The following is a 57,671-nucleotide window of genomic DNA, read 5'->3' as shown; positions in this document are numbered from 1 at the left end:
TTAAATTATTCATTTGATTTTTAGAGTATTCGTTACAATTGTTTATGGATTTTTATTAAGCTTTTATTTTTCCATTAGATGCGTACCATGTACTACTGCGGCACCTGCGCGTAATGCGGCAGATATAAACGTTACTTCAGCAAGTTCTTCTTCTGTAGCGCCAGCTTTTATTGCTTTGTCTTTATGGATTTCTAAGCAATATGGGCATTGCGTTGTAAGCGCAACTGCAACCGCCATTAGTTCTTTATATTTAACCGGGATGGCTCCATCTTCAAGAGCTATACTATCAAAAGCTTGAAAAGCTTTCATTGCCTTATCAGCATTTTTACCTAATGCACCTAATTTCTTTAGGTTATTCATATCATACATAATGTCTTGTTTTTTTAGATTATTGAATCCTATTAATTTCTTCCTGCAATTACTCCACCATCAGTATCCCATATGGCTCCTGTTACCCAAGAAGCTTTGTCAGATAAAAGGAAAGTAATACTGTTTGCAACATCTTCTGCCGTACCGTTTCGTCCTATAGGATGAAAATTATTGAATCCCACTAATGCTTTTTTAGCCTCTTCTGCACTACCAAATACACCATCATACACAGGTGTTTCAACTACTGCCGGTGATACGGCATTAACTCTGATTCCGTAGTCAGCTAATTCCATAGCGAGGTGTTGTGTTAATGAATGGAGTCCTGCTTTTTGCATAGAATATGCAGACGATGGTGTTGCTTTTACTGCTTGTTTTGCCCACATTGAACCAACATTTACTATTGCGCCCTCATTATTTTCTTTCATTTTTTTTGCAGCAGCCTGAGTAATAAAAAAGAAACCTCTGTTAAGATCTTGATAAGAATCATAATCTTCTACTGTATGATCTAAAAATGGTTTTGGTCCGAATATACCAGAAGCATTTACTAAATAATCCAAACGATCAAGACCATTAATAGTTTCTACCAATTGATTAACACTGTTAATATCAGTTATATCTGATTGATGTTTGATAATACCTTCTGCATCTGTAATTTTTGAAGTGTTTCTGCCCACAACGTGCACCGTAGCTCCTCCTTCTATAAGCGTATTTACAGTTGCTCTACCGATTCCACTTGTTCCTCCTATAATTAGGGCTGTTTTGTTTTTAAATGTTGACATTTTATAAAGATTTAAATATTAATATTGAACAGACAAGTCTGTCTTTTTTAGTTTAAATTTTTTTAGTTTATTATATTTTTACATAATGATAGTCCAGATTCGATAGGCCATACATTTTGATGTAATTTACTTTCGGCAATAGAACTTTCATACAATAGATATATTTTCTTTGCTAAACTATTATTTTCCTTTGTAGAATTTTGATTGTAATTCTTTTCAATAATTTCTTGTATGTAAGCTATAAATTCTTCTTTCTGTTTTTGAATTTCATTTCTTATTCTTTTATTTTCTACCGGGATTTCGGCTACAGTATTTATACACCAACAACCATTGAAATCTTTTTGCTCAAAAAACTTCATAAGGAAATAGAAGAAAGCATAGATTTGTTCTTTACCTGCTTCTGTACTTTTTATAAAAGCTTTTATTTCTTTCTTGAAAGTAGTATTCTTATAGTTTAAATACGCGAGACAAATATCTTCTTTTGAAGCAAAATGACTATATAAGGTTGCTTTTGCAATCCCTGCTTCTTTGATAATCTCATTTATCCCTGTAAGATTGTACCCTTTTTGATAAAAGAGATCTGAAGCTGTTTTAATAATATGTTCTTTAATTAAAGAATGTTTCATGTGACAAATATATAAATAAATATTTAAAAACAGACAAGTCTGTCTGTTTTTTGTTCAATTATTAAAAATTATTCATCAAAATTAAAATTAGAGAGTAGAATATCTCAAGTTTATAGATGTGTACTGACTGTGAAATTAAAGGAATTTCTTTCTGATTTTATTCCAGCGAAGTTTTCTTATGAATTTACCTTCTTCTTCGGTAACTAGAAACGAACTTTTATTTCTTTTTGCTTTGTAAAACCCTTTTAGGTAATCCACAATAAGTTTAGGTCGTTTTTTTAATAGCGCAAGTTTGACAGAGGCAAGCAGGGTGATCCAAAAACCATATCGCATTCGATAAAATGCTTCTCCTTGTTTATATTTTGCTTTTGGGTTATAGGTGTTTCCTGTAGGTTTGAGGTGTTTAACTTTTAAAGAAATATCAGTTTTTATTTCCCAACCATGGTATTGAGCGAGTAATTCGTCTATAGTATCCCAACCCATTGCAGGGACAAGTCCTTTAATTTGCTTGAAACATGACTTTCGATATGCTTTTAGAGCTCCTCTTATGTGATCTTTGTTTGTTAGGTTCTCTAAAACCCATTGATTGTTTTTTTCTATATAGCAAAAACCTCCTATCATTCCTGCCTTTGGGTTACTGGCAAAATGAGAAGATATTTTTTCTAGATAATTATCAGGAAAGATAAGGTCTGCATCAAATTTGCAAATAATATCGTATGTATCATCATTTTCTATAGAGTGGAGTCCCTGATAAAAAGCGTTTATTACTTTACTGCCAGGTAAATGCTCAATAGATGATGAGGTGTTGATAAGTGATACAAACTTATAATTTGAAACAAACTCTTTTACGATATTTTCGGTCTGATCAGTAGAATTATCATTTACAACAATTATTTTTTCAGGAAGTATTGTTTGCGAAACAAGTGATTGTAGCGTTTTAGAGATGAAACGCTCTTCATTATGTGCTGGTATAATAATATATATCTTCAACTATTGTGCATTCTAATATTTAATTTTCTAGCAGAGAATAGGTATTATGCCGTTTTTCGTACTGCATATACAATATAATATCTTGGAGTAAAATATCTAAGTAACGGTCTAATTCCTATTTTGTTTACAGGATGTGTCCATTGTTCTCGTGCTTTAATTTGCCATCCTGATTTTTCTAATAACCAATCGAATTGCCAATCTTCGAATTCATGGTAATGCCTGTCCCAAGGGTCAGTTTTGCTTTGGTATGCAGGAGAGAACCATAGTTTTAAGGGTACAGATGCAACAAGTTTGTCTGCTTTGATATCTCTTAAAACATTAAATGGAGCAATGAGGTGTTCAAAAATTTCGAAAGCGGTTACAATCTCTGCATCATCTGTTTTTACAGCATTGGTGTCAAAATCCAAATCTTCACCTTTTGTATTAGAAACCGTGTATCCTTCTTTTTCCATAAATTCTACAAAAGGATTTTTAACTCCCAAATCTAAAACCTTTGCAGGAGCAGGGATATGATCTCTAAGAAATTCTAATGTTTTTTGATATCGTTTGTGAGGAAAAGACCCTTCGTACATAGTTTTTGGTAATTATGGATGTAAAAATAAATAATTACATAGATTACCCGTATTACATTGCAAGGTTTTTTAGCTTATTGTTGATATAGAAATGCATTAATATTCATCCCGGCACCTACACTAGCAAATAATAAAAGATCTCCTTTACGAACAGTATGATTTTTAATCTTTCCTTTCAGAATCAGATCATATAGAGTAGGAACAGTTGCTACACTGCTATTACCTAACTTTTGGATAGACATTGGCATTATATCTTTTGGCATGCTTTGATTATATAAGCCATAAAATCTGTTTACAATGGCTTCATCCATCTTCTCATTTGCTTGGTGAATAATAATTTTACTAATATCATTAATAGTATAATCAGTTTTATCCAGACATGCTTTCATTGCTTGTGGAACATGCTTCAAAACAAATTCATATATTTTACGTCCATACATTTTGATATATTTTTGATCATCAACGGCAGTATTGTTATATGTTTTACCAAAAAATAAGAAATTACTTTCTTCTAAAGTATACGAAGCACTAATTGAAGAGACAATACCACCCGGAGCTGTTGTGGTTTCTAATATTGTTGCTCCAGACCCATCAGAATAGATCATAGAGTCGCGATCATGTTTATCGATAACTCGAGATAAAGTCTCGGCTCCTATAACAAGGCATTTTTTTGCACTATTACTTTTTAGAAAAAGATGTGCCTGTATAATACCTTCTATCCAACCCGGGCAGCCAAAAAGAACATCATATGCTACGCAGTATGGATTTTTAATTTTTAATTTGTGTTTTACTCTTGCAGCTAGACTTGGTACGGTATCAGCCTGTGCGCCATTTTTATGAACATCGCCAAAATTATGAGCGACAATAATATAATCAAGCTCTTCTGGATCAATTTTAGCATCTTTAATAGCTTCTTTTGCAGAAAGAAATGCCAAGTCAGAAGTATTTTGTTGGTTAGAAGCATATCTACGTTCTTCAATGCCCGTAATTTGTTCAAATTTGTTGATGATCGTAGTGTTATTTTGTGGTATTAAGACCCCATTTTCATTAAAAAACTGATGATTTATAAAATCTTCATTTTTTTCTATCTCTTTAGGAATATAGCTTCCCGTGCCTATTATCTTACTATTCATGAGTGTCAAATTGAATTTTATATTGTAAAGTACATATTGTACATTAGTTTGCTATGCATGCATAATATGTTTTACAATGTTCAGTTTGATGTTTTGAATATAAAATTGACTATTTATTTCACTTTTAATTGGAGCACAGTTGCTATAGAAAGTGCTCTTGTTTTAATTAAATTAGCATTTATTCCGTGAAAGTTATCATCTACCACTGTATTGAACAACGATAACCATGTATCAAAATGAAGTTTTTCGATTTCTTTTTGGTCATGTAGATGTTGATGGATTTCAATTACATTTTTTTTATACCCGATTGTTCTAAATAGTTGTTGTTCCCAAAAATCCACAATATGCGGGATATGTTCTTTGAGATCTATTTTTGCGATTTTGGTAAAGAACTCTCTTTTAATGCATGATTATAAAATAATTGCAGTAAAAGTTCTAAGTCTTCTCTGGATTTGATATCGTTCATAATAGGATTTAAAAAAAGAGACAACACTATTATAATAGGTTGCCTCTTTGGTGATAAATTTGCAGTAAGTGATTATTTTAAACTTCTGCTTCTATATATTCTTCGATAGGAGTGCAGGTACAGATTAAATTTCTGTCTCCATAAGCATCATCTACACGGCGAACAGTAGGCCAGAATTTATTATCAGCTACATATGATAATGGATAGGCAGCTTGTTCTCTTGAGTAAGGAAAATCCCATGAATCTGCTGTAAGCATTGCTAGAGTATGAGGAGCATTTTTCATTACATTATTTGTATTATCTGCACTAGCTTCTGCGATTTCACTTCTTATAGAGATCATGGCATCACAAAAACGATCTAGTTCGGCTTTGCTCTCGCTTTCGGTCGGTTCTATCATTATCGTTCCTGCTACAGGAAAAGAAACTGTTGGCGCATGAAAGCCATAATCCATTAGTCTTTTGGCAATATCAGTTACTTCAATACCATTAGTTTTAAAAGGCCTACAATCTACAATCATCTCATGAGCTGCTCTGCCTTTTTCTCCAACATACAACACATCGTAATGCCCATCTAATCGTTCTTTTATATAATTAGCATTTAAAATAGCATATTCAGTTGCATTTCTTAAACCTTCTGCACCAAGCATAGTTATATATCCATAAGAAATTAAACAAGCTAATGCAGAACCCCATGGAGCTGCTGATATTGCAGATATAGCTTCTGTACCTCCAGTTTTGATTATCGGATTGCCTGGTAAAAAAGGAGCTAATTGTTTTGCAATACAAATAGGACCAACACCGGGACCACCACCACCATGAGGTATGGCAAATGTTTTATGTAGATTAAGGTGGCAAACATCGGCTCCAATAGCACCAGGATGTGTGATCCCTACTTGTGCATTCATATTGGCTCCATCCATATATACCTGGCCACCATTTTTATGTATAATTGCTGTTATTTCTCTAATAGCAGATTCATATACTCCATGAGTAGAAGGGTATGTAACCATTAAAGCTGCTAAATTGTCTTTATGCAAAAGTGCTTTTTCTCTTAAATCTTCTACATCAATATTACCTTCTTCTGTAGCTTTGGTCACTACTACTTTCATTCCTGCCATTACAGCAGAAGCAGGGTTAGTACCATGAGCAGAAGATGGTATTAAGCATATATTGCGATGATGATCACCTCTAGATTCATGATATGCTCTTATAACCATTAGTCCTGCAAACTCTCCTTGTGCTCCAGAATTGGGTTGTAAGGATGTTGCAGCAAATCCGGTGATCTCTGTTAGTTGTTCTTCGAGTTTGTTTAAAATCTCTTTGTACCCTTCAGCCTGTTCAATAGGAACGAATGGGTGTATATTGCCCCATTGTGGATCACTAAGAGGGAGCATCTCTGAAGCAGCATTAAGCTTCATTGTACAAGACCCAAGAGGGATCATTGAATGATTTAGAGATAAATCTTTGCGTTCAAGCTTTTTGATGTATCTCATCAGTTCTGTTTCAGAATGATAAGAGTTAAATACTTCATTTGTAAGAAACTCACTATTTCTCTTAATGTTTTCCTGGATATTTTCGCCAGGATTAATTTCTTTTATCTCTATAGTTTCTTTATTTGCAGCTTTAGCAAAAATCGAAATGATTGTATTTAAATTAGTAATTGTAGTTGCTTCATTAAGAGAAATTACAATTGTTTTTGAATCAGGATAATAGAAGTTTACCTCTTTGGTTTCTGCGATTTCTCTTATTTTTTGAGCATCTGCTGTTATTCTTAACGTATCAAAATAAATAGAATTAAGCTGAGAAAATCCTAATTGTTCTATTGAATCGCTTAGAGTAGTGGCAGAGTTATGAACTTTTGAAGCAATGTATTGAAGTCCTTCTGGTCCATGATATACTGCATACATACCTGCCATTACAGCAAGAAGTACTTGAGCTGTACATATATTAGAAGTGGCTTTGTCACGTTTGATATGCTGCTCTCTGGTTTGAAGAGCCATACGTAATGCACGATTACCGTTTGTGTCTTGAGTTACACCAATTATCCTTCCGGGAATATTTCTTTTGTATGCAGATCTTGTTGCAAAAAATGCCGCATGAGGACCGCCATATCCAAGAGGAATACCAAATCTTTGTGTTGTTCCTACAACTACATCTGCATCAAAGCTTCCTGGAGATTTTAAAGTAACAAGACTTAAAATATCTGCTGCTACAGCTACCTTTATTTCTTCAGCATGTGCTTTTTCGACAAAATTTGCATAGTCATATACTTGACCCGATTTACCAGGATATTGAAGGATTGCACCATAAAATTCTTTTGAAAAATCAAATTGCTCATGGTCACCAACTACAAGTTCTATATCAAGAGGGATCGCTCTGGTTTGTAGTAAGGATAATGTTTGAGGTAAGATTTCTTCTGAAACAAAGAATTTGTTAGTGTTATTTTTTTTCTGTTCTCGAGATCTTACAGCAAATAGCATTGTCATTGCTTCTGCTGCGGCTGTACTCTCATCTAATAATGAAGCATTCGCAAGTTCCATACCTGTTAAGTCACAGATCATGGTTTGGTAATTGAGTAGTGCTTCTAATCTACCTTGGGCAATTTCTGCCTGATATGGCGTATATGCTGTATACCAACCTGGGTTTTCTAAAATATTTCTTTGAATTACAGGGGGTAGACATGCTTCATGATATCCTAATCCTATATACGTCTTGTATACTTTATTTTTGGATGATAGTTTTTGGATGTGAGCAGAATACTCTTGTTCACTCATTGAAGGAGCCAGTGCCAGTGGCTCTTTTAAAAGGATGTCATCCGGAACAGTTTCATAAATTAATTGTTCAATAGAATCTGCTTTTATGGTGGTTAACATGTCACGCAAATCCCTTTCTGATGGCCCTATATGGCGCAATTTAAAAGAGTCAGTTTTCATAGCAAGAAAATCAGTTGAGAATTATGGGGCAAAAGTACATATTTAATTGCAAAAAATTTCACAATAAATTAACCTAGATGTATCAAGTTTTTAACCAAATTCGAGCTTTATTAACACTTAACCTTAAAAATACGACGTGGAAACCCTAAAAAGTATATTTAGATTTTATATAAACGGAAGCATCCACGTCGCCGTTGCTATCACTTCAATGGTACAAATTACCTTTGTTAAGTTTGATATTTCTGATCAATACTTTTTTCTGTTACTAAGTTTTTTTGGAGCTATTACCGCATATAATTTTGTTAAGTATTCTAATGTATCTAAGCTTTATCATAAAAGGCTTACTAGATCTATGAAGGGGATAAGGTTTCTAACAATATTTTGCGCTTTAATATATGCGTACATTATTTTTCAAATACCATTAAAAACATTGTTATTTCTTTTACCGTTTGTGGCATTAACTGTTTTTTACGTTGTGCCAATTCTTCCTAAGAAAAAGAACTTAAGAAATCTAGCCGGAATTAAGATATTTATTATTGCTGTAGTTTGGTCAGGTACGACTGTATTAGTGCCAATGTTGCATGTAAACAATACGATAGATTTAAATGTTTTGATTGAGGCTGTTCAGCGTTTTTTGTTTATAATCATTATTATGTTACCTTTTGAGATTCGGGATCTCCAATATGATGATGCGACCTTAGAAACTGTTCCTCAAAAAATAGGAGTAACAAAAACTAAAGTCTTTGGGAGTATTTTACTAGTTATGTTCTTATTGCTTACTCCGGTAAAAGAAAATGTGTTATTTTCTTCTATCGAGATACTTAGTACTATACTGGTAACTTCTATAACCTTATTTTTTCTTTGGGGAACAGAACGTAAACAATCAGAATATTATTGTTCCTTTTGGGTAGAGAGTATTCCTATATTTTGGTTGTTGATTATTGTTGTTTTACAAGGTCTATTTACCTAATTGCTTTTGAAGCTCTTCTTTCATCATTTTTTTTTGCGAAGCAGAAATAGTTTGCACATCTGAATTACGAATAGTTTCAGTGAGTTTTTTATTTCTCTTTACATAAGCTCTTGTAATTTTACAATAGATCAAACGGATATTGAGCTGAAGAATTTCTGGGAAAGAAGCTTCCCCATATTGATTTTTATCACATATATATTTTGCTTCTTCGCAAGATATAAATAGCTTACTATTAGTTTTCATTCTTACATTAGATTCTTACTGCTAGAGTAATTTTAAAACATTCTTTGATTACATTATTTAATTATTCTCAGACATTTTCTGCTTTAATCGCTCCTTCATTGCCTCTTTATCATAATGATTAATACTTATGACTTTTGGTTCTTTAACTAATTTGGTCAATTTTGCGTTTCTGGCAGAGTACTTTCTACATGCTTTACAATATAATACGTGTATGTTAAGTTTCACTTTTTCCCAAAAAGTGGCTTCTTTATATTGATTCTTATCGCAGAAGTGATTTGCTTCTGAACAACTTACAAAAATTCCTCTTTTTTTACTCATGTTTTCTAAAACCAATTTTTTTCTAAACATTCAGCCATTGCTGTTCGTGCTCGATGTATAATAACCCACAAGTTAGACGCAGTAATATCGAATTCATTACAAATAGCTTCTGTATCAAAACCTTGAATTGTTTTCATTTTAAAAATCATTGCCTGTTTTTCAGGTAATTTTCCTATACAATTATGAATGGCTAATCCAAGTTCTTCGTTTTCAATTTCATTTTCAGCATTACCGTCAAAAGGATCTGCAACTCTTTCTTCTAACCAGTCTCCTTCTGTCTCGTTATCCGAAGTATATTTAATTCTTACTTCAGCTTTACCTTTATTACTATTAATTTTACGATAATAGTCAATAATTTTTCTTTTAAGGATAGAAATTAGCCAAGTTCTCTCGCTAGCTTCTCCTTTGAAATTTTTCATAGATTTTAGTCCGGCAAAAAATGTTTCTTGCACCAAATCTTGAGCCACTTCTCTATCATCAACTCTTACGATGGTGTAATTAAAAAGATAATCACTGTACTTGTCCACCCAAGTATCGGGGTTTATGGTGTTTGTTGACATGTTTTTATCTAAAATTGTGTTCACCAAAAATAGAATAAAAAGTTGAATCTTTATCAATAATTTCTCTTGGTCAGTTGTTTAGTCGTATGACGAGAAACACTATTACATAAAAATTATAAAAAAATTATAAATTATTTTGAATTTCTTAATAAATCAAAGTCAAGAACCTATGTGCTGTTTTTTTATTTTTGCCAGCGACTAACTTAAATTAATTAACCCCAGAAACATTATGCAATTCTTAAAACCAAATTCAACCAAAATATTCTTTCCTTATAGTTATATTTTGTATCACTTGTACTAAAAGTATAGTGAGCTCTTAATTAGTAAGTAAAACAACAATTTCATTATTTAATAAAGGAATCAAGATATAGATTTTATATATCTTGGATGCTCTGTTATGCTGTGTCTAAATATTATTTATGAGAAAATAGATGTTTCTTCTTATAGCTTATTTACACTATAAAATTACTCACCTAATTAAGAAATAGTTTGTTGTTTGGTTTTGGTCTTTAAGTATGCTCTTGATGATATCTGCGAGTTAAAAAACTAAAATTTATGATATGACAACACAAGCAATGAATGCAGTGAGTCCTCTCGACCCTTTTGTTCCATCACAGAATGACCCTTGGAATAAGAGAAAAGTTCTTCATGTATATAGAAGACTAGGTTTTGGTGCTACACAAGAAATGATTAAAGATGGTTTACGAATAGGACCATCTCGATTAATTGACAGATTAATAAAAGAAGCTGTTGATAAGGTGCCTACACCAGCTCCAAAATGGGGATTTTGGACAAAAGATAGATTTGATAGCTCCTCAAAATCTTTATTTGAGTACCGCAACGAGTGGAAAGAACAAATGATCAAAGATTGTTTGCAAGATGGTCTGCGCGGGCGTTTGACATTATTTTGGAGTAATCATTTTGTTACAGAAGATAGAGTGTATAACTACCCTTCTTATACATTTCAGTATTATAATATCTTACAATTACATGCTATTGGTAATTTTAAAGAATTTACACACGATATTGGTCTTAATCCTGCCATGCTGGTCTATCTTAATGGCTCACAAAATAATGGAAATCACCCCAGAAGACCTCCTAATGAGAATTATGCAAGAGAATTATATGAGCTTTTTACTCTGGGAGATAATAATGGATATACAGAAAATGATATAAAAGAAACGGCAAGAGCCCTTACTGGATGGACAGATATAAAAAAACTTGGTGGACCTATTCTTTTTGATCAGGATACATTTGATAACAACCCCAAAACTATTTTTGGACAAACTGGTAATTGGGGATATGATGATGTAATTGATATTTTATTCAAGGAAAAATCTTCTAGAATAGCAAAGTTTATTTGTGATAAGCTTTATAGGTATTTTGTTAACCCAAATGGTAATGGAGGAGTAGTTAGAGAATTATCTGAATTGTTGATAGAAAAAAGATTTAATCTAGCTCCTGTATTACGTAAACTTTTTAAAAGTAAGCATTTTTTGTCGGGAGGAGTATCTGGTATTATTATCAAAAGTCCTACAGATTTAATTATTCCATTCATAAAAGAGGTTGAGTTTCAATATGTACCTACTTTTAAAATCGAACAAGCGACTCGCAATAATCTAAAAGATTTAGGGCAAGCCCTATTAAGTCCACCAGATGTATCCGGTTGGCCAGGTGATAAAGATTGGATTAATTCTAGCACACTGCCTGCCAGGCAAGATTTTTTACATGGGTATATAGATAGAGCATGGAGAAGGGATAAAGAGCAATTCAGAACACTTGCTAAAAATCTGGTAGAAGAAGAAACAAAAAATCCTGCACTCATAACAAAATACATCGTTAATCATTTTTTATCAAGACCATTGCTCAATGCTTCAGAATACAATGTAGCAATAGATGTTTTTAAAGATGAGGTGCCAGAAAATTATTTTGAAGATGATTTATGGGATTTAGAGGCTTCTTTTGTTCCTAAACAAGTTTATCAATTAGTAAAACATATTGTTAGTATCCCCGAATTTCAATTAAAATAGAAGTAGTATGTGTAATATTTATAAAGATCAAAAAAAAGGATCATGTAATCATCATGATCATAAAGAATGGAGTAGAAGATCGTTTGTGAAAGCATTAGGGATTGTTGGAGGAGGTTCTATGGCATTGGCAAACACATCACTTACGGTTTCTCAACCCTCGTTACTAGAGGCGGCATTGAATCAATCTGATAATGATAGAGTATTAGTGTTAATACGATTAAAAGGAGGAAATGATGGGTTGAATACAATCATACCGTATTATGATTATGATAACTATGCACGGGTTAGAGAAACAATTCGAATTAAAGAAGATCAATTGTTTAAACTTAATACTGATTTTGCAATGCCAAAATACGCTAATGACATGCAGTATTTATGGGATCAAGGACAAATGAAAGTAATACATGGTGTAGGTTATGAAAACAGTTCTCGATCGCATTTTACAGGATCAGATATTTGGGCTACTGCTGATATAAATGATGTACAAGAAACAGGATGGGCGGCTAGATATTTTGAGAATATTTACCCTGATTATTTGGTAACTCCACCGGATAGACCTGCTGCAATTCAAATAGGAAATAATGGAAATTTAATTTTTGATGGCACTGATACAAATTTTGCATTTTCTGTTTCAAACCCTGATCAACTGGCACAAATTGCAGAAAATGGTGTTGTATATGATTTAAATGGAATCCCTGACAATGCTCATGGTAGACAAGTTCAATACCTCAAAGGAATTGCGAATACAACGATCAAACACTCAGAAGTGATTAATCAAGCTTACGAAAAAACATCAAGTTCAAGCGATTATTCTTCTGATAGTGATATCGCAAAACAATTAAGAGTGGTTTCGAGATTAATCAGAGGAAACCTAAAGACCAAAATCTATTTAGTGACAATAGGTAGTTTTGATACCCATAATAATCAATCTGCAAGACACAGCAAATTAATGGAAGAACTTTCTAATGCACTATCTGTGTTTTATAAAGAACTAAATAGAGATGGTTGGGGAGATAAAGTGCTTTCTATGACAATTTCAGAGTTTGGTCGTCGTGTTGAACAGAATGGATCTGGAGGAACAGATCACGGTACTGCCGCTCCGGTAATGATTTTTGGAGGAGAGCTAAAAGGAGATGGCTTTGTAGGGAATCATCCGGACTTAAATGATCTTGGCCAAGGAGGAAACCTAAAATACAACCAGAGCTTTGTAAATATTTATAGTACTATCATGAAAAAATGGCTTTGTGTTCCTGACAATTTAGTAGATCGTGTATTGGGGCAGCATCCTTCTTTAGATCTTGGTTTTGATTGTCCATCTCAATCTTCAAGCTCTAATAATAAAGCAGAAGATCAAATTACATTGAGTGCATTCGAACATAAAATAATACAGAGTCGAGATCAGCCTTATTTATATATCAATAATGATAAAACGGGTCATATTGTTATCAAAATATATAATATGATGGGGCAGGAAGTAGGAGTATTAAAAAATGAAATGATGTTTGAAGGCGAACACAAAATATATTTTGATGAAATTTCTGGTATCACCTTAGATACCGGGCAATATTTATATCGTATCGACAAAGGAGGACAAAAGTATAGTAAACTTTTTATGGTTCAATGATAATAATATAAATGTAGCTATAATCGATCACTGTTTGTTTTTTAAATCTGATTCATAATGAAAGAGGTCGTGTTTTTTTAATCGGCCTCTTTTTTGGATTAGAAACAAAATTGATATAGAAATATGTTAGACCAAAGATTGTAACGCTTTTTTGAGATCAGAAAATGAAAATTGAAACCCGTGTTCTTCTAATTTTTTGGGTACTACATTTCGACTCTTTAATACTAATTCTGTTTCAGTATTAATGATTCTTGCACCTAATTCGAGTAAAAGTTTAGGAGAAGGAATGCCAAAAGGAATTTTTGTTACCTCTCTCATTGTTTTCATAAAAATAGCATTGGTTGTCGGTTTTGGTGCAACAATATTGATAGCGCCCTCGATACTCTTATTATTTATAATAAAATCAAGACTTCTTGCAAAATCAGTTTCATGAATCCAACTTATTTTTTGATTTCCGGTGCCTTGTTTTCCTCCCATTCCTATTTTTGTAAGATTTAGGATAGGCTTTAGTGCTCCTCCATTTTTTCCTAAAACTATAGACGTTCTTACAGCTACTTTTCTAGTGCTCGGGGTTACTTGATCAAAAAAAGCTTTTTCCCATGCTTTTGCTACGTTTACAGAAAAACCAGTTCCGATTTCTCCATGTATTTCATCCATTTCTTTATCTAGCGAATGTCTATATATCGTGGCAGTAGACGAGTTGATCCATACTTTGGGAGGTGTTTTGCAAGATTTAACAGCTTCTCCCAATACAATAGTAGAATTTACCCTAGAATCTAATATAAGTTTTTTGTTCTTTTCAGTATATCTACAGTCGACAGATTTGCCCGTCATATTAATTAATACATCTGTTTCTTCTAACTCTTTTGCCCAGGTATCTATATTCTGTGCATCCCAGTGTACAAATTTGATGTTGTTTTTTGTGTTTTGGTTTCCTCGGGTTAATATAATTATTTGATCTGTAGTTGCTTGAAAGTATTGAATAAGTACTTTTCCTAAAAAACCTGTTCCTGCTGCGATAACTATTTTTTTCATTTTCATCTTTATTTTTCTGCTGTAATAATATAATATCCAAAACTAGTAAGGTGTAAGCCAGAAAGAAGTGCGAATAGAGATCCTTTTAGATTTTTCCAGCTTTGTGGTTTAAGTGTTTCTTTTTTAAAAAGCTTCTTAAATATAAAACCAGTAATGGCAAAAGGTACATGTAATACAGAAGGAGCTACCCTAAAAGAAACATCTTCAATATTAATATTTCTGAATCCTATCTGTATTAATTTTTGTTTTACATCATGTATATTTCCTAATCCCTCAAGACTCCATCCTTTGCATAATTGTTCGTAACAAAAATTACTACCTGTACACAATTCGGTACTATCTTTCTTTAGAAATGCATCTGCTATTACTAGTCTAGATTTTGGTTTAAGAATTCTATACGCTTCTTGTAAGGCTTCTTTTCCATGTCCCGAGTGACAAAAACTCTCAATAGCATACGCTCCATTTACACTATTGGTTTTGAATGTTGTTTGAGAGTAATTTTGCTGTAATATAAGTCCATTTTTATTCTTAAGCATTTTATTACCTTCTGTAGATTGAAAAGAGGATAGGGTTACGCCTATGATCTTTAGTAATGGGTATTTTCTTAATCCATATCGCATGGTTCCCCCGATACCGCAACCAAGATCGGCAACCAATGTATTTTGTTTTGCAACATTAAGACGATCAAAAATCTGTTGATTCATTTCATTAAGCATGGTATCTCTTCTCAAAAAACTTGTTTTGAAAGGAATGTAGTAACCAAAATGCATGTTAAGGTCCTTACTCCAAAACTCATAATCTTCGGTAGCTTCATCATAAAAATTGATAATATTTTTCTTTGTTGCAAATTTTCTGATTTTGAGTTTCTGTAATATAGCCAAAGTACTCATAGTGATATTTTTTAGAAATTATAAAAAGGAAATAGTAAGTAACTAAAGCCTTACTTGCGGGTTGTTTGGGTTGTTACGTTGTTGGTTCACATAATTAGCTTTATTAGCTCTTTTTCGCCCTCTGAAGAATAACATTAAATTAAAAAATAACATGATGCCCAAATAAATAGAGAATCCTCCGATTTTTGTACTTAATGTTTCTACAAGATTTTGGTATGTGTTTTGAAAATCCTCACTGTCTATTTTGAGAATTAATAGTGCCCAACCAATGTTTAGAAGATAAAAACCAACTTCAAACAATCGATTTGTAGCTAATGCAATATCTTCTTTTCCTTTAAAAATATCGATCATAAATGTCCTGCCGTTTTTAAACAATGTTTTTGATACAAAAAAAGTTAATGTGATGGTTATAGGTAAATAAATAAGGTAACCGATAAAAATTTTTGAAGTTTCCATAATATGTAGAATTTAGATTGTTGTTTTAAATGTTTTTATAAATTTTGAAATCCAGAATATGTTGAAATAGTGTAAACCTGCAAGTAAACAGATTATGATTGCTGATCGATAACAGATAACCTCTGTCATATGTGTAACTGTGTTTATGATAGGCCATTTTGAAAAAGAGATGACTGCATATCCAAGGTTAAATAAGTAATAACCAATCAATAAGAGTTTGTTTACCCGTACGCAAAATTCTTTGTCATTTGGAACAAGATTAGCTACAAAAATATTTCCATTATGATAACAAATTGCACCTACTCTTATAATGATAACAGCTGTTATCAATGTATAAATACTATATCCTATCAAGTTTAAATTCATAATTTTTGAATTTTCAGAAAAAATTGAAATCTTAATTTAAAATAAAAAGAAGAATGAGCTCTCCTTATTTATACAATGTTGTTATATATATTATTTGATAAGTTTTACTAGTGCTTTTGTAATCCAATTGTGATCGTGACCGATAACTTTATTCATCAATGTATCTAATGTATCAGCCATATCATGTAAAGCTTTTGTCTGCTTGATTAATTCTTTAGTCTCAGGAGTACCATCTTCTTGTAAATTAGATACCTCGTTTAATACTTTTATAGTAGGTTTTAGCTCTCTTCTACTTCTTTCTTTTGCGATTTGTCTTGCAAGTTCTTGTACATCTTTTTCTGAAGTAAAATACTCCTTGCGTTCTCCCATTTTATTTTCTTTAAAAACAATACCCCAATCCATGAGCTGTCTCAAATTCATACTGGTATTTCCTCTTGAGATTTGAAGCTGTTCCATAATATCTTCCATAGAAAGAGGTTCTGGAGAGATCATGAGTAAAGCATGGATTTGGGCCATTGCTTTATTTATACCCCACAAAGTACCTAAAGACCCCCAAGTAGAAATAAATTTATTTTTTGCTTCTTCATAATTCATAACCAAATTGTTTTTAATTCTTAAATATTCAACTTGTATTGAAATTGATATTACAAATATATTAAAAATTTCAAACTTTCAAAAAATATTGAAAATTAAATAATAATTTATTTTTTAGATGAGCTTTAACAGTTATTATTTTGAGGATAATCCATTTTATATAACAACTGATTTTGTGTAAGTTAAGGCTAATAATGCAAACTCTTAAAAAATGAAAAATTCAAATCAAATCACTCTGGCAGTAATGCTATTTCTACTGCTGTTCAACTACAATTATGCACAAGATCGTACTGACATGTTTTTTGCAACAATGCAGACACAAGATGCCAATGGGTTAAAATCTAGCCATCCAGAAGATATTAAGATTATTAATTCTAAGAATGGTTATAGTGCAGTTCTACTTAGCCATGATGCTGCAGAAGAACTACATCATAAAGTGTTAGTTCATGGTCCTGGGTTTATTTATGAAAGTTCTCAACAGGCTGCACTCAAATCGATTGAGAATGTAAATATGAAATCTTATAACAAACAAAGTTCACGATACTCAATCACCCAAGACAATTTGGTAAGAAGGTGTATTGATTTGGTTGACAATTTGAATATTGCCACGCAAATACAAGAACTTGAGGATTATGGTACTCGTTATCACACTACAAGTAGTGCCAGAAGAGCAGTACTTGATCTTAAAACCAAATGGGAAAGTCTCGCAGCAGGACGTAGCGATGTTAGCATAAGAATAGTAAATCACCAAAGTACGAACATGCCTTCTCTCATCATGACAATAGAAGGAACTGAAAAACCTGACGAATTTGTTATAATCGGTGGTCATATAGATTCGACTGCCAGAGGAAATACAACAACAAATGCTCCGGGAGCAGATGATAATGCGTCTGGTATCTCTACTATTACAGAAGCGGCCAGAGTATTATTTTCTGTGGATTTCAAACCTAAAAGAACGATGGAGTTTATGGCCTTTGCAGCAGAAGAAGTAGGGCTAAGAGGGTCAAAAGAAATCGCTGAGGATTACAAAGCACGCAATGTAAATGTTGTAAGCTACATGCAGCTAGATATGACAAATTATAAAGGTTCTGTAAATGATGTATATATCTCTACAGATTCATATAATGACGATGCTCTTAATAACTTTCTGATCCAATTAATGGATTATTATAATGCATCGGGCGTACATAAAATTACATACGGAACTTCGAGTTGTAATTATGGTTGTTCTGATCATTATAGCTGGGCTCAACAAGGATATGATGTAGCTTTCCCATTTGAGGCCTCTTTTCGAGAGAGTAATCCTAATATCCATACGACAAGAGATACTTTTGATCGTTCTCCAACACCTAATGCTACACATTCGGCTAAATTTGCCAAATTGGCATTAGAATATCTTATAGAGATAGGAAATGGTGTTAGCTCTACAGGTGGTGGAAACCAATGCGCCTCTACAGTATCTGTTTTTCCATACCAAGAAGGGTTTGAAGGTTCTATAAACTTATGGTCACAGTCTACTTCTGATGATTTAAATTGGACCGTTGACTCAAATGGAACCCCATCTAATGGTACAGGACCTGCCAGTGCAATAGAAGGATCATCTTATATCTATGTAGAAGCTTCGGGTAACGGTTCAGGCTTTCCTAATAAAAGGGCGATCATTACTTCTCCATGTCTTGACCTTACGAGTGCATCTCAAGCAACGTTAAGTTTTAAGTATCATATGGTTGGGAACGCAATCGGAAGCCTTTCTGTAGAGGTGAGTACAGATAATGGAAATAGTTGGACTAATGTTTTTTCAAAAACCGGGGCTCAGGGAAATAACTGGCAAACCGCTACAATTAATCTGGCTTCTTACATAGGAAACATAGCACAAGTTCGGTTTAATACGGTAACGGGAAATAGTTGGCAAGGTGATGTTGCTATTGATGAAGTTGAAGTTTTTGAAACTTCTGGTGGGAATACGGATATTTGTGATGGAGTTAGTCCTTATAATTCTTCTGTAAATTATCAACCGGGCGATCGTGTAACTTTTCAAGGTAGTTTATATGAAAGAACAGCAAATAATAATTGGAATAGGATAGGAGCCTGTGGATCTACTTTGAGTACTACTTTGGCAAAAAAGCTTACAAATGATGATGCTTTAATTGATTTTTATCCTAATCCCGTAGATCAAGCTACTGTGACCATAACAGTTAATAATGGATTATGGAAATCAGGCATGATTATGATACTCGATATAAAAGGAAATATCATAAAAGAAGTAAAACTAGAAAAACAGTCTACTCAAATTAATGTTTCAGAATTTGCTTCAGGCACATATTTCCTGACATTTTTTGAAGGTTCAAATAGCTATACCAAGCAAATGATTAAAAAATAATCAGATAGGCAACATGCAAAAAGTCGGGAAAATTCTCCCGACTTTTTAGTATAAATACTTTTTTACTCGATTATCTAGATCTAAATACCACGTGACTTGTTTCTGTGTCAAAATTATTTTCTAACTAGATGCAAGCCTATAAGGTAGATTATTTTATTAACCCTGCTCTTTTTAGTAATGCTTCTGGTTTAGGCTCTTTTCCTCTAAACCTTTTATAAAGTGTCATTGGGTTTTCTGTACCTCCTTTTGATAAAACATGTTCTTTGAATTTTGCTGCTATTTCTGCATTAAAAATTCCATTTTCTTTAAAATAATCAAAAGCATCTGCGTCCAATACTTCTGCCCATTTATAAGAATAGTATCCGGCAGAATATCCTCCTTGAAAGATGTGAGAAAAAGCTGTACTCATACAATTTTCTGCTACATCGGGGTATAGAGATGTTGTTTCAAATGTCTTTTTTTCGTGCTCTTTTACATTTTTAATATTGCTTGGGTCTTGTGCATGCCAAGACATATCGAGTAATCCAAAACTTAATTGCCGTAGTGTTGCCATGCCTTCCATAAAGGTAGCAGATTCTTTAATCTTTTGTATAAGTTCCATTGGGATTACTTCTCCGGTTTCATAATGCTTGGCAAACAATTCTAATGCTTCTTGTTCATAACACCAATTCTCCATCACTTGACTAGGAAGCTCTACAAAATCCCAATACACACTTGTGCCTGATAGTCCCGGATATGTAGTATTGGCAAGCATGCCATGCAGTGCATGTCCGAATTCATGAAATAATGTAGTTACTTCATTAAATGTGAGTAAAGATGGTTTACTTGGAGTCGGTTTCGTAAAATTACAAACGATTGATACATGTGGTCTTATATTTTCACTATTCTTTACCATTTGCGGTTTGTAAGAAGTCATCCATGCTCCGTTTCTTTTACCGGGTCTGGGATGAAAATCTGCGTAAAATAATGCGATATAACTACCATTTGTATCCGTTACATCGTATGTTTTTACTTCTTCATGATATAAATCAACAGTAGTATTCTCTTTGAACTGAAGTCCAAAAAGTTTTGAAGCAATAGTAAAAACTCCATCAATAACATTTTCTAGTTTGAAATAGGGTTTTAGTTTTTCGTCATCTAGATCAAACAGTTTTTGTTTTAATTTTTCAGAATAGTAGGCTCCATCCCATTTTTGTAATTGGTCAATACCATCTAATTCTTTAGCAAAAGCTTCTAATTGCTTAAATTCTCGTTCTGCTGCAGGTTTTGCTTTTTCAAGTATTTCATTCAAAAATGAAAATACTTTTTCGGGGGTCTCTGCCATTCGTTCTTCTAAAACATAGTTTGCATGAGATGTATATCCTAACAATAAAGCACGTTGATGTCTTAAGTTTGCGATTTTTAATACAATATCCTGATTATCTAATTCATCATTATGAAAACTTTTAGAACCAAAGGCAAGAGCTAATTTTTTACGAAGCGCTCTATTATCAGCATATGTTATAAAAGGAATATAACTAGGGTAATCTAGTGTAATTAACCATCCTTGCATATCTTTTGCTTCTGCCATTGCTTTTGCTGCTTCTTTGGCACCTTCTGGCAATCCTGATAAATCTGCTTCATTAGTGAGTAGCATCTCAAATTTATTAGTTTCAGCCAATACATTTTCACCAAATTTTAGACTGGCAAGAGATAACTCTTTATCAATTTCTCTCAGTTTTTCTTTTTTATCATCTGTAAGATTAGCACCATTTCTAGAGAAAGATTTGTATCGTTTTTCTAGCAGTTGGTATTGTTCTGGTGTAAGGTTGAGTTGATCTCTAGTGTTATAAACAAGTTCAATTTTTTTAAATAAATCAAGGTTCAAAGCAATATCATTACTAAATTCAGATAGGAGAGGAGATGCTTCCTGAGCTGTTTTTTGAATCTCGTCGTTGGTCTCTGCACTGTTAAGGTTAAAAAATAAACTTGTGATTCTATCTAATAATTCTCCTGCATAATCTAATGCTTCTATTGTATTTTCAAAACTAGGTTCTTCTGTATTTGTTACAATGGCATTAATCTCTTTTCTGGCGAGTTCTATTCCATTTTTTATTGCTGGTAAGAAAAAATCCGGTGTTATTTTAGAAAAAGGAGCAGTGTCGAATGATTTTAATAAAGGATTGTTCATCTTGGATATTAAATTTATTTATGTAAAAATAAATGGATTAAAAGTTATTATACTATGTTTTTTTAGAATTGAGATTTTACCATGTTCCTGGATACAAGAAATTATACTCTCAAAAAGTAAAAGAACTTGTACAAAGTTGACATTTTTGTTTTCTAATTACGGTTTGAAATACGTTTTTTAACAATTTTTTTAATTTTATGTGTGTTTTTTCAGCCACAAAAACAAACTAAAAAATAAAATTTATGTATTTCATCCTATTTTTATGTATTTCATCGAAAAGTTGAAATATTTATGCCTTACTTTTATTGTGTAATCAAAGTAAGGTTTTACCTTTGTTTCAGGTTTTAAGAGTAATGGTCTTGCAACGAATTTTTTTGTGTAATATATTTAAGTTGGTTAATAAATATTGTTATATTCTTTTGTAAGACCTGATATTTGAAAAGAGTCACCTCTCGGTGGCTCTTTTTTTATGCCTTCTTTATTTGTTTGGCCCCATCTATTACTTTTTGTTTTAGACCTTCTTTATAAGAAATTATTGTATCGAGAATCTTCTGGTCTCCAGATCCAATAATCTGAGCAGCAAGAATACCTGCATTCAATGCACCATCAAGGGCAACTGTGGCAACAGGAACCCCGCCCGGCATTTGTAGAATAGAAAGTACAGAATCCCATCCGTCAATCGAATTTCTTGATTTTACAGGTACTCCAATGACTGGTAATGGTGAGAGAGAAGCAACCATTCCTGGTAAGTGAGCAGCTCCACCTGCCCCTGCAATGATAACTGATATTCCACGATTATGAGCGTTTTTTGCATAATCAAATAATTTTTCTGGAGTTCGATGCGCAGAAACAATATCAACGTCAACTTCGATATCAAAACTTTTTAATATTTCGATTGCTTTTTCCATAATGGGCATATCACTTGTGCTTCCCATTATAATCCCAACTTTACTCATGATGTTTTAATTAAAAAATGATGTTTTTACATTGTATCACATAACGTATATTTGTTGATACGAAATATATGTCTATTTGCTAATAACTTTAATTGTGTTTTTTACTTCTTCTGCAATTTTTCTAGCTTCATTAATATCTTCATGTACTATAGTTACATGCCCCATTTTTCTAAATGGTCTGGTTTGCTTTTTACCATAGATATGAGGGGTTACTCCTTTCATACTCATGATTTTGTCCATGTTTTTATATAATACATCTCCTGTATATCCTTCGGCTCCTACGAGATTTACCATAATTCCGCCAAGTTTACTTTCTGTAGCTCCCAATGGTAAATCAAGTACTGCTCTGATATGTTGTTCAAATTGATTAGTATAACTTGCTTCTATACTGTAATGACCACTATTATGGGGTCTTGGTGCAACTTCATTTACCAGGATTTTATCGTCTTGTGTCTGGAACATTTCTACGGCTAGAATTCCTACATGTTCAAAGGCTTCAGAAACTTTTTTAGCTACTGCTAGTGCTTTTTCTGCAACTTGAGCATCGATACGTGCCGGGCAAATTACATACTCAACTTGATTTGCCTCTGGATGAAATTCCATTTCTACAACAGGATAAGTTTTGATCTCTCCACTAGGATTTCTCACTACAATTACAGCCAATTCATTTTTGAAATCGATTAACTCTTCGGCAATGCATTCTGTATCAGGAAGCTTGGCAAGGTCAGCTCCCGACCTTATAATAGATACACCTTTGCCATCATATCCTCCTTGAGTGCTTTTCCAAACAAATGGGATTTTAATATTATTATTTGTGATCCCTTCTGTAAGATGTGCTTTATTAGAAAATTTAGTGAATTCAGAAGTCGGAATGTTATGTTCTCTATAAAATAGCTTTTGGCGCCCCTTATTTTGAATTATAGAGAGTGTTTTTGCACTAGGGTAAACCTTTTTGCCTTCTTCTTCAAGAGCTAGCAAAGCATCTACATTTACGGTTTCTATTTCGAAAGTAAGGACATCTACTTTTTTTCCGAAATTATATACCGTCTCATAGTCCATTAAATTACCTTGGTAAAAATAATTACATGCTAATTTGCAAGGAGCATCAGAATCTGAATCTAATACATATGTTTGTATATCATATTTTCTAGTGTCATATAGCATCATTTTGCCTAATTGACCACCTCCTAAGATACCAAGTTTAAAGTCTGACGAGAAAAAATTTGTCATTACGGGGATTTTCAGAATTAATTTTAAAAACACAAAAATAATTTTTTCGCTAAGAATAACCATAATTAATGAGGGGTAAATACTTGAGTTTGCCACTATAAAAGTGCCTAATAGGTATTGTTTTTTTGGGTTTAAGGATATAAATATGGAGGTTTTACTAACTTTAGGTATAATATTTTGGCTTACAGAAACAAATCTTAGTTAGGCTCGTTTCTAATTATTATCTTTGCGCCTTTAGATTAAAAATACAATACTTCTTTCAAAATATATGATAAGGCTTCATGACTTAGACTTTGTTCCCTTTATTACTGAAGATAAAATTACATCTGCCATAGATACTCTAGCTTTTAATCTTAATAAAGATCTTGCTGATCAAAAGCCTTTATTTTTAGTGGTTTTGAATGGTGCTTTTATGTTTGCTTCAGAAGTAATTAAACGATTCAACTATGACTGTGAGGTGAGTTTTATTAAATTATCTTCTTATGAAGGGACTAAAACAACAAATCAGGTAAAGGAATTAATAGGTCTAAATGAAGAGGTTGAGGGAAGAACTGTAGTGATTATAGAAGATATTGTCGATACGGGTACTACAATAGAAGAATTATCTATACTATTATTAGACAAAGGATGTAAAGCTTGTAAGATAGCCACATTGTTTTTCAAACCCGAAGCTTATACAAAACAAATTAATATAGAGTATATAGGTATAGAAATCCCTAATTTATTTATTGTTGGATATGGTCTCGATTATGATGGATTAGGAAGAAATCTTACCACTGTTTATCAATTAAAATCTAACCGCATGACAAATTTAGTGTTATTTGGCCCTCCGGGTGCAGGAAAAGGAACACAAGCAGAAGTTTTAAAACAAAAATATGATCTGGTACATATCTCTACGGGAGATGTATTTAGATACAATATAAAAAATCAAACAGAGCTAGGTACTCTGGCAAAATCATATATCGACAAAGGACAACTTGTGCCTGATGAGGTTACTATAGATATGCTTAGTACAGAAGTGGATAAAAATCCGGATGCAAAGGGATTTATTTTTGATGGATTTCCTAGAACAGAAGCTCAGGCAGATTCTTTATCAAAATTACTAGAGTCAAAGAATTCTGAAGTAAGTGCAATGGTTGCTCTCGAAGTTGAAGATGAGGTGTTGGTACAACGATTACTCGAAAGAGGAAAAACTTCAGGTCGACCAGATGATGCAGATGAAAGTATTATTCGTAACAGAATAAAAGTATATTACGATGAAACAGCGATCTTAAAGAATTATTATCAAAAAAGGGACCGATATTTTGGTGTAGATGGAGTAGGAGAGATACAAGAAATCACCAAAAGACTAAGCGAAGTAATTGATAATTTGTAGTTTATACTTTTATAGGTTTTAAAACTTAAACAAAAACGTATTGCAATAATGACAGAAGGGAATTTTGTAGATTATGTAAAATTGCATGTAACTTCAGGAAATGGAGGAAAAGGCTCTGTACACTTACATAGAGAAAAATATATTGCCAAAGGAGGACCCGATGGAGGTGATGGAGGTCGAGGAGGGCATATCATAATTAGAGCAAATCCTAATTTGTGGACGCTGTATCATCTCAAATTTAAACGTCATTTTAGAGCGGGGCATGGTGAGCACGGAAGCAAAAACAGGAGTACAGGAGCTGATGGAGAAGATATTTATGTAGATGTACCTCTAGGTACAGTGATCAGAGATACAATCACTCAAACTGTTATTAAAGAAATTACAGTTGAAGGAGAAGAGTTTGTTGTAGCAGAGGGAGGAATGGGAGGAAGAGGTAATTGGCATTTTAAAAGCTCTACAAATCAAACTCCTCGCTATGCTCAACCAGGAGTAGAAGGAACGCAACACGATATTACACTAGAGTTAAAAGTACTTGCAGATGTAGGGCTTGTTGGTTTTCCGAATGCAGGAAAATCAACATTATTGTCTGTCATCACAGCAGCAAAACCAAAAATTGCTGACTATGAATTCACAACGTTAAAACCTAACCTGGGAATTGTAAAATACCGTGACTTCAAAACTTTTGTAATGGCAGATATACCTGGTATCATTGAAGGAGCTGCAGAAGGTAAGGGTATTGGACACCGATTTTTAAGACATATAGAACGTAATTCTACATTACTATTTTTAATTCCGGCAGATGCAGCAGATATAAAAAAACAATATGATATCCTTTTAGATGAGTTACGTAGGTATAACCCAGAATTGCTGGATAAAGAGAGGCTTATTGCAATCTCTAAATGCGATATGCTTGATGATGAACTTAAAGAGGAGTTAAAAGTTGAGTTAGATCAACAATTACAAATACCTTATATCTTTATATCTTCTGTTGCGCAATTAGGTTTACAGGAATTAAAAGATAAACTTTGGAAAATGTTAAATGAGTAATTGTGATATACTCTTTAAAAAGTATATCACAAACGTATTGTAAATACTTTAATTTTTAAGTCAAGATGACTTTAGTAATCCTTCTGCTTCTTTTGGATGTCTTTTTATATAAATTTTTATGAATGGACATATAGGAACTAATTTGTATTCTTTTTCTCTGATATAAACTAACGCTTTTTTTACGATTTGATTCCCTATTCCAAGACCTTTTAGAGTTTCTGGTACTTCTGTATGTGTGAGGTAAATAGTATTTCCTTTCGCTAAAATGTATTCAATAAAAGCAATTTTATTATCGATATGTAATTCAAATCTTTTTTTGGGATAGTTGGTATTATCTATCAAAGTAATTTTGGACCAATCTCTCTTTTCCATACGTCAAAATTTATAATTACAATTTCAAATGTAAAACTTTTAAAATGTTTTATGAATGAAGTTTCTAATTGACTTTTAATCAAAACTAATGTTGATTTAGTCATCTAAAACCATTTTTTGATACATGTTTTTACTCAAAAAAGTAATTCTTATTCTATTACTTTAAGTTGATATTCAAATAAATTTTAACGATCAATTGGGACTTATTTAACTTAATATTTTATGAAATAAAAAGAATACTACGTTCTCACTAAAAAACAAACGAAAAAAGATGAAAATTAGGTATAAAATATTTTCTGTTATTCTTACCGGAATAGTAATTACTTCATGTACTCAATCGAAAACCGATAAGACTTCTGAAGATAATAATAAATTGATTGCTGAAAAGATTGATTCTCCTTCAAAAGCAGTATTTGAAGAGAAAAAAACAGAAGAGAAAGTATTAAACATTGCTGAGTTTACAGCTATTGATAAGGGGTTTTCTACATTAACTTCAATAATAAAAGCAACAGGTGCTTCTGAAACACTTAGTTCTGAAGGACCATATACTATATTGGCACCGGCAAATTTAGCTTTTGATAAGTTACCTGAAGGGACTTTGGATCATCTTTTAAAACCAGAGAATAAGGAGCAGCTCAAAACGATTTTGGATTGTCATATTATCAAGGGGATTCAGAAAAAAGATGACTTAGTAGATGCAATTAAGAAAGGTAATGGTAGTATAAAACTAAAAACAATTAATGGTACTGTACTTACTGCTACTCGTAAAAGTGGAGATATATTTTTGATAGATCAAATGGGTAATGGTGGGGTATTGGTAACAACTGATGTAAAAGCTTCTAATGGTCTCATACATACAATAGATGCAGTTATGATGCCCAAAAAATAATATTCATTTTTGTCTATATATATGAAAAATCCTTTCTGATCATTTTCAGAAAGGATTTTTTTGTTATTTGTACAATCGGATTTTTTGTGAATCTATTATGAAGAAAAGAATTTGTAATACAATACATGATTAAAACTCTAGTTGTTTGTTTATTAGGTGAATGCGAAAACATTAACGTTAATTTTTTGCGGTTTAACAGTAATGTGGTTAACTTTGATTTAACAACAGCTTAACTTGTATTCAAATTATGAAAATTAATTGGTTATCAAAATCTGAAGCCAAATCCTCCGAAGTACAGAAACTTTTAAAGTTAGAGTACAATTTTCGAAAAAAGGCTACTATAATTTTGTTAGAGCTTATGGATAATAAAGAATGGGTAGATTTATCTAGTGTAGAATTTGATTTTTGTACAGAAAAACATACTTTTTTAGTATCCAAAAATACTCCCGAACCTATTTATTCTTACTTGTCTACTATATGTACAGCTACAGAAAAGGCTAATATTCCCTGGTCTGTTGGCGTAATCTCTTAATTAAATACGATTAAAAAGCCAAGAATGGACTATTTTCTGACGTTATTTCTTTTTGATTAAAAAAGAAAAGGATACTTATATATAAGTACCCTTTCTTATATTTGATATATTATAGTTTATTTAATTTTTACTCGAACTCCTTCAGAGTGGCTCGTAAACTCAGGAGCATACATACTCTGTATTGTTGTGATTCCATTAGAGAAATCTCCTTTATTGTTTACTCTCAAATCATATTCAAAAACATATACTCCTTTGGGTAAATAATCAAAAAAGAAATTTGTAGCAGCATCTTTAGTGCTCTCATAATACCCTAAACCGTCTTGCCACTTGTATTGAGAAATCACATTAACCGGTTCAAATCCAGATGCTCTCATGTCTTTCATATGTACAAACTCCATTGCTCTATCTACTTTGATTTCTACTCTTACCTTTATAAGATCTCCTAATTCTAGTGTCGTGGCATTGGTAACTTCTGTAAGTTTTTCACCTGTTTCAGTATTCTTTTTTAAGAATAGCTTCTTTTTGATTTCTAACGGTGTTTTGGCAAAAGTGATTTTGTCTAAATCTTCAAAATATTGCCAATACAATGCTCCCCAGGCAATTCCTTTTCCTTTTTTTGATATGGTTGCAGTTGCCATATCGGGTTTTATTTCGGTAGTGTTCCATGAAGTTTTAAAATAACCGGTGCCAGCCTCTACTTTAACATCTTCTATTTTGCTAGGATCAATTTTTTGATCACCAAGCGTTATATCTACCATATCGGTTACAGCAAGCCAATCGCTGCCTTGAAGCAGTAGTGCATACACAGCATCAGAGGTAGCTTTTGTAGTTTCCCATCTATTCGTTTGTTTATTTTTGAGTAACCAAATCTTAAGATTGTCTACAATTTTTGTTCTCTTAGGTTCTTTTTCAATTTCACTAAACACTTCTATCATCAAAGCTTGTGTTTCTATAGGTGCTTGGTACCAATACCAACTAGCTGTATTAGATTTCCAATACATACCTAATTCATCACTGGTAATACTCTTTTCGTCAAGAGACCTAATGATCTTATTTGCTGTTGCATTATCATTATTTCTATTTGTAATCAATGCAAGCATACCTTGTGCGTATAATCCTTGGTCTGACCAATATTTTTTGGATTGCCCCAGATAATAATCCCAAGCTTCATTTGTAGCTTTAGGCCTTTTGATATTGCTAAAGAAACTACGCATATACAAGTAGTGAATCTGGGTATATGCTAAATGATTTTCATTTATATCAATTTTATTTTTCTTACAATATCTTTTTAATTCTTCATATTCATCGACAAACTCTCTATCGAGAAAACGGATAGCTTTATTAATCATTGCCAAAGTTTGGTTATCGAACTTAGAAACGGCATTTAATTTTTTTAGATGTCCGAAACCAGTGATGATATGTTGTGTAATAAATCTACTTTCTCGTCCGCCTTTAAACCAAGGAAATGCACCAGACCCCATTTGCATTTGTCTTAATTTCTGCAAAGCAGATTGTAGTTCATTGTTCATCTTGTTAAAATCGAATAAGAGTGCAATTCTTTTTTTCTGTTCGGTTTCACTTTGTGCGTCTCTTAGCCATGGTGTTTCTTGTATGATCAAAGATTTAAGTTCTTGATTTTTTTCAAGATTACTAATCAGAGCGTCACTAGATTTCCATTGCTCAAATACTTCTTTTATTCTTGGGTTACTGTTTGCAATATAGCTTGCCAGCTGATTAGAGTAATATCTGGCAAAAGTTTGCTCGGCACATTCATGAGGGTATTCCATAAGGTATGGTAAAGATTGTACTGCATACCATGCAGGATTAGAAGTTATCTCTAGAGTGAGTTTATGGTTTTTTAGAGTACTAGAAGTGTTATCTTTTAGTTTGTCTAGCGTAAAACTCTTCGTTTGATTAGACCGAATCCACATAGGTAGCGTTTCGGTAACCATCATTCTATTGCTTAGAACAGGCAACACGTTCTGTTCTCCATCTGAGAATTCTCCTGCTTTGGCTATTATTTTATATTGTACGGTTTGTATGTTGTCAGGAATATCTAGCTCCCATGAAATATTAGTATTACCTTTTGCTTTTACAGTAAAATTTTGTTGAATATTATTGTTACTCAATTCAGTATTAATTGTTTTGTTGGTCAATGCATCTATCAATTGCAACTCGATAATACCATTAAGGTCTTTGTTGGAGAGATTAGATACTTTTGAGCTTAAAATAATTTTGTCTCCTTCTCTTAAAAATCGTGGAGGATTAGGCAATACCATTAATTCTTTTTGTGTAACAGTCTCAAGTGTTTTAATAGTTGAATTAAGTTCTTTGGTGTGCGCTAATAATTGTAGTTTCCATTGTGTTAATGCTTCTGGTGTTGTGAAACTAAAACTGATATCACCATTTTCATTTGTGGTTAACTGGGGAAAAAAGAAAGCTGTTTCCTGGAAGTTTTTTCTGACTTTAACACCATCTAATGAGGTTGATTCTTTTTCTGTAGAGGTTGTGTTTGTTGTAACAGAATCTCTTTTTTCTTCGCGATCATCAGCATAATCTGCTTCTTCTTCTACATCTGCTACTTGTTCATTTAATTCCATCCCCAAGGCTGATTTTTCTTGAGCCATACTCATCGCTGGAGCTGGAGCCATTGCTCTTCTCTTGCTCATCTTATTGACAAGGTATTGTCTGCCAAAATACAAGCCAAACCAATTCAATCTATCATATTGTTGGATTTCAGGATAATATACAGAGCGGTTCTGGTTGTGGAGGGCAAAGTTTTGTATTCCGAAGCTTTGTATAGCATTTCTTTGACTTTGCGAGTAATATGACGATCTGTATTTAGGATTGAAATACCATTGATGTGCTTTGAACTGATCTAAAGAAGCATCATACATACTTGCTAATACTTCTGCACTGACTTTGTCTCCTTTTGGTCCTTTGATTACAAAACTCCACGTTTCTTCTTGTCCAGGCTGTAATTTATCTCTAAAGGTCTTGGTTTCTATACTAAGTTCGGAAGGTTCATAAGGAACAGGAATAATTATTCTTCCGTTTTGATACCCATTATAGTTAGAATAGCTATAGTGAACTGCAAAACCTCCCAAATCTTCTTTAAGAATAGGGATTTTGATTACTTTGCTATTTTCAGATAATTTGATAATTTTAGTTTCTACGATTTTATGATTTTTTTCTATATCTAAAGTAATTGAGATATCTTCTGATGCAGAACTTACTTTAATAATAGCTTCATCCCCTGTTTTATAAGAATCTTTATTGGCAGTGATCTCAAATAATTGTTTGTCACTAATTACTTTATCGCTTTGATTATACAGTGTAAAATATCTGATATCTTTTACTTTTTGTCCAAATCGATCTTGAGTACTTAGTTCTATAACATATTTACCGGTTTTCCATTTTTTTGTATCTTTTAAAGAGAAGTTTTGTATCCCTTTGTCGCTTTCTTTTGATGTTGAAGTACTAAATGATTTCTCCAGCACCATTTCTTGTTTTTTCCATGTTCTAAAATCATCTTCAGTATTATAGGCATCGTGCGGGAATAATGTATTAAATTCTTCTTTACTGAAGCCTTTGTAGTCTGGGGCTTTCCATGGGCGGATACGCATAGGTTGATCAGGAGCTTTTAATTTATGAATTTTGATATCTCCCGATGCTTCGATAGGTTCGTTGTTTAAATTTACTGTACTTACACTAAATGTTTGGTCTTTTTGAGTTTGATCTATAAGTTCTAGAATGTTCATGCTTGCATTTATAGTATGATACCCTACATTTACTATTGTTGTTGTACTTCTTGTTTCTCCATTAATATCAGTTACATCTGCGGTTACTTCATAGTTAAAAATAGGTTGATTTTCTTTTGCTACTGTTAGATCAGGTAATGCTTCAAAATCGATAGTATATTCTCCTTGATCATTTGTTTTTGTTTCTCCAAAAGTAATTTCTTGTGGTTGGATATTGTATCTAGGGTACCAATAGCACCATATAGGATATCTTACATTTCGTTTTACACGATATACTACCTTTGCATCTGTGATTGTGCTACCTGAATATGCAGTTGCGACCCCTGTAAGTTTTATGATATCGTTTATTTTATAAGTTTGAGTAACAGGATTAAATTTCGTTTCAAATTTTGGACGTTTATATTCTTCTACAGATATAGAGGTGCTACCATTATCGCTGGTGTAAATTGTATACATACCGGTTAGCCCTGTTGATGGCAATACAAATTCTCCTGAAAAAGATCCATAATCATTAGTTTGTAAAGTCACATTTTTTACTTCTTGTCCGTTGACATCTCTTAAAGTAACAGTTGTAGATTGATTGGGGAGAACCTCAAATGTTTTTTTACCATCAGAAGACATTACTATTCCTTTGTAGTAAACCGTTTGACCAGGTCTATAAATACTTCGATCGGTAAATAAAAATGTAGTTCTACGAATTTTATTTTGGTTGTTTACATTTTCATAAGATTTATTGAGGTAGAATCCTCCAAACAAGGCAGAATCTTCCTCATAAGAAACAGATATATTCAAATCGTAATAGTGAGTGTTTGCTTTGAAGAATACTTGACCTTTTTCGTCTGTAGTAAAAGTTTTATCTATCTTGTTTCCATATCTCGCTTCATTATTTGTTTTGATACGTACTTTTGCATTTTGAATAGGAGCTCCATTATTTCTATCTATAACTTGAAAGATAGATTGACTACGGGTTTTGTTCTCTGTTAGAGCAAGATTAGTTATTTGCGTATTTCCATAAGAAAACAAACCGTTTTCAGAAATATCTTTTGATAAGGTAGCAACAATTAGATAAAAGCCATGTGCTAGTTTAGGAACCGATATTTCTGTAGTATGTGATTGATAATCTTTTTCATCACGTATATCAGATTCCCAAGAGGTTACTTCTTTCAAACTATTTAAAAATTTTACTTGCTCTTGATTGTCATACATCCTATGTAAGCGATTGAGTTGCGCAGGAGTTATTCTTAATGCTTTTAGATATAATTTGTTAATATTCTTGTAAGTGATCAGTAGCCTTGCCGGAGTCTGAATTGGAATGTTTTTTTCAATTTTTATATCTAATTCTGACTCAAAGATTTCTCTTTTTAGGGATTCACATCGTTTAGCTCCTCTAGAATCAGGAAACTTTTTTTGAGTAGCATCGCAAAGTGCAATAGCTTCCTTTAACTTCCATCGATGTTCTTCATTGTTTTGAGGCTTATATAAAGCAGCTAGTTCTTTAAATAATTTTGCAATCTCGTAACTATATAATGCAGATGATGGGTTTGATTCAAACTTTTTTTCTTCTGTCTTCAAAGATTGTAATAATAAGGATTGTTTGTCTCCAAATACAGCATTTGCATATACGAATTGTAAACGTTCAATATTTACCTCTACTAATGCCTCAGGATTTTTGTCTCTTTTATGAAATTTTATAAGGTTTTGATATAGTTTTAAAGCATTAAATTGTAAAGATAGAGAGTCCTTTGTTTTGATTTTTAATGAATTAAACTCATCATGAGAACCTAAGTATTTTGAGTCATTTATAGTAAATGCATAAGCGGGCTTAATGATCCCTGTTTCTGAAGAAGTATAGAATTCTAAAGCATTATGCAATAAAAAATCGTACAGTGTAGGGCGGTATTTTTTTGAATTTTCTGCGGTTAATAGAATTTGATCGAATTGCTTGAGATCAGTTTGTTGTGATAAAACTCCGTTTTTGATCGATCCTTGATAATGTAAATGTATTTCTGTAAATAGTGTCTTAAGATCCCATGTTCTAAAATCATCCTGATCAACTTTTTGTTCGGTTTGTGTGCGATTATAAAACCTCCAACGATTTTCTTGAAAATATTGCCAATATAAATTTGCCAGAATACTTTCTAAAATATTCTTTTTAGGAAATTTACTTTCTTTTATTTCATTCTTAAAATCAGTAATTATAGAAAGCTGTGCATTTTCTTCAAGAGTTAACGCGTATTTTGCTTTATATAGTAATGTTTTGATAATTTGACTGTTGTTGTTTTCATTTTGTGCTTTTTTGTACAAAGATTCAACAATTTCTAAAGCAGATTTAGGTAAGCCTTCTTGCTCAAAAGATGCTACTTTTTTCCAATCTTCTTGGTAGTCATTCTGACTATTCATGTTATATAGGTTTAAAGTGCAAATAATAATAAAGATGATGTGTTTTTTCATCATAAAAGATTTTTGATTCTTAAGTAGATACAACAAGTGTCATGCCGTTGCGTCTTGATTATTTATGGTTAGATCAATAATGTACTATAAAGCTACATATTTGAATTGAGTCTTAACAATTTTGCAGTCATAAATAATTCTTATTTTGAATTTCAAATAAACTATTTATCATATTAATATAAAACTATCAATGAGCAAAGTAATCGTTTGGATGAGTAAAGTATACTTTGTTTGACTTGATTTTGTATTGTTGTTTGAGAATATATTAATGTTTGAGTTTTTTAAAATTAGGTTCTATTCACTAAAAAACTTTTCTGAGAACTCTCCAATCTTGCAAATCTCATGCGGGATAGATATGATATAGAATTAAGCTTTATCTTTACATTCAAATTTTATAAAAACTATGCGTATACATTTTATAGCAATTGGAGGAAGTGCAATGCATAACCTTGCTATTGCGCTGCATCAAAAGGGATATCATGTTACAGGAAGTGATGATACTATTTTTGAACCTTCAAAATCTAGATTAGACCGGTATGGGTTGTTACCAGAAACATTTGGATGGTTTGATGAAAAAATCACTAGTGACCTTGATGCTGTGATTTTAGGAATGCATGCCAAAGAAGATAATCCTGAGTTGAATAGAGCGCAAGAGTTAGGGTTGAAAATTTATTCTTATCCTGAGTTTTTATATGAACAATCCAAAGACAAAACTCGTGTAGTAATTGGTGGATCACATGGAAAAACAACCATAACTTCAATGATACTACATGTGTTACATTATCATGATAAGGAGGTAGATTATATGGTAGGGGCTCAATTAGAAGGCTTTGATACAATGGTACACCTTACCGAAGAAAATGATTTTATAGTATTAGAAGGAGATGAATATTTATCATCGCCTATAGATCGTAGACCAAAATTTCATTTATATAAACCCAATATAGCATTGGTTAGTGGTATAGCCTGGGATCATATTAATGTGTTTCCTACGTTTGATAATTATCTAGAGCAGTTTCGCATTTTTATGGATTCGATAATCAATGGGGGAGCATTGGTGTATAATGAAGAAGATAATGAAGTAAAGGAACTTGCAGAACAACTTGAAAATCCAATACGAAAGTTTCCATATATGACTCCTGAATATAGAGTAGAAGATGGTCAAACATTATTAGATACTCCAGAAGGAGAAATGCCTATAGAAGTATTTGGAAAACATAATTTGAATAACCTGGCAGGCGCAAAATGGATTTGTCAGCATATGGGTATTGATGAGGATGATTTTTATGAAGCAATAGCTTCTTTTTCGGGAGCATCAAAAAGATTGGAGAAAATAGCAGAAAATTCTAATACGGTTGTATACAAAGATTTTGCTCATAGTCCATCAAAAGTTAAAGCAACAACCGAAGCTGTTAAGGAACAATATCAAAATAGAAATGTTATTGCCTGTTTAGAATTGCATACGTATAGTAGTCTTAATTCAGAATTTATAAAAGAATACGATGGGGCATTAGATGCTGCTGATGAGGCTGTCGTATTTTATTCTCCCGAAGCTCTAAAAATAAAACGTCTAGACGAGATTTCTGCGCATCAAATATTAGAGTCTTTTCAGAGAAAAGATTTAACGATTTATACAAATTCTGACGATTTTCAGACCTTTTTGTCAAACAAAGACTTGTCTAATTCTGCTCTTTTGTTAATGAGTAGTGGTAATTATGGAGGGTTAGATTTTGATCAATTTAAACAAAAGATATAAATATAAGTTTCTAAATTAATATTTTGTTATCTAAACATTGAATTGTTGTAAATGATGATCCAAATGTTTGTATTGTAATTTTCCCCATTGTTCGTTTGTGAATTTGCCAAACATTGGATGGGGATCCCATTCTTTTTTATCTCTTTGGTTAGAGAATTCATTAACCAGAGTTAACAGATAATTCTTTTCTTGTTCAAAATCTTTTTGTTCTACTACTTTTAAAGCTGGGGCAGTAGGTAGGTTTTTTTTCCAGGGTTTGTCACTATATAAAGCTTTTTTAAAGAATAGTTTTGCGAAAAAATTAGGTTTTATTTTGGGATGATCTTTTTGTAAAGCAATTTTTAAAGGAAATTGACAGTGATTAAACATTTGAGCTACATCCATTTTTCCCCATACAGGAGTACTTTCAGAAGATAGGTTTTGGATTCTAGTTTCAATTTCTTCTAAAGCCTTTGGATCAAATAAAGATTTCATAACTAAATAGTTTAAAGATTGATGTGTACGCCAAAAATACTATTTTACTCCAAAAAAATACAGGTTAATCATATAGATTAACCTGTATCATTGTATAAATTAACTTACTTAGTTAGCTAGCTTCATCAAAAAACAGACTTAAAAACCCATCAAGGTCGTCTGTTTTAGCAATATCTTTATGAGTACCAAGATTAATCATAAGAGGTTGATCTTTTATAGTACCTCTTAAGAAATATTGATACGTAGTTCCGGTTTTAAATTTAAATCCTTTTAATTGTGAACCAAAAGAAGTAAAAGTAACTTCTGATTTCGCAGAATTAGACTCTGCAAATGCGGTAATGGTAGCATCAAAAACAGCACTTAACATATCATCACTGTAGTAATCCCACTTTATTGAAGTTCCATTACAGGCTTGTAATTCATATTCAGATTTTGCTTCACATCCACTAGGAACTTGTATGTTATTTCCTACTAAATTAAGAAACGATATCTTTTTATCCTGCCCATAAAAACTAAGTGTTGCCAGAAGTAAAACGAAAGTAAAAATATTTTTCATAAATAGGTATGTTAGGAGTTGTTAACTTATCAAAATTTAGATTAAGGGTGGTCAAATATAGTAAAACTTTCATTTTCAAACAAATATCTGAAACAATTATTAAAATTTATTTAAAAAACATCTCTAATTTTAGTTAATTATATTGTAATAAAGCGTTGTTTTTGAGAGAAATAGTTTATACATTCGGCTCGCTTAGTTATATTGTATTTAATATCTAAAATAATCAAATGAAGCACTTAAAACCTTCTTTTTCTATAAAAGAATGGAGTGAAAATGATCGTCCAAGAGAAAAATTAATCGCTAAAGGGAAAAATTCTCTTACAGATGCCGAACTCATTGCAATACTTATAGGCTCGGGAAATCGAAATGAGAGTGCGGTAGATTTGAGTAAAAGAATTTTGGCAAGTGTTGAACATAAAATAGATGCTCTTGGAAAAATGTCTTTAAAACAATTAATGACCTTTAATGGTATAGGAGAAGCTAAAGCTATCGCTATAATTGCTGGTCTTGAACTAGGAAGAAGACGAAAAAATGAAGATGAAGAGGTAATTTCAAAAATTACTTGTAGCAAAGATGTATTTCACCTTATGCAACCTATTATTGGAGACCTTGAACATGAAGAATTCTGGGTGTTGTTTTTGAACAACGCAAATAGGGTGATACAAAAAAAGCAAATCAGTATTGGAGGAAAAACTGGAACAATGGTAGATGCAAGAATTGTATACAGGCACGCATTAGAATCAGGTGCTACTTCTATCATACTTACACATAATCATCCTAGCGGTATTGTAATTCCTAGTAAAGCAGACCATCATCTGACGCAAAAATTAAAAAATGCAGGTTTAACACTTGATATCAAATTACTTGATCACATAATTGTAACCGAAAAAAGTTATTTTAGCTTTGCTGATGAGTCTGTATTATGATTCAGTCTAGTGGAATCATTATAAAATAAGAGTAGATGTCAGTTCAACGTATAACGCTTTTATAGGATAGATGCTATTAATTCACGTACAAAAAGTTACTCCTAGGGTTTCTTATACTTTTAAACAAATTTGCAAACGCATTTTAGGTTTTGAGGTAGACTTAACTTCAAAAATAGAATCCTTTATAGCTCATGATGGCCCTAAATTTTCTTATGGGAAACAACCTTTGGGTAAAGAATTATACTTTCAGAGTGTTGATTTGTTGTTTCAACAGGGATTGGATGAGGTAGAGATTCATGTTTTTGATTGGGAAGAAACCAAATGCTTTTTTGAAGTAAAACATAGTGATGCGGCTATGCCTTTTGATATTTTTGCTGCTACTTTTTATCTGCTTTCTCGATATGAAGAATATTTACCGCATGTCAAGGATTCTTTAGGGCGTTTTCCCGGAAGTGAAAGTTTGGGATATATGCATAATTTTTTGCAAGATCCCATTATTGATATCTGGGCATATAAGTTTAAAAATATTATAACAGAAAAATATCCGGATATCAAGTTTTTGGATAAAAAGTTTACAACGATTCCGGTCATCTCAATAACTCAAACTTTTGTATATAAAAATAAGGGCATACTAAGATCAATAGGAGGTATATTAAGAGATTTGGGAGAATTAAAACTTGAAAGATGTATTGATAGAATAAAAGTAATCCTTGGACTAAAAAAAGATCCATATGATATTTTTGATTTTGTAATAGAACTTCAGAAAAATAAAGAACGGAAAGCTAAAGTTTTATTTGGACTTGGGGATTATTCGACTTATGAGAAAAATATAAGTTACAATCATCCAAAACACCAAAATTTGATAAAGCACATAGCAGATTATGTCGATGTTGGTTTAAAGATTTCTTTTGAAGCGCTAAATAGTTTGCAGGTTTTAAAAAAAGAAAAGTTAAGAATAGAAGCTATTCAAAACAGGAGATTACAATATACAATGTGTTCCTTTTTTAAAATTAGAATTCCTGGTCCTTATCGTGATCTAATTGAGTTAGAGGTAGCAGAAGACTACTCTATGGGATATTCTGATTATTCCGGATTTAGAGCAGGTACATGTACTCCATTTATGTTTTATGACTTGGATTATGAAGTACAAACGCCACTAATGGTTTTTCCCTTTTGCTTTGCAGCAGTGTCTAATAATAAAGAGGTTTATAGAGAAGAGCTAGTAAAAAAAGAAATTCTTGAATATAGAAATAAAGTTAAAAAAGTAAATGGTAATTTTATTCCGATTTTCAGTAATTCATCACTAAGTGATTTAGACGGAAAATCTTTTTGGAAATCAATTTTAACAGAAATTTGGAATACAGAAGATGAATAAAAAAATAGAACACATTTTTTTTGATTTAGATCATACGCTTTGGGATTTTGAAAAGAATTCTTTCTTAGCTTTTGAAATGATTTTTGATAAATTCAATATAGGGGTAGGAGTACATGATTTTTTAGAAGTATATCGACCTATAAATTTTAAATACTGGAAATTATATCGTGAGGAGAAAGTTAATAAAGAACAATTGAGAAGGGGCAGGCTCATGGATACTTTTAAACTTTTGGGTAAAAGTATATCTGTAGTGCAAATAGATACAATATCCGATGATTATGTCAATTTTTTACCGTTACATAATAATTTGATTGATGGGACTAAAGAACTTCTAGAATACCTCACACCACGATATGAGCTTCATATTATTACAAATGGCTTTAAAGAAATACAAAATGATAAGTTACAGAACTCAGGGATTAAAGATTATTTTAGTACAGTAACAAATAGTGAAGAAGTTGGGGTAAAAAAACCAAATCCTTTAATCTTTGAAACAGCTTTACAGAAATCTAAAGCGATACCATCGGTAAGTATGATGATAGGGGATAATTATGAAGCAGATATTCAAGGAGCAGAAGCAGTAGGGTTGCATACAATATGTTTTAATTATCATAAAGAAAAAATACCTCCTTCTAATATTCAAGTTTCTCAGTTGATTGACATCAAAAGATTACTCTAATGTATTATTAATCTTTTTTGTCAAGATGATTTATTTACTATCTTTCGAAAAATGTGTTTAAGAAAGGTATAATTAAGCATAAAATATTTTTAAGAATTTTAATTTTCATACATGAGTATATTACGAATCATAATTTTGGGGTTAGCAGTAACATTTGTTTTTAATAAAAGTAATGCACAAAAAAGTGTAAATGATTATAAATATGTAATAATTCCTAAAAAATTCGAATTCTTAAGTAAAGAAGACCAATATCAACTCAACTCTATGACCAAATTTTTGCTTAATAAATATGGTTTTCAGACTTTTATGCAAGGAGATGATTTTCCTGAAGATTTAAAACTTAACGGTTGTAAAGCATTAATGGCCAATGTACAGAAAAATTCTGGTTTTCTTCAGACGAAGCTAGTTGTAGAGCTAAAGGATTGTAATGCTAATGTGATATTTGCTTCTGAGGAAGGAAAAAGTAGAGAAAAAGAATTTAGAAAAGCATATCAACAAGCCTTACGTAATGCTTTTAAAAGTATAGGAACACTTAATTATTCGTATGTCGGAGACAAAGAACAACCTGTGCCTGCTACAAGTAGTTCGAATACGGCAGTTACGACTTCAGATAATAAAGCAATAAGTACACAAGAAAATAGTGCTACTGTCAATCAAGTTGATACGACAAAAAAGACGTTATCATATACGTTGAATGAAGAAGCTTATATTTTTGAAAAAAGAGATTATGGCTTCGAAATGTTTAAGCAAGAAGAACAAAAAAAATCTATTGGTAAAATTTATAAGTCTAATAGCAATAAAAGCTTTATAGTAAAAGCTGGAGAATTAAGTGGAACAGGATATTTTGATTCTTACGGTAATTTTATTTTAGAACGCATTAACCCTGTAAATGATAAGCTAATATCAGATACTTTTGCCAGACAATAGCATTGATGTTCTTAGAAGTACTAAAAAGCAATTTAGCTTAAAAGATACCTAATAACCATATTTATCTCCCCACCTTGATTTAAGAAAAGTTCTGAAAGATTTTTCACGCTGATTATCTCCTGGATTATAGATTTTTGTATTCGTTATTTCTTCGGGTAAGAATTCTTGATTTACAAAATTGTTTTGATAATCATGAGCATACTTGTAATCCTCACCGTATCCTAGTTCTTTCATTAATTTTGTGGGAGCATTTCTTATAGCGAGAGGAACGGGTAAATCGCCCGTTTGTTTGACTAATTTTTGAGCTTCATTAATAGCCATATAAGATGCATTGCTTTTTGGGGAGGATGAGAGATAAACAGCACATTGACTCAATATAATTCTGGCTTCGGGATACCCTATAGTATTTACAGCTTGAAATGTGTTATTTGCTAAGATAAGAGCAGTAGGATTTGCGTTACCGATATCTTCTGATGCTAGAATAATCATTCTACGGGCAATAAACTTTAGATCTTCTCCACCTTCTATCATACGAGCAAGCCAATATACAGCAGCATTAGGATCACTTCCTCTTACAGATTTAATAAAAGCGGAAATTATGTCATAATGTTGTTCGCCAGTTTTATCATAGCGAACAGTATTTTGTTGTACTAATTTTGAAACCAGGTCATTTGTAATTGTAACTTTTTCATGATCTTGACTTGATACTACCAATTCAAAAATATTAAGAAGTTTTCGAGCATCTCCACCACTAAGTTTTAATAATGATTCTGTTTCTTTGAGTAGTATTGTTTTTGATTGCAAATATTTGTCTTCATCCATTGCGCGTTTTAATAGAGTTTCTAGCTCTTTTTTTCCAAAAGGATTAAGTGTATACACTTGACAACGTGATAAGAGTGCAGGGATTACCTCAAAGCTTGGATTCTCTGTTGTAGCGCCTATTAATGTAATCCAACCTTTTTCTACAGCACCCAAAAGTGAATCTTGTTGAGACTTACTAAACCTATGAATTTCATCGATGAACAAAATTGGATTTTTTGCAGTAAATAACCCTCCGCTCTGTTTTGCCTTATCAATGACTTCTCTGACTTCTTTTACGCCGCTATTAATAGCACTCAATGTATAAAAAGGTCTTTCGGATTCACTAGCAATGATATTGGCAAGAGTAGTTTTTCCTACTCCTGGTGGCCCCCATAAGATTAAAGAAGGTATTATTCCTTTCTTGATTTGTTGCGTAAGTGAACCATTACTGCCTATCAAGTGATCTTGACTAAGATATTCATTCAATGATTTAGGTCGAATTCGTTCTGCTAAAGGTTTATTGTTATTCATATAACAAATTTACGAAGATATAGATATATTAATCGTCATTAGTTTAGAGTATTGATTTTAGATAAAAAACATACTGTCATTTTTACTTATAAACTATTTTGGACTTTTTTTTGATATCTTTTATGTATGAAACAAGATGATGATACATATTTTAAATTCAATACAGGGATTGTAGGTTATCCTTTATTATTTGTTTTGTTAATTTGGATTGTTTTTTGGTTTGAAGTTAGATTCAATTTGGATTTAAATCATTTAGGCGTATTCCCTAGAACTGTTATTGGGTTAAGAGGTATTTTATTCTCTCCATTTATTCACGGTGATATATCTCATTTATGGCATAATACTTTACCATTATTAATACTTTCTTCTGCATTATTTTTTTTCTATCAAAACAATGCTTGGAGAGTACTTGTTATAGGTCTATTTTTTACAGGACTTTTTACTTGGTTGATAGGACGTTCTGCAAATCATATAGGAGCGAGTGGTATTATATATATGCTATTTGGTTTTTTATTTTTTAAAGGAATTATAGCTAGGCATTTTAGGTTAATGGCATTGTCATTTATAGTAGTGTTTATTTATGGTAGCTTGGTAATGTATGTGCTACCTATTGATCCTAAAATTTCGTGGGAAGGTCACTTATCAGGAATTGTAACAGGTACTATATTGGCTTTTGTACTAAAAAAAGGTATTGCAAAGCCAGAGCTGTATAATTGGCAATCCGAAGATTATGATCCTGAGGAAGATGATTTCTTGAAGCATTTTGATGAGAATGGTAATTTTATAGAGCAACTTCCTGAATCTGATAATTTGCAAGATGAGAACATTTTAGATGATCGTGGGGATATCAAAGTTGTCTATACTTACAAGGAAGCTGACAATAATAAGGAAGAATAGGTGTATTTTAACTACGCTGTCTAACCACTTCATATAAAAAGACTCCAGAAGCAACTGAAACGTTTAATGAACCTATTTCTCCATACATAGGCAATTTTGCTTGCTGGTCAACAAGCTTCAATACTGAATTAGAAATACCCTTTCCTTCACTACCCATTACTATAGCAGTGGGATTAGTGAGGTTTGTATTATAAATTGTGTCAGAAGCTTTCTCTGTAGCAGCAATTACATTAATTCCTGAGCCTTGCAAATAAAAAATTGCATCTTTTATATGATCAACCTTGCATATAGGGATTTTGAATACAGCTCCGGCTGATGTCTTTACCGTATCTTCACTTACAGGAGCTCCACCTTTTTTTTGTATTATAATTCCATCGACTCCCGTACATTCTGCTGTTCTAATTATAGCCCCAAAATTTCTGACATCAGATAGTTGATCTAATACTAAAAATAGAGGAGTACGCCCAGACTCAATAACATTTATCACAAGCTCTTCAAAATCATAGAAATCAATAGGAGAGATATAAGCAATTGCACCTTGATGATTTTTGCGAGTAAGGCGATTTAACTTTTCTATAGGTACTATCGAAAATGTTATACCATGTTTTTTTACTAATTGCATTAATTCTTTTGATAAATCACCATGTAAACCTTTTTGTATAAAAAGTTTATCAATTGTTTTTTGAGCTTTGATAGCTTCGATGATGGCTCTTATGCCAAAAATGAGGGAAGTGTTATCCATAATAGGGCAAATATAAATATAAAAGAACATCCCGATGAAATTTCATCGGGATGTTTATATAATTTTGAGAACTAAAATAAATTCTTAGTATCCAGGATTCTGCTGCTCAGCCATTACTGGATTAGCATTGATTTCATTAATTGGAATTGGTAATTGAAATCTAAAATTCCCAGCAGGTATTGTAGCTATTTGTGGAGGAGTACCAGTACCGTCTATAAGATCTCCGTTATCAGGATCTCTTTCTATACTTTCACCTCTTCTTTTTATGTCAAAGAATCTATGTCCTTCACAAGCTAATTCAACTCTTCTTTCAAACTGTATAGCTGCTTCTAACGCTGCACCAGTTTCAGTTCCAGGAGTGTAAGTTTCCATTACATCATTTAGAGGATCATCATCTCTATTTTCAGCAGGAACAAATCTACTTTCTCTTAGTATATTTAACGTTGCTAAAGCATCTGGCTCAAAACCTAGTTCAAATTGAGCTTCAGCTTTATTTAAAAGAACTTCTGCTGCTCTTAATACTTTGATGTCAACTCGTCCGTTATTTTGACCTTCTTCTCCTAAAAATTTCTTAACACCATTATAAGTGTTATCTCCATTTACAGCGTCAAATTGTAATACATCAAGTCTGATGTCATCTGCATTTATACTGTTTGTTAAATCAAAATCTAAAACGTATTCAGAAATTATATTTCCTCTACTAGACTGACTGTAAAGAACACCTACATTAAAGAAGTTAGCTTCAGTAGTTGTATTAACAGCTAATTCGATTACGATACCAGCATTGTTTGAATCAGTGTAAACTCCTGGTAATTCTTCAGAAGTAGCAAGCTCAGTAGATACTTCATCAGCAGCATCTATTGCTTTTTGGTATTCACCGTTATATAAATATACTCTTGATAATAGACCATAGATACCATTTCTATCTAATCTACCTTCACCATTAGAAGCTCCAATCAATTCAGCAGCTCTTTCTAAGTCACCTATTATTTCGATATAGTTTTCACCAACAGTTTCTCTAGCTGGTTGAGCAAGTAAATCATCAGTATCTCCATCTTCGAATTTACTATAAAATATACCTAGAGTACTATTAGCACCGGCACTTTGAGTTGGTACTTGACCATAAACTCTAGCTAAATCAAAGTGAGCCCAAGCTCTTATACCTAATGCTTGACCAAGAATATTATCTTTTCCTGCTCCGTTTTCTAAATTGTCAATATTTCTAATAACGATGTTAGAAGCATTGATAGCTTCGTAAGCTTCATCCCAAGTGTTTGCAATGAAACCGGCTGTACTAGGAACAAACAAATAATCATGATAAGCATTATTAGATCTTCTTCCTGATTGAGCTTGGATTACGTTATCAGATAATATGTCACCTAATCCTTGTAAACCATTTGCAGAATCTGCATAATACTGCCATAATTGACCATAAGCTCCATCGACAGCATTTTGAAATGCAGTAACATTATTCTCACTTAAGAAAGTGTCTGGATTAACTTCTACAAAAGGTTGTAATTCATCTAATTCATCATCACAGGCTGTGAAAAAGCTCATGAATGAAAATAAGACAAGTATTTTTGATATTTTATTTTTCATTTCTTAATTTTTTATTTTAAAACGCTACTTCTACACCAAAGATATATGATCTTACTTGTGGATAACTAAATTGAGAGAAAGCTCCTGGTACAAAGTTAGGATCAAATGTATTCCCATCAGGAGTACCAGATTCTGCTGAACCGATTCCTATTTCAGGATCACCTTCATAATCTGTAAATGTTAATATGTTTTGTCCAGTTGCAAATACTCTTAATCTATCAATTGGTAAAACATCTAAAAATTTGCTAGGTAAAGTATAGTCAAGTGTTAATGTTCTTAATCTAATAAAATCACCTTTTTCTAAAAATCTAGTTGTTCCAAATTGGTCAGCAGTTGCTTCATTAGCATTACTTGGTAAAGGAAGTACATTAGTATCTCCAGGTTGTCTCCAGTAGTTAAAAACCTCTTCTCTAAGGTTACTGTCAATATTACCAATAAATACTCCAGATGCTCTTTGACGATTTAAAATGTAGTTTCCTCCTCTGAAAACAAAATCACCTCTTAAACCAAATCCTTTGTACTTAATAGATCCGTAGAATCCTCCTTGGTAACTTGGAAGTGGAGATTTGTCTTTTTGAAGTTTTAAGAATGAATTACTAAATTCTTCTGTAACATTACCTTCTAAATCAACATATAATGGTGCACCATTGTCAGGGTTTACACCTGCATATTCAACAAGATAATGAGCGTTTACTTCTTCTCCAACTCTTAAGATTGAGTTACCAAAAATACCTCTAATGATATCTTGATCATTAATTAGTTTTTTAACTTCATTCTTAATAAATGTAATATTACCTCCAACAGAAACTTTTAAATCTTCTGTTCTGATGATATCAGCATTTAAACTAATTTCTATACCAGAGTTTTCTATTTCTCCTACGTTAGAAACAAGTGAGTTGTTTTCGTCACCAATTGTTGTAGATAATGGTCTATTTAATAATAGGTCATCAGAAGTTTTCTTGAAGTAATCTACAACACCATTTATTCTATTGTTTAAGAAACCGAATTCAAGACCTATATCTAATAATGATTGTCCTTCCCACTTAATTGTTGGATTACCAAATCTTTCTGGTCGTAAAGCAGTATTTCCATTATAAGTAGTAAATTCTGCTGCATCCAAGAATTCAAAGTCAGGAATTTCTTGATTACCTGATGTTCCATAAGAAGCTCTTAATTTTAAAGCGTTAAAAATAGAACCATCCATGAAAGCTTCTTTAGCAATATTCCACGCTACACTACCACTATAGAAAGTACCATATCTATCGTCTGGAGAAAATCTTGAAGATCCATCACGTCTTACAGAAGCTGATACAGAATATTTTCCGTCATAGTCATAGTCAGCAAATATTGCTTGAGAGAATAATATTCTTCTTGCTTCATTTGAACCAACTCTAGTTGGTTCTGCCGCTACATCAAGGAAAGGAATAGTAGATGTTGGAAAACCTCTAGCTGTAGTAAAGCTTTCTTGTCTGATGTTCTCATTGTATTCTAAAAGGAAACTTGCAGTTAAGTTGTGAACATCATTATAAGTGTCACTATAAGTAAATAAGTTATTCACATTATATTCTAAGTCAAGATCAAAAGAGTTTGTCTGAGTTCCAGGGAAATTTGCATCTCCTACAAATCCTTGTAGTACTCCACCAGGAAGAGATCTTGTTGTACCATTAAATCTGTTGTTGATTACACCAACTGAGAATCTATTAGAGAATTTCTCAGAGAAAGTAATATCAGCAGCTAAGTTTCCGATAAAAAGTAAGTTTCTAGAATCTTCTGGTTCAGTTGTTAAGGCTTCAGCAATTGGGAAGAATATACCACCACCTCTGTTGAAAATAGGGTTTCCTAAATCATCTGTAGCAATATTACCTTGACCGTCTCTTACAAATAAAGGAGCATATGGGTTATAATCATATAAACCTCTAAATGGGTTTTGTACGTTGTTTCTATCCCTAGGTAAATCTGTTGAGCTTCTCGAAGCAGAAAAGTTTGCACTTATGTTTAACCATTTCTTTGCTTGATAAGTTGTATTTAATCTCGCTGAGATTCTCTCAAATCCATCAATTCTATCAATAATACCAGAGTCTTTGTTGTAACCTAATGAAAGAAAATAAGTTAAATCTTCTGTTCCACCTGCTATAGATAATGCATTGTTTTGAATAACAGACTTTCTTAAAAGTTCTTCTTCCCAATCAGTGTCTAATGCAATAAGACTTGCACGTTGAGAAGCATTTAAAGTAGCTCCAGGTAAACTCTGAGCTGAAGAAACGCCTAAATCAGCATATTGACGCTCAATTTCTAGCTTTTGTTCTGCATTAAGTAAATCAAATGGATCAGGTATTCTTTCTCCAAAACCATAAGAAGAAGAGAAAGTAATTTTTGCCTCACCAGATCTTCCTTTCTTTGTTGTAATTAATACAACACCATTAGCACCCCTTGATCCATACTTTGAAGCTGAAGCAGCATCTTTTAAGATAGAAACTGATTCAATGTCATTTGGATTGATGTTACTTAAAGGGTTGAACTGATCATTTTCTCTAATTGGAACAGGAACTCCGTCAATTACGTATAAAGGAGTTGTACTTCCTGTTAAAGAACCAACACCTCTAATCTGAACGAATGCAGTGTTACCTGGTCTACCATTAGCAGCAGTTACTTGTACACCCGAAGCTTGACCTTGAAGTATGTTATCAATACTAGTAGAAGGTACAAAGTCTTCAATGTCTTCTGTAGCTACTGTAGAAATAGCCGCAGTTACACTTGACTTTCTTCCTACACCGTAAGCTGTTACAACAACTTCGTCTAAGACAGCTTCTGATTCATTTAATTGAACATTAATTGAAGTATTGTCAGCTACAATAATTTCTTTTTCTTCAAATCCTACATAACTGAAAGATAGAACAGCACCACGATTTGCAGTAATCGTATAATTTCCATCAAAATCAGTCTGAGTACCTGATGAAGTATTTTTTACTATAATATTTACCCCAGGAAGTGGCAGACCTTTATTATCTGTCACAGTTCCTGAAATTGTTTTTTCTTGTGCAAAGGTTATCTGCACAATAAACGCTAGGAATAGCGTTAAAATTCCACTAAACTTTGTTCTCATTTTACAATTTATTTGAATTAGCCAGTTCCAAAAATCATAATAATATCTTTATAAAACAACTTTTTAATATTAAAATTTGAGTGGCATAGTTGGTGAAACCCTTAATAAATCATGGTTTTTGATTAAAATAGGTCTGTTTTTTGATATTTAAAATATCCTTGTAAGTTTCACAATATGAGATGCTTCTACTCTTGTTAGACATTTTTTTAGGTTTAAATATGAAATTTGGTTATGTTAAGGTTTATATTTAATAATTAAAGAAAAATCTTACAGAAGAAATATTAATTTTTCAATTTAACTATTAAATAATTGGTAAATTTTATGTGTTTCAGTGTTTAGTGTTTTGTGTTGATTATTTTTTTCTTATATGTCAATACTTTCATAATAAGAAAACAATTTTGTTATATCTTTTTCTCTTTTTAAGTTTACTTGATTCTTTTTGAAATAACCTTTTATTTTTTCTTCCTGATCTTGCATTAAATTCATAATACTTTTTTTCTTCAATTTAATTTTGGATAATTGCCCATTCTTATGAATAGGGAGTATTATATAATAGTCGATATATGACTTGAATTTTGCTGACCTATCTTTTTGGTTTGGAGTAGCGGCTTTTAATGGTTCTATAATTTTACAACGAATTCTTTTGTAGAGTTTTACTTTGTTACCATTAATCAGAGTTATAAAGTAACCTTTTTCTTTTTTTTGGTCTTCAAAAAATTCTTTTAAGATAATTTCATCCTTACCTATTTTAACTTTAGAATCTTGGATTTTATATAATCCAAATAGTTTTTGTTGATCTTTTATTTCTATTTCGTCAGCATATATATTATATCTTAACATGCCTTTTTCTATTAGTGAATCTTTTATATAGATATTTCCTGGTTCAAATTCATTATTTAAATATGGGCTTCCTTTAATGTCAGAAAACTTAATTGAATTTGAGTTTTCGTTTTCATTTAATAGTTTTCTTATTTTTTGAAAAGCTTGAAATGTACCCATGTACTGTCTTGGTGCTCCACTTATTGCTCCTGCATTATCTTGACCATAAAGCAATGATGTAATTATAAATAAGGTTAAGAATATACTATGTTTCATAAAATTTTGATTTAGAATAAAAAAATAAGGAGCACTTTTTGGTAGTACTCCTTAAATTTATGAATAAAAATTAGTTATTTAAAGATTATTCAATATCTGGCCAATCCATTCCGTCTGTTCTTGTTAGAGTTACTGTACCTGATTGGTCTTCATCATTTTCCCAGGTATAAGTTAATTCATTGCCATTAACAGTTAATGGGGAAATATTATAACCATCTTCATTGCTATCTTCACCAATGTAGCTAAAAGTTCCGCAGTTGTCTCTTAAGAATATATTTTCAGGTCCTGCTGTTACACCGTCATTCCAGAGTGACAAAGCACCAAATGTTGCTCCTGGGGTTATTCTATATACACCTTCTCGTACTTCTTCAAAACTTCCGGTTCCGGTTTGAGTAGCCCAACGACTTGTTGGTACATCTAAATCTTCATCTTCTATTAAATTAGTACTTTCATAAGTGAATTCTGCGCTAAAGTCAGATGGACATAATACTTGTGCATTAAAAGTATGGTCGGCAGATTGGTTATCAAAATTTGCACTTACGTCTGTGAACTCACCATTCGCTGTCACTAATACAATTTGATATGTGAACACATCAGTTCCTTTGATTTGATCTGCTGTGTATCCAAAGTCTCCCAATAGTTCAGTTCCGGTAATGGTAAAAGTAACTTCCGGTAATTCTCCAGATGTTGTAAATTGAGAAGATGGGATTTCTTGTATCAATACATCATTTTTAGAAATATCTGTTCCGCCCATCATCACAGTATTGTCTTTAAAACTTCCTACTACTTTTATGGCAGTAACATCACTACCATCTTGAATAGAATTAAGTTCAAGAGTCGTCGTAAGAGAGTAATTAGCAATATCGACTTCCTCTAGAAAAATTTCATTTTCTATAGGTTTGAATTTGCTTTCGAAGTTAGTACGTGCTGCAAATGGCAACCCTGTGTTAATTAAATCGTCGAAATCTACCGGTAATTTATCATCATCAGAACACCCTGAAAAGAGCAGTCCAATGCTTATTATGCTTATAAATATTTTTTTCATTTGTATATGTTTTTGTTACCAATTTTTACTTTAACTCATCTGGGTTTGTGTCCCAAAAAGTTTTATCTGTAAAAGATCTGTCTGCGTTGCTAATATTAGTGTTTCTGTCCGCAGCTATATTAGGATAAAGAAATGTTCTTGGGAAATTACCTGTTCCTAATAAAGTTGGTTGCAAGTTGTTTGGTGTTCCTGTTCTTCTAAAAAGGTTATACCCTTCAACTCCATTTCCAAATAATGAAATCCAATATTCTTTGCCGATTACATTCATTCTTTCAGTATCTGTTCCTGCGCCATCGTATAGGTTTAATACTGCTGTTATGTAGTTGTCAACATCTGTGGTTTCGGGAACATTGTCAAAATTCTCTGGATTTGTCAGTAAAGCCATAACATTAGATATTGACTTTCTAGTTCCTTGCTCTAGCATCATTCTAGAGTCGTCTGTAGTTCCTAAAAAGATAGCAGCTTCTGCTCTCATAAAATATACAAAAGAATCGGTCATAATTGGCCATATTCCTGCTCCGTCTAATCCTTGACCGGGTCTTACTCTGGTTCCATCATTGTCGTCAAATCTACCTCCAGCTGGATAAACTCCATAAGTACTTCTTAAAGTATTGTCAGGTGGAATACCATCTTGTTCTGCATGGTCTCTACCCCAGTATCCATCACCTCTTCCAAATAAAGAACAGAATGGTAATGGAGCTGCTGAAATAGCATCTACTGCAGCATATGTAGCTGGTCTAGGATCATTCCAGCAATCAATTTGATTGTCTAAATCTGCAACACTAGTAGGGAATTCATTAGTTTGTCTATACACATAGTATCTTAAACGTGGATCGTCTAAACCTTTTTCAATAGTTAATGTCCACATTAGGTAATTTGAAATATAATCACCTGTACTTGCAGCTAAATATTCATTCACATAATATTGGTGTCTACTTTGAGGAAGGTCAGCAGTACCAGCTCTCCAGTAAAAATTATCAGAAGCAGTAGATATAAGATTATTTTCACTGATCAAGTTTGCGATTTGATTAGCAGACTCTGTTTCATTTATTAGTCTGGTATTTAAGTAGTACTTGAATTTTAACGTGTTAACAAGTTTAATCCATTTATCAATGTTGCTCCCATAAAATAATTCACTTGTTGGTTCAGGGGTGTCATCTGTAACTCTAGAAAAATCATTTAACGCATCATTTAAGTCAGCAAGTGCAGCGGCATATACATCAACTCCTTCGTCTAGCTGAGGAAATGTAACCCCTTCTTCTCCCTGTAATGCTTCAGAATAAGGTACATTACCAAAATAATCTACTAATGTCATTAATACATAAGCTCTCAAGGTTTTAGAGATTCCTGAGTGAATGTATAACTCGTTTTCTTCTGCGACAGGTAATAAGGTTTGAACGTCTTTCAATATTCCTGAATATGCTTGTCTCCATGCTCCGGCCAAATCAGGATTCGTATTAATGTATTGATTTTCATATGTGTCAAACATGTATTCAAGTCTAACAACTTCAGCTCCTGCGGAAGTAACGTCTTCAAAAAATTCTGAAAATGAAAACTCTATACTATTTAGAAAAGTGTTTTCATCAACACTTACCGGAGGTGCATTAGGATTGTCTAATAAATCGAGCTCCGTGGTTTCGCATGATAAGACTGTTATTATTGCTAATAGTCCTATAATATTTTTTATATATTTTTTCATTTTTTCTCTTATTAAAATGTCAACTTAACACTCATTCCATATCTTCTAGAATTCCAAGAAGTCAAATAATCAAATCCTTGAGAATTTCCTACTCCTAAACTATTAAGTTCTGGGTCGTAATTTATACTTGAAGGAATATTAAATGCATAAACAAATAAGTTTTGTCCAACAAGTGATAGGCTAAGGGAGCCGAAAGGTGTTTTTTCTAACCACTTTTTTGCAAAATTGTATGTAAGTGAAGCTTCTCTTAATCGAACATGAGTTGCATCATAAATGATAGCTTCGTCAATTCCAAACCCAATATTATTAAAATAAGCTTCGGTAGCAGTTATTTGTATATCATTAGGTTGTCCTGTTGCTTCTCTTATTCCTGGAAGAACTATACTTTGAGTTCTGTCAAAATCAGTGTCTTCTACAAGACCTCTACCGATTAATGCTCCAACTGTACTTGCTAATATATCTCCTCCGTGTTGGTATTCCCATTGCATGTTAAGAGATAGGTTTTTCCAAGTAAAGCTATTGTTGATAGTTGTAAACCAATTTGGGTTAGGATCACCAATAACACCATTTTCTGGGTCTTGTTTCCAATATCCATTTTCATTGACAAGAATGTTTCCGTTTTCGTCCCTTTCAAATCTACCTCCAACAATAACTCCTAATTGTCTTCCGTTGATTGCTGCGTTTCTTGGTTCTTGAGGACTTATTCCTCCATATAATATTTGTTCTCCATCATCAAGACCTTCGACTTCACTAAAATTAGTCGTATAGCTACCAGATAAATTCCATTTAAAATTCTCTGTTTGTATGGCTTTAATGTCATATGTGATTTCAACACCTTCGTTAATTACATTACCGATGTTTGTAAAAGTGCTCGTAAATCCTGTTTCTGGTCCTAAGGGTCTGCTAATTATTAAATCTTCTGTATCTCTTCTGTAAAATGTAGCTTCAAGGCCTATTTTGTTTTTGAAGAATCTAGCTTCAATACCACCTTCAAATTCTTTTGTGAGTTCTGGTTTTAAATCTGGATTAGCTAGAAAATCATCGATACTTGTAGTGGTTACACCTGCTCCGTTCAAAGGTTGAAAAGAGTTAGGGGTAAGTGCAAGTACGTTTCTCGTGGCATATGGAGAAGGGAAACCTGGAGAAGTTCCATAACCAACTCTAAGTTTAAGGAAATTAATTCCATTTTCAGATTTTAGGCCTTCTATTGCTGAAGAAGGTACAAATGATAAACTAACTCCTGGGGAAAATTGTGAGCGATTAGAAGGTTCTAATGTTGATGTCCACTCGTTTCTTGCAGAAGCATTAAAATATAAGTAATCTTTGAACCCTAGTGTTGCTGTTGCATACAAAGAGACATTATTTTCTTCTGTTTCTCTTTGGTAAGGGGCAGTGTTACCTGGGAACAGAGTTCCTTCTATTATACCACTTGTTGTTCTGTAGTTGCTCAGATTTTGAAGTCCAAAAATGATTTGATCTCTTCCTTCGATACCATCACGACTTCCTATTCTACTTTGTAGAGTAGATCCTAAAGTTCCTTGTAAGCTAAAACTTTCTGAAAGCTCTTTGTCGATTCCAAGTAATATCGAATGATCCCATATTGTGAATCTTTCATTAGATATTTGGAGGTATCCAAGAGGGTGAATTCCATCATTACCACCTCGGTTGATGGATCTGGTAGCTCTTACATTTTGGTTGTCTAAACCAACTCTATATCTAACATCCAACCATTCTGTAAGAGGGTATGCAACATTAAAGTTGGCAAATAAACGATCAGTTGAATTTGTGTCTCTTGTGTTGTCTAAAGCCCATCTAGGATTCATTCTGTCATTTCCTCCACGGTACCAAAGACTTTCTCCTGTTACTGGATGTTGAAAAGGATCATTGATATCTACACTTCTTGGTAAATAAAGAATATTCCATACAGAGGCAATACCTCCAGATCCATTATCAGCTATTGTTACATCACTACCTGTTGAGGCGTCTGTAAAAGGAGACTGGATTTCGGTTCTCGCATAGCTGAATTTTCCTGAAACGCTTAGTTTATTATCGAATTTGTAGTTTCCACCCAAAGAAATATTATTTCTCCTTAAAAAGTTATTAGGGATAAAACCTTGGTCATCAGTATAAGCGTAAGAAGCGTTTATAGAACCTTTATCTCCTAATGCTCCTGATGCATTTATAGAAGTTGTGGCTACGGTTCCTGTTCTGAAGAAATCTTTCTGGCTATCGTAGGGTCTATATTCTACATTTTCTGCATCTAGATCAGTTCTGTTAGGGAAGAGTTGAGATGGTTCCAAATCAAAGTTTCTGTTAAGCATTACTCTGAAGGCGTTAGGAATTGTTTCTTGACTATCGAAACGAGCTCCCCAGTTACTAAAGAAAGCGCCATAAACATTTTGAAAACCATTACCCCATGTGTTTTGATAATCCGGTAATACAATGTCATTAAAGAAAAGAGATTGATTTACAGTAACCTCGAACTTCTTTCTTGCTCCAGATCCCGTTTTTGTTGTGATAAGAATTACACCATTTTTTCCTTGACCACCATAAAGAGCAGTTGCACTAAGTCCTTTTAATATACTTACGCTCTCAATATTGTTTGGGTCAAGATCTGCAAATCTACTACTCACGTTACCGGATTGAAAATTAGCAGAAGAATTTTGGTTAGATGCATCTTGATTTGCGCCTCCGGCCGAACCATCAAAGGGAACGCCGTCTACTACAAACAATGGTTGATTTCCTCCTGTAATAGAAGAAATACCCCTGATTATGATATTTGCACCAGAACCTGAAACACCACCAGTACCTGTAATTCTAACACCTGAAGCTTTACCTCTTAGTATCTTTCCGATATCGGTATCAGCTTTTTGTTCTAGGTCTTCACTTTTTACAGTACTTACTGCGTATCCTAGAGCCTTTTTGTCTCTTTTAATTCCTTGTGCGGTTACAATTACCTCTTCAAGTTCTGAAGCTGAAGCTGTAAGCTGTACATTTATTGAATTGCTTACTCCGATAGTTACTTCTTTTGATGAAAAACCAACATAACTAAATATTAAAACATCGCCTTGAGATGCTTCTATAGTATAAAGTCCGTCAAAATCAGATTGTGTCCCGGAATTAGTTCCCCTTACTAAGACGTTAACACCGGGAAGAGGTAAGTTGCTATCGTCTGTTATTTTACCAGATATGGTAATTTCTTGCGCATAAAAAATTTGCGCACTCAATGCTATGAAAAGCATTAAAAATCGCTTTTTAAGTAATTTCATGTATTTGATTATTAGAATTAGCCTAGTTCAAAATTCAATAAAATAATTAGAAAATGCAAAATTCTTAGAGAATAATTTGTTAATTTCACTTAAATTAGTAAATATATTTTATATAAAAAAAAGTGGAAAATTCCCTTGATTGATGGATGATTTATTCGCTGTTGATCACTTAGCTATCATAAATGCATTAGAGAAAATGCTTCAGAAATAATTAATGATATTTAAAGCCTTTTTTGTGATGTTTTTTAACAGAAATTTTTGTATCTCCTAAGATTTTATTTCAATGTTTTAAAAGCTGCTTATTCATTTGTTTTTTGAAAGAAAAAAAGTAAGGGTTAAAAAATTAATCTTCAAGGATTTGATTTGCTGAAAAATATTTCTACCTTTGCAGCCCTTTTAGAAGGGATCATTAAGAAAAATTAATAATAGTGTAAAGCAAATTATGCCAACAATTTCACAATTAGTAAGAAAAGGTAGAGCCAAAATAACTAAGAAGAGTAAATCGGCTGCTTTAGATTCATGCCCGCAAAGAAGAGGGGTGTGCACTCGTGTATACACTACTACTCCAAAGAAACCTAATTCAGCTATGAGAAAAGTAGCTCGTGTTAGGTTAACTAACGGAAAAGAGGTGAATGCATACATAGGTGGTGAGGGACACAATCTACAAGAGCACTCGATAGTATTAGTTAGAGGTGGAAGGGTAAAAGATTTACCGGGAGTTAGATATCATATTGTTAGAGGAGCTTTAGATACCGCAGGTGTTGAAGGAAGAACTCAACGAAGATCTAAGTACGGTGCAAAACGCCCTAAGAAGTAATTAAAAAACTTTAAGAAGAAATGAGAAAAAGAAAGGCTAAAAAAAGACCGATTTTACCAGATCCTCGTTTTAACGATCAATTAGTGACTCGTTTTGTAAATATGATGATGTGGGATGGAAAGAAATCTGTCGCTTTCAAAATCTTTTATGATGCAATTGATATTGTAGAAGATAAAAAACAAAACGAAGAAAAAACCGCATTAGAAATTTGGAAAGATGCATTATCTAATGTAATGCCTCATGTTGAAGTTCGAAGCCGAAGAGTAGGTGGAGCAACTTTTCAAATTCCAAATCCAATCAGGCCTGACCGCAAAATATCTACCGCTATGAAGTGGTTGATCCAGTTTGCGAGAAAAAGAAATGAGAAATCTATGGCGCAAAAGCTTGCTGCAGAAATTATAGCTGCAGAGAAAGAAGAAGGAGCTGCTGTGAAGAAAAGAGTAGATACTCATAAAATGGCTGAAGCAAACAAAGCATTCTCACACTTTAGATTTTAATCAATAACAGAAATGGCTAGAGATTTAAAATACACAAGAAATATTGGAATTGCGGCGCATATCGACGCAGGAAAAACTACAACTACTGAACGTATATTATATTATACCGGAGTGAGTCATAAAATCGGTGAAGTACACGACGGTGCGGCTACTATGGATTGGATGGAGCAAGAGCAAGAACGTGGTATTACAATTACTTCTGCTGCTACTACCTGTACATGGAATTTTCCTACGGAAAACGGTAAGCCAACTGCAGATGCTAAAGGATATCACTTTAATATTATTGATACTCCAGGTCACGTTGATTTTACAGTTGAAGTAAACCGTTCTTTAAGAGTCTTAGATGGTTTAGTTTTTTTATTCAGTGCTGTTGATGGTGTTGAACCTCAATCAGAAACTAACTGGAGACTTGCTGACAATTACAAAGTTCCTAGAATGGGGTTTGTAAATAAAATGGATCGTCAAGGATCTAATTTTTTGGCAGTTTGTAATCAAGTAAAAGAAATGTTGGGTTCTAATGCAGTGCCTATCGTTTTAAATATTGGTGATGAAGCAGACTTTAAAGGTATAGTTGACTTAGTTAAGAATCGCGCCATTGTATGGCATGATGAGACTCAAGGAGCTACTTTTGATGTTATTGATATTCCAGAAGATCTTAAAGAAGAAGCAAAAGAATTAAGGGGTAAGCTTATTGAAGAAGTTGCTGCTTATGATGAGAATTTATTGGAGAAATATATGGAAGATGAAGATTCTATTACAGAAGACG

Annotated in this window: 48 protein-coding genes (1 of these 48 only partly in view); 17 read left to right on the top strand and 31 right to left on the bottom strand. The window is 32.6% G+C overall.

Going from position 1 to position 57,671, the window contains the following annotated elements; all coding sequences use genetic code 11:
• Positions 1 to 63 precede the first annotated feature (63 nt).
• The 8 genes from FHK87_RS25600 to gcvP all read right to left on the bottom strand — a co-directional run bounded on the left by FHK87_RS25600 (position 64) and on the right by gcvP (position 7,868).
• Entirely contained in the window at positions 64 to 360 is a 297-nt protein-coding gene (locus FHK87_RS25600; protein WP_226294424.1) for a carboxymuconolactone decarboxylase family protein, read from the bottom strand.
• Positions 361 to 401: 41 nt separating this feature from the next.
• Complete coding sequence (locus tag FHK87_RS25595) at positions 402 to 1,148, bottom strand: SDR family NAD(P)-dependent oxidoreductase (RefSeq protein WP_140597731.1); 747 nt, start codon at positions 1,146 to 1,148, stop codon at positions 402 to 404.
• A gap of 62 nt (positions 1,149 to 1,210) precedes the next feature.
• On the bottom strand, positions 1,211 to 1,774 hold the full coding sequence (locus FHK87_RS25590; protein ID WP_140597730.1) for a TetR/AcrR family transcriptional regulator: 564 nt from the start codon (positions 1,772 to 1,774) through the stop codon (positions 1,211 to 1,213).
• A gap of 135 nt (positions 1,775 to 1,909) precedes the next feature.
• Positions 1,910 to 2,764 (bottom strand): glycosyltransferase, encoded by an 855-nt coding sequence (locus FHK87_RS25585; RefSeq protein ID WP_140597729.1) that lies wholly within the window; start codon positions 2,762 to 2,764, stop codon positions 1,910 to 1,912.
• Between the two features lie 44 nt (positions 2,765 to 2,808).
• A complete protein-coding gene (locus FHK87_RS25580) occupies positions 2,809 to 3,336 on the bottom strand; it encodes a methyltransferase domain-containing protein (RefSeq protein WP_140597728.1) in 528 nt (175 codons plus the stop codon).
• A 74-nt stretch (positions 3,337 to 3,410) separates the two neighbouring features.
• Positions 3,411 to 4,469, bottom strand: coding sequence for a 3-oxoacyl-ACP synthase III family protein (locus tag FHK87_RS25575; RefSeq protein ID WP_140597727.1), 1,059 nt, complete (start codon positions 4,467 to 4,469; stop codon positions 3,411 to 3,413).
• Between the two features lie 113 nt (positions 4,470 to 4,582).
• The gene (locus tag FHK87_RS26475) at positions 4,583 to 4,810 is read right to left on the bottom strand and encodes a hypothetical protein (RefSeq protein ID WP_226294423.1); all 228 of its coding nucleotides are present in this window, start codon (positions 4,808 to 4,810) and stop codon (positions 4,583 to 4,585) included.
• 202 nt (positions 4,811 to 5,012) lie between these two features.
• Positions 5,013 to 7,868: an aminomethyl-transferring glycine dehydrogenase gene (gene gcvP / locus FHK87_RS25565; RefSeq protein WP_140597726.1), complete on the bottom strand. Its 2,856-nt coding sequence runs from the start codon at positions 7,866 to 7,868 to the stop codon at positions 5,013 to 5,015.
• A 136-nt stretch (positions 7,869 to 8,004) separates the two neighbouring features.
• On the opposite strand from gcvP, the gene FHK87_RS25560 reads away from it, so the two are divergent.
• Positions 8,005 to 8,838: a UbiA prenyltransferase family protein gene (locus FHK87_RS25560; RefSeq protein ID WP_140597725.1), complete on the top strand. Its 834-nt coding sequence runs from the start codon at positions 8,005 to 8,007 to the stop codon at positions 8,836 to 8,838.
• Here the strand turns inward: FHK87_RS25560 and FHK87_RS25555 are convergent.
• Genes FHK87_RS25555 through FHK87_RS25545 form a run of 3 tightly spaced genes read right to left on the bottom strand, consistent with a single transcriptional unit; the run spans position 8,827 to position 9,959 of the window.
• On the bottom strand, positions 8,827 to 9,081 hold the full coding sequence (locus FHK87_RS25555; RefSeq protein ID WP_140597724.1) for a hypothetical protein: 255 nt from the start codon (positions 9,079 to 9,081) through the stop codon (positions 8,827 to 8,829). The two genes, FHK87_RS25560 and FHK87_RS25555, sit on opposite strands and share 12 nt — an antisense overlap.
• Before the next feature lie 57 nt (positions 9,082 to 9,138).
• The gene (locus FHK87_RS25550) at positions 9,139 to 9,399 is read right to left on the bottom strand and encodes a hypothetical protein (RefSeq protein WP_226294422.1); all 261 of its coding nucleotides are present in this window, start codon (positions 9,397 to 9,399) and stop codon (positions 9,139 to 9,141) included.
• 5 nt (positions 9,400 to 9,404) lie between these two features.
• Positions 9,405 to 9,959, bottom strand: a complete 555-nt coding sequence (locus tag FHK87_RS25545) for a sigma-70 family RNA polymerase sigma factor (protein WP_140597722.1) — start codon at positions 9,957 to 9,959, stop codon at positions 9,405 to 9,407.
• Between the two features lie 560 nt (positions 9,960 to 10,519).
• On the opposite strand from FHK87_RS25545, the gene FHK87_RS25540 reads away from it, so the two are divergent.
• Together FHK87_RS25540 and FHK87_RS25535 are read left to right on the top strand one after the other, a co-directional pair.
• Positions 10,520 to 11,989, top strand: a complete 1,470-nt coding sequence (locus FHK87_RS25540; RefSeq protein WP_140597721.1) for a DUF1800 domain-containing protein — start codon at positions 10,520 to 10,522, stop codon at positions 11,987 to 11,989.
• A gap of 7 nt (positions 11,990 to 11,996) precedes the next feature.
• The gene (locus FHK87_RS25535; protein ID WP_140597720.1) at positions 11,997 to 13,613 is read left to right on the top strand and encodes a DUF1501 domain-containing protein; all 1,617 of its coding nucleotides are present in this window, start codon (positions 11,997 to 11,999) and stop codon (positions 13,611 to 13,613) included.
• A gap of 126 nt (positions 13,614 to 13,739) precedes the next feature.
• Here the strand turns inward: FHK87_RS25535 and FHK87_RS25530 are convergent, their stop codons facing one another.
• The 5 genes from FHK87_RS25530 to FHK87_RS25510 form a co-directional block, all read right to left on the bottom strand.
• Positions 13,740 to 14,648, bottom strand: coding sequence for a TIGR01777 family oxidoreductase (locus tag FHK87_RS25530; protein WP_140597719.1), 909 nt, complete (start codon positions 14,646 to 14,648; stop codon positions 13,740 to 13,742).
• Positions 14,649 to 14,656: 8 nt separating this feature from the next.
• A complete protein-coding gene (locus FHK87_RS25525) occupies positions 14,657 to 15,538 on the bottom strand; it encodes a methyltransferase domain-containing protein (protein ID WP_140597718.1) in 882 nt (293 codons plus the stop codon).
• A 42-nt stretch (positions 15,539 to 15,580) separates the two neighbouring features.
• Entirely contained in the window at positions 15,581 to 15,994 is a 414-nt protein-coding gene (locus FHK87_RS25520) for a hypothetical protein (RefSeq protein ID WP_140597717.1), read from the bottom strand.
• A 12-nt stretch (positions 15,995 to 16,006) separates the two neighbouring features.
• Positions 16,007 to 16,360, bottom strand: a complete 354-nt coding sequence (locus FHK87_RS25515; RefSeq protein WP_140597716.1) for a hypothetical protein — start codon at positions 16,358 to 16,360, stop codon at positions 16,007 to 16,009.
• A 90-nt stretch (positions 16,361 to 16,450) separates the two neighbouring features.
• The gene (locus FHK87_RS25510; protein WP_140597715.1) at positions 16,451 to 16,954 is read right to left on the bottom strand and encodes a GbsR/MarR family transcriptional regulator; all 504 of its coding nucleotides are present in this window, start codon (positions 16,952 to 16,954) and stop codon (positions 16,451 to 16,453) included.
• Positions 16,955 to 17,165: 211 nt separating this feature from the next.
• On the opposite strand from FHK87_RS25510, the gene FHK87_RS25505 reads away from it, so the two are divergent.
• Positions 17,166 to 19,334: a M20/M25/M40 family metallo-hydrolase gene (locus FHK87_RS25505; protein ID WP_140597714.1), complete on the top strand. Its 2,169-nt coding sequence runs from the start codon at positions 17,166 to 17,168 to the stop codon at positions 19,332 to 19,334.
• A 148-nt stretch (positions 19,335 to 19,482) separates the two neighbouring features.
• On the opposite strand, the gene FHK87_RS25500 is transcribed toward FHK87_RS25505, so the two are convergent.
• The 3 genes from FHK87_RS25500 to FHK87_RS25490 form a co-directional block, all read right to left on the bottom strand.
• Positions 19,483 to 21,504 carry a M3 family metallopeptidase gene (locus tag FHK87_RS25500; protein WP_140597713.1) on the bottom strand — a complete coding sequence of 674 codons (2,022 nt, stop codon included), beginning with the start codon at positions 21,502 to 21,504 and terminating at the stop codon, positions 19,483 to 19,485.
• Positions 21,505 to 21,971: 467 nt separating this feature from the next.
• Positions 21,972 to 22,460, bottom strand: a complete 489-nt coding sequence (gene purE / locus FHK87_RS25495; RefSeq protein WP_140597712.1) for a 5-(carboxyamino)imidazole ribonucleotide mutase — start codon at positions 22,458 to 22,460, stop codon at positions 21,972 to 21,974.
• Between the two features lie 72 nt (positions 22,461 to 22,532).
• The gene (locus tag FHK87_RS25490) at positions 22,533 to 23,690 is read right to left on the bottom strand and encodes a 5-(carboxyamino)imidazole ribonucleotide synthase (RefSeq protein WP_140597711.1); all 1,158 of its coding nucleotides are present in this window, start codon (positions 23,688 to 23,690) and stop codon (positions 22,533 to 22,535) included.
• 268 nt (positions 23,691 to 23,958) lie between these two features.
• Here FHK87_RS25490 and FHK87_RS25485 point away from each other — a divergent pair, with 268 nt between their 5' ends.
• The gene (locus tag FHK87_RS25485) at positions 23,959 to 25,065 is read left to right on the top strand and encodes an adenylate kinase (protein ID WP_140597710.1); all 1,107 of its coding nucleotides are present in this window, start codon (positions 23,959 to 23,961) and stop codon (positions 25,063 to 25,065) included.
• Between the two features lie 48 nt (positions 25,066 to 25,113).
• Positions 25,114 to 26,112, top strand: coding sequence for a GTPase ObgE (gene obgE / locus FHK87_RS25480; RefSeq protein WP_140597709.1), 999 nt, complete (start codon positions 25,114 to 25,116; stop codon positions 26,110 to 26,112).
• A 60-nt stretch (positions 26,113 to 26,172) separates the two neighbouring features.
• Here obgE and FHK87_RS25475 read toward each other — a convergent pair whose 3' ends face one another.
• Positions 26,173 to 26,484, bottom strand: a complete 312-nt coding sequence (locus FHK87_RS25475) for a GNAT family N-acetyltransferase (protein ID WP_140597708.1) — start codon at positions 26,482 to 26,484, stop codon at positions 26,173 to 26,175.
• Positions 26,485 to 26,755: 271 nt separating this feature from the next.
• Between FHK87_RS25475 and FHK87_RS25470 the strand changes: the two genes are divergently transcribed.
• Positions 26,756 to 27,373 carry a fasciclin domain-containing protein gene (locus FHK87_RS25470; RefSeq protein ID WP_140597707.1) on the top strand — a complete coding sequence of 206 codons (618 nt, stop codon included), beginning with the start codon at positions 26,756 to 26,758 and terminating at the stop codon, positions 27,371 to 27,373.
• Positions 27,374 to 27,620: 247 nt separating this feature from the next.
• Positions 27,621 to 27,905 carry a hypothetical protein gene (locus FHK87_RS25465; protein WP_140597706.1) on the top strand — a complete coding sequence of 95 codons (285 nt, stop codon included), beginning with the start codon at positions 27,621 to 27,623 and terminating at the stop codon, positions 27,903 to 27,905.
• Between the two features lie 116 nt (positions 27,906 to 28,021).
• On the opposite strand, the gene FHK87_RS25460 is transcribed toward FHK87_RS25465, so the two are convergent.
• Positions 28,022 to 34,120 carry an alpha-2-macroglobulin family protein gene (locus FHK87_RS25460; RefSeq protein ID WP_449371680.1) on the bottom strand — a complete coding sequence of 2,033 codons (6,099 nt, stop codon included), beginning with the start codon at positions 34,118 to 34,120 and terminating at the stop codon, positions 28,022 to 28,024.
• Positions 34,121 to 34,520: 400 nt separating this feature from the next.
• On the opposite strand from FHK87_RS25460, the gene FHK87_RS25455 reads away from it, so the two are divergent.
• On the top strand, positions 34,521 to 35,873 hold the full coding sequence (locus FHK87_RS25455; protein ID WP_140597704.1) for a UDP-N-acetylmuramate--L-alanine ligase: 1,353 nt from the start codon (positions 34,521 to 34,523) through the stop codon (positions 35,871 to 35,873).
• A 30-nt stretch (positions 35,874 to 35,903) separates the two neighbouring features.
• On the opposite strand, the gene FHK87_RS25450 is transcribed toward FHK87_RS25455, so the two are convergent.
• Together FHK87_RS25450 and FHK87_RS25445 are read right to left on the bottom strand one after the other, a co-directional pair.
• Positions 35,904 to 36,347 carry a DUF1569 domain-containing protein gene (locus tag FHK87_RS25450; RefSeq protein WP_140597703.1) on the bottom strand — a complete coding sequence of 148 codons (444 nt, stop codon included), beginning with the start codon at positions 36,345 to 36,347 and terminating at the stop codon, positions 35,904 to 35,906.
• Positions 36,348 to 36,459: 112 nt separating this feature from the next.
• The gene (locus FHK87_RS25445; protein ID WP_140597702.1) at positions 36,460 to 36,903 is read right to left on the bottom strand and encodes a hypothetical protein; all 444 of its coding nucleotides are present in this window, start codon (positions 36,901 to 36,903) and stop codon (positions 36,460 to 36,462) included.
• 227 nt (positions 36,904 to 37,130) lie between these two features.
• Between FHK87_RS25445 and radC the strand changes: the two genes are divergently transcribed.
• From radC to FHK87_RS25425, 4 genes are all read left to right on the top strand, one after another.
• A complete protein-coding gene (gene radC / locus FHK87_RS25440) occupies positions 37,131 to 37,829 on the top strand; it encodes a RadC family protein (protein ID WP_140597701.1) in 699 nt (232 codons plus the stop codon).
• Positions 37,830 to 37,899: 70 nt separating this feature from the next.
• Positions 37,900 to 39,204, top strand: coding sequence for a polysaccharide deacetylase family protein (locus FHK87_RS25435; protein ID WP_140597700.1), 1,305 nt, complete (start codon positions 37,900 to 37,902; stop codon positions 39,202 to 39,204).
• Positions 39,197 to 39,883 (top strand): YjjG family noncanonical pyrimidine nucleotidase, encoded by a 687-nt coding sequence (locus tag FHK87_RS25430; protein ID WP_140597699.1) that lies wholly within the window; start codon positions 39,197 to 39,199, stop codon positions 39,881 to 39,883. Before FHK87_RS25435 ends, FHK87_RS25430 begins: the two co-directional genes overlap by 8 nt.
• A 111-nt stretch (positions 39,884 to 39,994) precedes the next feature.
• Positions 39,995 to 40,810: a hypothetical protein gene (locus FHK87_RS25425; RefSeq protein WP_140597698.1), complete on the top strand. Its 816-nt coding sequence runs from the start codon at positions 39,995 to 39,997 to the stop codon at positions 40,808 to 40,810.
• Positions 40,811 to 40,858: 48 nt separating this feature from the next.
• Here the strand turns inward: FHK87_RS25425 and FHK87_RS25420 are convergent, their stop codons facing one another.
• Complete coding sequence (locus tag FHK87_RS25420; RefSeq protein ID WP_140597697.1) at positions 40,859 to 42,142, bottom strand: replication-associated recombination protein A; 1,284 nt, start codon at positions 42,140 to 42,142, stop codon at positions 40,859 to 40,861.
• 126 nt (positions 42,143 to 42,268) lie between these two features.
• Between FHK87_RS25420 and FHK87_RS25415 the strand changes: the two genes are divergently transcribed.
• The gene (locus FHK87_RS25415; protein WP_140597696.1) at positions 42,269 to 43,039 is read left to right on the top strand and encodes a rhomboid family intramembrane serine protease; all 771 of its coding nucleotides are present in this window, start codon (positions 42,269 to 42,271) and stop codon (positions 43,037 to 43,039) included.
• Positions 43,040 to 43,046: 7 nt separating this feature from the next.
• On the opposite strand, the gene rlmB is transcribed toward FHK87_RS25415, so the two are convergent.
• The 7 genes from rlmB to FHK87_RS25380 form a co-directional block, all read right to left on the bottom strand.
• Complete coding sequence (rlmB, locus tag FHK87_RS25410) at positions 43,047 to 43,781, bottom strand: 23S rRNA (guanosine(2251)-2'-O)-methyltransferase RlmB (protein WP_140597695.1); 735 nt, start codon at positions 43,779 to 43,781, stop codon at positions 43,047 to 43,049.
• 84 nt (positions 43,782 to 43,865) lie between these two features.
• Positions 43,866 to 45,380, bottom strand: a complete 1,515-nt coding sequence (locus FHK87_RS25405) for a RagB/SusD family nutrient uptake outer membrane protein (RefSeq protein WP_140597694.1) — start codon at positions 45,378 to 45,380, stop codon at positions 43,866 to 43,868.
• Positions 45,381 to 45,396: 16 nt separating this feature from the next.
• Entirely contained in the window at positions 45,397 to 48,483 is a 3,087-nt protein-coding gene (locus tag FHK87_RS25400; protein WP_140597693.1) for a SusC/RagA family TonB-linked outer membrane protein, read from the bottom strand.
• 363 nt (positions 48,484 to 48,846) lie between these two features.
• Positions 48,847 to 49,578 carry a hypothetical protein gene (locus tag FHK87_RS25395; RefSeq protein WP_140597692.1) on the bottom strand — a complete coding sequence of 244 codons (732 nt, stop codon included), beginning with the start codon at positions 49,576 to 49,578 and terminating at the stop codon, positions 48,847 to 48,849.
• 85 nt (positions 49,579 to 49,663) lie between these two features.
• Positions 49,664 to 50,623 (bottom strand): hypothetical protein, encoded by a 960-nt coding sequence (locus tag FHK87_RS25390; protein ID WP_140597691.1) that lies wholly within the window; start codon positions 50,621 to 50,623, stop codon positions 49,664 to 49,666.
• Positions 50,624 to 50,648: 25 nt separating this feature from the next.
• Entirely contained in the window at positions 50,649 to 52,322 is a 1,674-nt protein-coding gene (locus tag FHK87_RS25385) for a SusD/RagB family nutrient-binding outer membrane lipoprotein (protein WP_140597690.1), read from the bottom strand.
• Positions 52,323 to 52,333: 11 nt separating this feature from the next.
• Positions 52,334 to 55,591 (bottom strand): SusC/RagA family TonB-linked outer membrane protein, encoded by a 3,258-nt coding sequence (locus tag FHK87_RS25380; RefSeq protein WP_140597689.1) that lies wholly within the window; start codon positions 55,589 to 55,591, stop codon positions 52,334 to 52,336.
• Positions 55,592 to 56,033: 442 nt separating this feature from the next.
• On the opposite strand from FHK87_RS25380, the gene rpsL reads away from it, so the two are divergent.
• The 3 genes in view from rpsL to fusA are tightly spaced (at most 20 nt apart) and all read left to right on the top strand, a layout consistent with a single transcriptional unit that may run on beyond the window.
• Entirely contained in the window at positions 56,034 to 56,408 is a 375-nt protein-coding gene (rpsL, locus tag FHK87_RS25375) for a 30S ribosomal protein S12 (RefSeq protein WP_024770883.1), read from the top strand.
• Positions 56,409 to 56,428: 20 nt separating this feature from the next.
• On the top strand, positions 56,429 to 56,905 hold the full coding sequence (rpsG, locus tag FHK87_RS25370) for a 30S ribosomal protein S7 (protein ID WP_140597688.1): 477 nt from the start codon (positions 56,429 to 56,431) through the stop codon (positions 56,903 to 56,905).
• A gap of 12 nt (positions 56,906 to 56,917) precedes the next feature.
• On the top strand, positions 56,918 to 57,671 hold the 5' portion of the coding sequence (gene fusA, locus FHK87_RS25365; protein WP_140597687.1) for an elongation factor G. It continues 1,373 nt past the right edge of the window; the window shows 754 of its 2,127 coding nt (coding positions 1-754); its start codon is at positions 56,918 to 56,920; its stop codon lies off the right edge, out of view.

It is taken from the genome of Aquimarina algicola (assembly GCF_006443095.1).
GTDB classification, from domain to species: domain Bacteria; phylum Bacteroidota; class Bacteroidia; order Flavobacteriales; family Flavobacteriaceae; genus Aquimarina; species Aquimarina algicola.
This window is presented reverse-complemented; position numbering and strand designations above follow the sequence as displayed.

What these genes read in the sequence shown, in the direction of transcription:
- FHK87_RS25385 (WP_140597690.1), bottom strand. Translation starts at nt 52,322, where the DNA reads ATGAAAAAATATATAAAAAATATTATAGGACTATTAGCAATAATAACA.
- FHK87_RS25590 (WP_140597730.1), bottom strand. Translation starts at nt 1,774, where the DNA reads ATGAAACATTCTTTAATTAAAGAACATATTATTAAAACAGCTTCAGAT.
- FHK87_RS25500 (WP_140597713.1), bottom strand. Translation starts at nt 21,504, where the DNA reads ATGAACAATCCTTTATTAAAATCATTCGACACTGCTCCTTTTTCTAAA.
- FHK87_RS25470 (WP_140597707.1), top strand. Translation starts at nt 26,756, where the DNA reads ATGAAAATTAGGTATAAAATATTTTCTGTTATTCTTACCGGAATAGTA.
- rlmB (WP_140597695.1), bottom strand. Translation starts at nt 43,781, where the DNA reads ATGGATAACACTTCCCTCATTTTTGGCATAAGAGCCATCATCGAAGCT.
- FHK87_RS25510 (WP_140597715.1), bottom strand. Translation starts at nt 16,954, where the DNA reads ATGAATTATGAAGAAGCAAAAAATAAATTTATTTCTACTTGGGGGTCT.
- FHK87_RS25435 (WP_140597700.1), top strand. Translation starts at nt 37,900, where the DNA reads ATGCTATTAATTCACGTACAAAAAGTTACTCCTAGGGTTTCTTATACT.
- FHK87_RS25490 (WP_140597711.1), bottom strand. Translation starts at nt 23,690, where the DNA reads ATGACAAATTTTTTCTCGTCAGACTTTAAACTTGGTATCTTAGGAGGT.
- FHK87_RS25415 (WP_140597696.1), top strand. Translation starts at nt 42,269, where the DNA reads ATGAAACAAGATGATGATACATATTTTAAATTCAATACAGGGATTGTA.
- FHK87_RS25505 (WP_140597714.1), top strand. Translation starts at nt 17,166, where the DNA reads ATGAAAAATTCAAATCAAATCACTCTGGCAGTAATGCTATTTCTACTG.
- FHK87_RS25530 (WP_140597719.1), bottom strand. Translation starts at nt 14,648, where the DNA reads ATGAAAAAAATAGTTATCGCAGCAGGAACAGGTTTTTTAGGAAAAGTA.
- FHK87_RS25425 (WP_140597698.1), top strand. Translation starts at nt 39,995, where the DNA reads ATGAGTATATTACGAATCATAATTTTGGGGTTAGCAGTAACATTTGTT.
- FHK87_RS25450 (WP_140597703.1), bottom strand. Translation starts at nt 36,347, where the DNA reads ATGAAATCTTTATTTGATCCAAAGGCTTTAGAAGAAATTGAAACTAGA.
- FHK87_RS25395 (WP_140597692.1), bottom strand. Translation starts at nt 49,578, where the DNA reads ATGAAACATAGTATATTCTTAACCTTATTTATAATTACATCATTGCTT.
- FHK87_RS25430 (WP_140597699.1), top strand. Translation starts at nt 39,197, where the DNA reads ATGAATAAAAAAATAGAACACATTTTTTTTGATTTAGATCATACGCTT.
- gcvP (WP_140597726.1), bottom strand. Translation starts at nt 7,868, where the DNA reads ATGAAAACTGACTCTTTTAAATTGCGCCATATAGGGCCATCAGAAAGG.
- FHK87_RS25525 (WP_140597718.1), bottom strand. Translation starts at nt 15,538, where the DNA reads ATGAGTACTTTGGCTATATTACAGAAACTCAAAATCAGAAAATTTGCA.
- FHK87_RS25555 (WP_140597724.1), bottom strand. Translation starts at nt 9,081, where the DNA reads ATGAAAACTAATAGTAAGCTATTTATATCTTGCGAAGAAGCAAAATAT.
- FHK87_RS25465 (WP_140597706.1), top strand. Translation starts at nt 27,621, where the DNA reads ATGAAAATTAATTGGTTATCAAAATCTGAAGCCAAATCCTCCGAAGTA.
- FHK87_RS25535 (WP_140597720.1), top strand. Translation starts at nt 11,997, where the DNA reads ATGTGTAATATTTATAAAGATCAAAAAAAAGGATCATGTAATCATCAT.
- rpsG (WP_140597688.1), top strand. Translation starts at nt 56,429, where the DNA reads ATGAGAAAAAGAAAGGCTAAAAAAAGACCGATTTTACCAGATCCTCGT.
- radC (WP_140597701.1), top strand. Translation starts at nt 37,131, where the DNA reads ATGAAGCACTTAAAACCTTCTTTTTCTATAAAAGAATGGAGTGAAAAT.
- FHK87_RS25580 (WP_140597728.1), bottom strand. Translation starts at nt 3,336, where the DNA reads ATGTACGAAGGGTCTTTTCCTCACAAACGATATCAAAAAACATTAGAA.
- FHK87_RS25475 (WP_140597708.1), bottom strand. Translation starts at nt 26,484, where the DNA reads ATGGAAAAGAGAGATTGGTCCAAAATTACTTTGATAGATAATACCAAC.
- obgE (WP_140597709.1), top strand. Translation starts at nt 25,114, where the DNA reads ATGACAGAAGGGAATTTTGTAGATTATGTAAAATTGCATGTAACTTCA.
- FHK87_RS25445 (WP_140597702.1), bottom strand. Translation starts at nt 36,903, where the DNA reads ATGAAAAATATTTTTACTTTCGTTTTACTTCTGGCAACACTTAGTTTT.
- FHK87_RS25515 (WP_140597716.1), bottom strand. Translation starts at nt 16,360, where the DNA reads ATGAATTTAAACTTGATAGGATATAGTATTTATACATTGATAACAGCT.
- FHK87_RS25455 (WP_140597704.1), top strand. Translation starts at nt 34,521, where the DNA reads ATGCGTATACATTTTATAGCAATTGGAGGAAGTGCAATGCATAACCTT.
- purE (WP_140597712.1), bottom strand. Translation starts at nt 22,460, where the DNA reads ATGAGTAAAGTTGGGATTATAATGGGAAGCACAAGTGATATGCCCATT.
- FHK87_RS25400 (WP_140597693.1), bottom strand. Translation starts at nt 48,483, where the DNA reads ATGAGAACAAAGTTTAGTGGAATTTTAACGCTATTCCTAGCGTTTATT.
- FHK87_RS25540 (WP_140597721.1), top strand. Translation starts at nt 10,520, where the DNA reads ATGACAACACAAGCAATGAATGCAGTGAGTCCTCTCGACCCTTTTGTT.
- FHK87_RS25600 (WP_226294424.1), bottom strand. Translation starts at nt 360, where the DNA reads ATGAATAACCTAAAGAAATTAGGTGCATTAGGTAAAAATGCTGATAAG.
- FHK87_RS25380 (WP_140597689.1), bottom strand. Translation starts at nt 55,591, where the DNA reads ATGAAATTACTTAAAAAGCGATTTTTAATGCTTTTCATAGCATTGAGT.
- FHK87_RS25405 (WP_140597694.1), bottom strand. Translation starts at nt 45,380, where the DNA reads ATGAAAAATAAAATATCAAAAATACTTGTCTTATTTTCATTCATGAGC.
- FHK87_RS25595 (WP_140597731.1), bottom strand. Translation starts at nt 1,148, where the DNA reads ATGTCAACATTTAAAAACAAAACAGCCCTAATTATAGGAGGAACAAGT.
- FHK87_RS25460 (WP_449371680.1), bottom strand. Translation starts at nt 34,120, where the DNA reads ATGATGAAAAAACACATCATCTTTATTATTATTTGCACTTTAAACCTA.
- FHK87_RS25550 (WP_226294422.1), bottom strand. Translation starts at nt 9,399, where the DNA reads ATGAGTAAAAAAAGAGGAATTTTTGTAAGTTGTTCAGAAGCAAATCAC.
- FHK87_RS25420 (WP_140597697.1), bottom strand. Translation starts at nt 42,142, where the DNA reads ATGAATAACAATAAACCTTTAGCAGAACGAATTCGACCTAAATCATTG.
- FHK87_RS25545 (WP_140597722.1), bottom strand. Translation starts at nt 9,959, where the DNA reads ATGTCAACAAACACCATAAACCCCGATACTTGGGTGGACAAGTACAGT.
- rpsL (WP_024770883.1), top strand. Translation starts at nt 56,034, where the DNA reads ATGCCAACAATTTCACAATTAGTAAGAAAAGGTAGAGCCAAAATAACT.
- FHK87_RS25575 (WP_140597727.1), bottom strand. Translation starts at nt 4,469, where the DNA reads ATGAATAGTAAGATAATAGGCACGGGAAGCTATATTCCTAAAGAGATA.
- FHK87_RS25520 (WP_140597717.1), bottom strand. Translation starts at nt 15,994, where the DNA reads ATGGAAACTTCAAAAATTTTTATCGGTTACCTTATTTATTTACCTATA.
- FHK87_RS25390 (WP_140597691.1), bottom strand. Translation starts at nt 50,623, where the DNA reads ATGAAAAAAATATTTATAAGCATAATAAGCATTGGACTGCTCTTTTCA.
- FHK87_RS25485 (WP_140597710.1), top strand. Translation starts at nt 23,959, where the DNA reads ATGATAAGGCTTCATGACTTAGACTTTGTTCCCTTTATTACTGAAGAT.